The organism is Oceanihabitans sediminis, from assembly GCF_003337215.1.
GTDB classification, from domain to species: Bacteria; Bacteroidota; Bacteroidia; order Flavobacteriales; family Flavobacteriaceae; genus Oceanihabitans; species Oceanihabitans sediminis.
Genome location: NZ_QPIG01000001.1, coordinates 115,344 through 173,014, shown reverse-complemented (window position 1 = coordinate 173,014; position 57,671 = coordinate 115,344). Strand labels below are relative to the sequence as shown.

The 57,671-nt window shown below is 32.2% G+C and carries 51 protein-coding genes and 1 tRNA gene (2 of these 52 cut by a window edge); 36 read left to right on the top strand and 16 right to left on the bottom strand.

Annotated elements, in window-relative coordinates; all coding sequences use genetic code 11:
• Nucleotides 1–135, bottom strand: partial view of an NAD(+) synthase gene (gene nadE / locus DU428_RS00785; RefSeq protein WP_072348564.1) — the 5' portion only. The gene continues 654 nt to the left of window position 1, outside the view; only the first 135 of its 789 coding nucleotides appear in the window; the start codon lies at nt 133–135; its stop codon lies off the left edge, out of view.
• Nucleotides 136–214: 79 nt separating this feature from the next.
• Here nadE and gldB point away from each other — a divergent pair, with 79 nt between their 5' ends.
• Entirely contained in the window at nt 215–1,177 is a 963-nt protein-coding gene (gldB, locus tag DU428_RS00780) for a gliding motility lipoprotein GldB (protein WP_072348566.1), read from the top strand.
• A complete protein-coding gene (gldC, locus tag DU428_RS00775; protein ID WP_072348568.1) occupies nt 1,177–1,512 on the top strand; it encodes a gliding motility protein GldC in 336 nt (111 codons plus the stop codon). The genes gldB and gldC overlap by 1 nt, the downstream gene beginning before the upstream one ends.
• A gap of 9 nt (nt 1,513–1,521) precedes the next feature.
• On the opposite strand, the gene rodA is transcribed toward gldC, so the two are convergent.
• The 6 genes from rodA to purH form a co-directional block, all read right to left on the bottom strand.
• The gene (rodA, locus tag DU428_RS00770; RefSeq protein WP_072348570.1) at nt 1,522–2,799 is read right to left on the bottom strand and encodes a rod shape-determining protein RodA; all 1,278 of its coding nucleotides are present in this window, start codon (nt 2,797–2,799) and stop codon (nt 1,522–1,524) included.
• 3 nt (nt 2,800–2,802) lie between these two features.
• Nucleotides 2,803–4,731, bottom strand: a complete 1,929-nt coding sequence (gene mrdA, locus DU428_RS00765; protein ID WP_072348572.1) for a penicillin-binding protein 2 — start codon at nt 4,729–4,731, stop codon at nt 2,803–2,805.
• A complete protein-coding gene (locus DU428_RS00760; protein ID WP_072348574.1) occupies nt 4,728–5,234 on the bottom strand; it encodes a rod shape-determining protein MreD in 507 nt (168 codons plus the stop codon). The genes mrdA and DU428_RS00760 overlap by 4 nt, the downstream gene beginning before the upstream one ends.
• The gene (gene mreC, locus DU428_RS00755; RefSeq protein WP_072348576.1) at nt 5,227–6,045 is read right to left on the bottom strand and encodes a rod shape-determining protein MreC; all 819 of its coding nucleotides are present in this window, start codon (nt 6,043–6,045) and stop codon (nt 5,227–5,229) included. The genes DU428_RS00760 and mreC overlap by 8 nt, the downstream gene beginning before the upstream one ends.
• Nucleotides 6,046–6,065: 20 nt before the next feature.
• On the bottom strand, nt 6,066–7,094 hold the full coding sequence (locus DU428_RS00750; RefSeq protein WP_072348578.1) for a rod shape-determining protein: 1,029 nt from the start codon (nt 7,092–7,094) through the stop codon (nt 6,066–6,068).
• 234 nt (nt 7,095–7,328) lie between these two features.
• Entirely contained in the window at nt 7,329–8,861 is a 1,533-nt protein-coding gene (purH, locus tag DU428_RS00745) for a bifunctional phosphoribosylaminoimidazolecarboxamide formyltransferase/IMP cyclohydrolase (protein ID WP_113965575.1), read from the bottom strand.
• 214 nt (nt 8,862–9,075) lie between these two features.
• On the opposite strand from purH, the gene DU428_RS00740 reads away from it, so the two are divergent.
• Nucleotides 9,076–10,329, top strand: a complete 1,254-nt coding sequence (locus tag DU428_RS00740) for an ABC transporter permease (protein ID WP_072348582.1) — start codon at nt 9,076–9,078, stop codon at nt 10,327–10,329.
• Nucleotides 10,330–10,423: 94 nt separating this feature from the next.
• Here the strand turns inward: DU428_RS00740 and DU428_RS00735 are convergent, their stop codons facing one another.
• Nucleotides 10,424–10,879 (bottom strand): GAF domain-containing protein, encoded by a 456-nt coding sequence (locus DU428_RS00735; protein WP_072348583.1) that lies wholly within the window; start codon nt 10,877–10,879, stop codon nt 10,424–10,426.
• 90 nt (nt 10,880–10,969) lie between these two features.
• On the opposite strand from DU428_RS00735, the gene xrtF reads away from it, so the two are divergent.
• The 7 genes from xrtF (at nt 10,970) to DU428_RS00700 (ending at nt 16,817) form a co-directional block, all read left to right on the top strand.
• On the top strand, nt 10,970–11,521 hold the full coding sequence (gene xrtF, locus DU428_RS00730) for an exosortase family protein XrtF (protein ID WP_072348585.1): 552 nt from the start codon (nt 10,970–10,972) through the stop codon (nt 11,519–11,521).
• On the top strand, nt 11,514–11,942 hold the full coding sequence (locus DU428_RS00725) for an exosortase F system-associated membrane protein (protein WP_072348587.1): 429 nt from the start codon (nt 11,514–11,516) through the stop codon (nt 11,940–11,942). Before xrtF ends, DU428_RS00725 begins: the two co-directional genes overlap by 8 nt.
• A 68-nt stretch (nt 11,943–12,010) precedes the next feature.
• Entirely contained in the window at nt 12,011–12,427 is a 417-nt protein-coding gene (locus DU428_RS00720) for an HYC_CC_PP family protein (protein ID WP_072348589.1), read from the top strand.
• Nucleotides 12,428–12,587: 160 nt separating this feature from the next.
• A complete protein-coding gene (locus tag DU428_RS00715) occupies nt 12,588–14,828 on the top strand; it encodes a TonB-dependent receptor (RefSeq protein ID WP_113965884.1) in 2,241 nt (746 codons plus the stop codon).
• 55 nt (nt 14,829–14,883) lie between these two features.
• Nucleotides 14,884–15,243, top strand: coding sequence for a heavy-metal-associated domain-containing protein (locus DU428_RS00710; protein WP_072348591.1), 360 nt, complete (start codon nt 14,884–14,886; stop codon nt 15,241–15,243).
• Nucleotides 15,244–15,362: 119 nt separating this feature from the next.
• Nucleotides 15,363–16,115, top strand: coding sequence for a YoaK family protein (locus DU428_RS00705; protein ID WP_072348593.1), 753 nt, complete (start codon nt 15,363–15,365; stop codon nt 16,113–16,115).
• A gap of 501 nt (nt 16,116–16,616) precedes the next feature.
• A complete protein-coding gene (locus DU428_RS00700) occupies nt 16,617–16,817 on the top strand; it encodes a putative signal transducing protein (protein ID WP_072348596.1) in 201 nt (66 codons plus the stop codon).
• Nucleotides 16,818–16,906: 89 nt separating this feature from the next.
• Here the strand turns inward: DU428_RS00700 and groL are convergent, their stop codons facing one another.
• The 7 genes from groL to miaB all read right to left on the bottom strand — a co-directional run bounded on the left by groL (nt 16,907) and on the right by miaB (nt 23,738).
• On the bottom strand, nt 16,907–18,544 hold the full coding sequence (gene groL, locus DU428_RS00695; protein ID WP_072348598.1) for a chaperonin GroEL: 1,638 nt from the start codon (nt 18,542–18,544) through the stop codon (nt 16,907–16,909).
• Between the two features lie 93 nt (nt 18,545–18,637).
• Nucleotides 18,638–18,916 (bottom strand): co-chaperone GroES, encoded by a 279-nt coding sequence (locus tag DU428_RS00690; RefSeq protein WP_072348600.1) that lies wholly within the window; start codon nt 18,914–18,916, stop codon nt 18,638–18,640.
• Nucleotides 18,917–19,082: 166 nt separating this feature from the next.
• Entirely contained in the window at nt 19,083–19,424 is a 342-nt protein-coding gene (gene secG / locus DU428_RS00685) for a preprotein translocase subunit SecG (RefSeq protein ID WP_072348602.1), read from the bottom strand.
• Between the two features lies 1 nt (nt 19,425).
• The gene (locus tag DU428_RS00680; protein WP_072348604.1) at nt 19,426–20,376 is read right to left on the bottom strand and encodes a tetratricopeptide repeat protein; all 951 of its coding nucleotides are present in this window, start codon (nt 20,374–20,376) and stop codon (nt 19,426–19,428) included.
• A gap of 31 nt (nt 20,377–20,407) precedes the next feature.
• Nucleotides 20,408–20,914, bottom strand: a complete 507-nt coding sequence (locus DU428_RS00675; RefSeq protein WP_113965574.1) for an LptE family protein — start codon at nt 20,912–20,914, stop codon at nt 20,408–20,410.
• A 69-nt stretch (nt 20,915–20,983) separates the two neighbouring features.
• Nucleotides 20,984–22,243, bottom strand: coding sequence for a sigma-54 interaction domain-containing protein (locus tag DU428_RS00670; protein ID WP_072348609.1), 1,260 nt, complete (start codon nt 22,241–22,243; stop codon nt 20,984–20,986).
• Between the two features lie 49 nt (nt 22,244–22,292).
• Nucleotides 22,293–23,738 carry a tRNA (N6-isopentenyl adenosine(37)-C2)-methylthiotransferase MiaB gene (gene miaB, locus DU428_RS00665; protein WP_113965573.1) on the bottom strand — a complete coding sequence of 482 codons (1,446 nt, stop codon included), beginning with the start codon at nt 23,736–23,738 and terminating at the stop codon, nt 22,293–22,295.
• A gap of 165 nt (nt 23,739–23,903) precedes the next feature.
• Here miaB and DU428_RS00660 point away from each other — a divergent pair, with 165 nt between their 5' ends.
• The 8 genes from DU428_RS00660 to DU428_RS00625 all read left to right on the top strand — a co-directional run bounded on the left by DU428_RS00660 (nt 23,904) and on the right by DU428_RS00625 (nt 34,439).
• Nucleotides 23,904–24,647 carry a hypothetical protein gene (locus DU428_RS00660; RefSeq protein WP_072348613.1) on the top strand — a complete coding sequence of 248 codons (744 nt, stop codon included), beginning with the start codon at nt 23,904–23,906 and terminating at the stop codon, nt 24,645–24,647.
• A gap of 156 nt (nt 24,648–24,803) precedes the next feature.
• Nucleotides 24,804–27,314, top strand: a complete 2,511-nt coding sequence (gene topA, locus DU428_RS00655) for a type I DNA topoisomerase (RefSeq protein ID WP_113965572.1) — start codon at nt 24,804–24,806, stop codon at nt 27,312–27,314.
• The gene (locus tag DU428_RS00650; protein ID WP_072348617.1) at nt 27,315–28,481 is read left to right on the top strand and encodes a formimidoylglutamase; all 1,167 of its coding nucleotides are present in this window, start codon (nt 27,315–27,317) and stop codon (nt 28,479–28,481) included.
• Between the two features lie 166 nt (nt 28,482–28,647).
• Nucleotides 28,648–30,012 (top strand): T9SS ring complex lipoprotein PorK/GldK, encoded by a 1,365-nt coding sequence (porK, locus tag DU428_RS00645; protein WP_072348932.1) that lies wholly within the window; start codon nt 28,648–28,650, stop codon nt 30,010–30,012.
• Nucleotides 30,013–30,077: 65 nt separating this feature from the next.
• Nucleotides 30,078–30,713 (top strand): type IX secretion system motor protein PorL/GldL, encoded by a 636-nt coding sequence (gene porL, locus DU428_RS00640; protein WP_072348619.1) that lies wholly within the window; start codon nt 30,078–30,080, stop codon nt 30,711–30,713.
• Between the two features lie 49 nt (nt 30,714–30,762).
• Entirely contained in the window at nt 30,763–32,322 is a 1,560-nt protein-coding gene (gene porM / locus DU428_RS00635) for a type IX secretion system motor protein PorM/GldM (RefSeq protein ID WP_072348621.1), read from the top strand.
• 41 nt (nt 32,323–32,363) lie between these two features.
• Complete coding sequence (gene porN / locus DU428_RS00630) at nt 32,364–33,263, top strand: type IX secretion system ring subunit PorN/GldN (RefSeq protein ID WP_072348623.1); 900 nt, start codon at nt 32,364–32,366, stop codon at nt 33,261–33,263.
• A 108-nt stretch (nt 33,264–33,371) separates the two neighbouring features.
• The gene (locus DU428_RS00625) at nt 33,372–34,439 is read left to right on the top strand and encodes an NAD(P)/FAD-dependent oxidoreductase (RefSeq protein ID WP_243633430.1); all 1,068 of its coding nucleotides are present in this window, start codon (nt 33,372–33,374) and stop codon (nt 34,437–34,439) included.
• On the opposite strand, the gene DU428_RS00620 is transcribed toward DU428_RS00625, so the two are convergent.
• Nucleotides 34,436–34,846 (bottom strand): DUF983 domain-containing protein, encoded by a 411-nt coding sequence (locus DU428_RS00620; protein WP_072348625.1) that lies wholly within the window; start codon nt 34,844–34,846, stop codon nt 34,436–34,438. The genes DU428_RS00625 and DU428_RS00620 overlap by 4 nt on opposite strands.
• An 85-nt stretch (nt 34,847–34,931) precedes the next feature.
• On the opposite strand from DU428_RS00620, the gene DU428_RS00615 reads away from it, so the two are divergent.
• From DU428_RS00615 to DU428_RS00525, 18 genes are all read left to right on the top strand, one after another.
• On the top strand, nt 34,932–36,839 hold the full coding sequence (locus DU428_RS00615) for an ABC-F family ATP-binding cassette domain-containing protein (protein ID WP_113965570.1): 1,908 nt from the start codon (nt 34,932–34,934) through the stop codon (nt 36,837–36,839).
• A gap of 370 nt (nt 36,840–37,209) precedes the next feature.
• Entirely contained in the window at nt 37,210–38,484 is a 1,275-nt protein-coding gene (locus tag DU428_RS00610; protein WP_123796478.1) for a hypothetical protein, read from the top strand.
• A gap of 391 nt (nt 38,485–38,875) precedes the next feature.
• Nucleotides 38,876–39,697, top strand: coding sequence for a leucine-rich repeat domain-containing protein (locus tag DU428_RS00605; protein ID WP_113965569.1), 822 nt, complete (start codon nt 38,876–38,878; stop codon nt 39,695–39,697).
• Between the two features lie 38 nt (nt 39,698–39,735).
• Nucleotides 39,736–39,897 carry a CPXCG motif-containing cysteine-rich protein gene (locus DU428_RS00600; protein WP_317047487.1) on the top strand — a complete coding sequence of 54 codons (162 nt, stop codon included), beginning with the start codon at nt 39,736–39,738 and terminating at the stop codon, nt 39,895–39,897.
• 156 nt (nt 39,898–40,053) lie between these two features.
• A tRNA-Met gene (locus DU428_RS00595) sits at nt 40,054–40,126 on the top strand.
• Nucleotides 40,127–40,180: 54 nt separating this feature from the next.
• Nucleotides 40,181–41,581 (top strand): tyrosine-type recombinase/integrase, encoded by a 1,401-nt coding sequence (locus tag DU428_RS00590; protein ID WP_243633429.1) that lies wholly within the window; start codon nt 40,181–40,183, stop codon nt 41,579–41,581.
• Between the two features lie 701 nt (nt 41,582–42,282).
• Nucleotides 42,283–42,969: a hypothetical protein gene (locus DU428_RS00580; RefSeq protein WP_113965567.1), complete on the top strand. Its 687-nt coding sequence runs from the start codon at nt 42,283–42,285 to the stop codon at nt 42,967–42,969.
• 1 nt (nt 42,970) lies between these two features.
• Nucleotides 42,971–43,696 (top strand): P-loop NTPase family protein, encoded by a 726-nt coding sequence (locus DU428_RS00575; RefSeq protein ID WP_113965566.1) that lies wholly within the window; start codon nt 42,971–42,973, stop codon nt 43,694–43,696.
• A 57-nt stretch (nt 43,697–43,753) separates the two neighbouring features.
• On the top strand, nt 43,754–44,194 hold the full coding sequence (locus tag DU428_RS00570; protein WP_113965565.1) for a hypothetical protein: 441 nt from the start codon (nt 43,754–43,756) through the stop codon (nt 44,192–44,194).
• 98 nt (nt 44,195–44,292) lie between these two features.
• The gene (locus tag DU428_RS00565) at nt 44,293–45,294 is read left to right on the top strand and encodes a helix-turn-helix transcriptional regulator (RefSeq protein WP_113965881.1); all 1,002 of its coding nucleotides are present in this window, start codon (nt 44,293–44,295) and stop codon (nt 45,292–45,294) included.
• A 62-nt stretch (nt 45,295–45,356) separates the two neighbouring features.
• The gene (locus DU428_RS00560) at nt 45,357–47,873 is read left to right on the top strand and encodes an N-6 DNA methylase (RefSeq protein WP_113965564.1); all 2,517 of its coding nucleotides are present in this window, start codon (nt 45,357–45,359) and stop codon (nt 47,871–47,873) included.
• Nucleotides 47,860–49,008 carry a hypothetical protein gene (locus DU428_RS00555; protein WP_113965563.1) on the top strand — a complete coding sequence of 383 codons (1,149 nt, stop codon included), beginning with the start codon at nt 47,860–47,862 and terminating at the stop codon, nt 49,006–49,008. Before DU428_RS00560 ends, DU428_RS00555 begins: the two co-directional genes overlap by 14 nt.
• A gap of 66 nt (nt 49,009–49,074) precedes the next feature.
• Nucleotides 49,075–50,349, top strand: a complete 1,275-nt coding sequence (locus tag DU428_RS00550; protein ID WP_113965562.1) for a DUF2130 domain-containing protein — start codon at nt 49,075–49,077, stop codon at nt 50,347–50,349.
• A gap of 20 nt (nt 50,350–50,369) precedes the next feature.
• Nucleotides 50,370–52,097: a type I restriction-modification system subunit M gene (locus tag DU428_RS00545; RefSeq protein ID WP_113965561.1), complete on the top strand. Its 1,728-nt coding sequence runs from the start codon at nt 50,370–50,372 to the stop codon at nt 52,095–52,097.
• Entirely contained in the window at nt 52,097–53,227 is a 1,131-nt protein-coding gene (locus DU428_RS00540) for a restriction endonuclease subunit S (RefSeq protein ID WP_113965560.1), read from the top strand. The genes DU428_RS00545 and DU428_RS00540 overlap by 1 nt, the downstream gene beginning before the upstream one ends.
• Nucleotides 53,228–53,242: 15 nt before the next feature.
• Nucleotides 53,243–53,473 carry a hypothetical protein gene (locus DU428_RS00535; protein WP_113965559.1) on the top strand — a complete coding sequence of 77 codons (231 nt, stop codon included), beginning with the start codon at nt 53,243–53,245 and terminating at the stop codon, nt 53,471–53,473.
• Nucleotides 53,474–53,817: 344 nt separating this feature from the next.
• Complete coding sequence (locus DU428_RS00530) at nt 53,818–55,347, top strand: reverse transcriptase domain-containing protein (RefSeq protein WP_113965558.1); 1,530 nt, start codon at nt 53,818–53,820, stop codon at nt 55,345–55,347.
• Between the two features lie 80 nt (nt 55,348–55,427).
• On the top strand, nt 55,428–57,671 hold the 5' portion of the coding sequence (locus tag DU428_RS00525) for a DEAD/DEAH box helicase family protein (protein ID WP_113965557.1). 1,248 nt of this gene lie beyond the right edge of the window; the window shows 2,244 of its 3,492 coding nt (coding positions 1–2,244); it begins with the start codon at nt 55,428–55,430; the stop codon falls past the right edge of the window.

Below are 57,671 nucleotides of genomic sequence, written 5' to 3'. Positions count from 1 at the left end.
TTCAGCACATAGTGTGGATACGACTGCAGAGTCAACCCCTCCAGAAACTCCTACAACAAAGCCATTCACTCTTGCGTTTAAAGCGTAGTTTTTTAACCAGTTTATAATATGTTGTGTTACTTTTTCTGTTTGCATTTTTTGAAGGATTTAAAACAAAGAATAGTACCTTTGCCAAACAAAAATAATTCAATAGCTCCATAAAAAAAATAAGTTCATGAAGAATATTTTTTTATTCCTTTTCATTACAGTTTTATTTGTTTCCTGTAAACAAGACTCAAAACTCGAAAAAGAAATTTCTAAAATAGAAATGTCTGCAACTATTGAGCGTTTTGATTTAGCATTTGCCAACGCGAAGCCATCGCAACTACAGGAGTTGAAAGATGCTTTTCCGTTTATGTTTTCTAAAAAATATGCCGATTCTTTTTGGATAGCTAAAATGCAAGACACTATTCAGATAGAGCTAAATAAGGAGGTAAAGAAGGTTTTTCCTGATTTAAACTTAGTAGAAGGAGAGGTGAAAAGCCTTTTTCAGCATATAAAATATTATTTTCCGGAGTTTAAAACACCTCGTTTAGTAAGTGCTACGTCTTTTGTGGACTATAGGAATAAAGTAATTGTAACCGATACCATTTCATTAATTGCAATAGATACGTATTTAGGGAGCGACCATCATTTTTATGAAGGAATTCAGAAATATATATCTAGAACTTTTACTCAAGATAATATCGTTATCGATCTAGCTTCAGAATATGCACAAGCTTATATTTTTCCGAAGAAAAACAAAACCTTTTTAGATGAGATGATATACTTTGGCAAGCAATTGTACTTCAAAGACCTTATGATTCCTTTTAAAACAGATGCAGAAAGAATTGGTTATGCACAAGAGCAATTAGATTGGGCAAAAACTAACGAAGCACAGATATGGGCGTACTTTGTAGAGCGAGAGTTACTGTATAGTACAGATCCTAATTTACTAAATAGGTTTATAAATCCAGCTCCTTTTTCTAAGTTTCAATTAGTTGAAATAGATAGAGAATCTCCTGGAAGAATAGGTCAATACATTGGTTGGCAGATTGTAAAAGCATATATGGAAAACAATTCTGTTTCTTTAAAGGAAATGCTAATTAAAGACGCAGAAGAAATATTTAATAAATCAAGATTTAAACCAGAATTATAATGTCTAAAATCACATCGAAAATAGAATTAAACGTCGAATTAGACGAGAACAGAGTTCCTGAAAAATTAACTTGGTCTGCAGAAGATGGAGGTATTACTAATGAAGAAGCAAAAGCTGTAATGCTTTCTGTTTGGGATAGCAACACACAAGAAATGTTACGCATAGATCTTTGGACAAAAGATATGCCTGTAGATGAAATGAAAATATTTTTTCATCAGACCTTAGTTGCTATGGCAAACACCTTTAATAGAGCAACGCAAGACGAAAAGATGACAGCAACAATGAAAGATTTTTGCGATTATTTTGCTGAAAAATTAGAGCTTAAAAAGAAATAATTTAAGCTATTACCATTCATTAATTCTGTTAGAGTCTAACTTTATGAAGATGAATAGTAAAATAGTAAATCCCCAAAGTCCAGAGCCTCCATAACTAAAAAACGGAAGTGGTATACCTATTGTAGGAATTAGTCCCATTACCATCCCGATATTAATCAAGAAGTGAAAGAAAATAATGGAGGCTACGGCATAGCCATAGACTCTACTAAATTGCGATTTTTGTAACTCAGCTAATCGTAAAACGCGAAGTAGTAGAAGAACAAACACAACTACTACAAATGTGGATCCTAAAAAGCCCCATTCTTCTCCTACGGTACTAAAAATATAGTCTGTATGTTGTTCAGGTACAAACTTTCCAGTGGTTCTAGTTCCTTCTAGAAAACCTCTTCCGGTTAATCCGCCAGAACTAATTGCTTTTTCAGATTCGTAAAGATTGTATAAAATATCTCTACGCATAGATTCTATTTTTGCAGGATCTTTTTCTAACCTTAACCAAAGACTTATTCTGTCTTTTTGGTGTTGTTGTAAAATAGTGTCGTAAAAGAAATTTACACTAAAAGCTAAAGCGATACTTGCTATAGCTATAAGTATTGGCTGTAAAATGCTAGGCTTCTTTTTCTTGCTAAAATGATTTAAAATAAGAATTAGCACAGTGGCTATAGAAGTAATAACCTCCCCGAATTTTAAAGCAGAAATAGAAATAAGTGCCAAAGCTACACCAAGTGATAAATATACTTTTGGTAGTCCTTCTCTATATAAAACAAAAAAGAAAGCAACATAAACCAATGTACTACCTGTGTCGTTTTGTAAAAGAATTAAAATAGCAGGAATGGCCAAAATAACTAGAATGTTTAATTGGTCTTTAAAAGTCTTTAGGTCTGTATTTAAATCGCTTATATATTTTGCTACAGCAAGAGCTGTTGCTGCCTTTGCAAACTCGCTAGGCTGTATGGTCATGCCTCCAATTCCGTACCAAGATGTTGCCCCATTTACTGTTTTTCCGAAAAAGAAAATTCCGACCAAGGAAAGCATGGAAATAAGATAAATTACACTAGAAAACCGTTCATAAAACCTTGCTTCAATAGATAGAATAAAGATGATGAGTAATATGGTAAGCCCGATAAAAGCTAATTGTTTTCCGTAGGGTTGTGAGAAATCAAAATAATCTACCTCTACACCTACATGCGAAGCCGAAACTATATTTAGCCAACCAAAACCAACTAATAATAAAAAGAGAATTATTGTTACCCAATCAAATTTAAAATGTCTATCTGTTTCTCTAAACATATTTTATTTATCTAATTTGGCAAGTTGTTTTTTTAGTTCGTTTACTTCTTCTTGAGAAATTACCTGTAAAGTTGTTCCTCTATTAATTTTAAAAGGCTCTCCTGAATATGGTTTTGCATATTCATTTTCTAAGCTATGCGAAAGTATCCAGTTTTCTAAATCCTTTCTTGTTGTCTCGCCCTTAATGTATTTTTCAATCATTAAACTTGCTATTTTTCCAGCAAATCTAGAACCGAAATATCCGTTTTCAACAAATACTGCAATGGCAATTTTTGGATCGTCTTTTGGGGCAAATGCTACAAAAATAGAGTGGTCTGTTAATTGTGTTCTCACACCGTCTATTCTTACAAAGTTTTCAACCGTTCCAGTCTTTCCGCAAATTTCAATCTCTGGTACTTGTACATATTTTGCTGTTCCGTTTTTATATACATTATGCATTCCTTCTACTACAGGTTCAAAGTGCCTTTTATCTATGCTAGTATACTTTGGGGTGGTGAAATTAGGATCAATTGTTTCACCTTTAATTTCTTTGATGATATGTGGCGTATAGTAAAATCCTCTATTTGCAATAGCAGCAACCATATTTGCTAATTGAATAGGGGTTGTAGCAACTTCCCCTTGTCCGATAGAATTTGAAATGGTATAAGTGGAATAAAAGGTGTTTGGGTAAATTCCTCTATAATATTCTCTGTCTGGAATTCTTCCTTTTTGACCTACATATAAATCGTTATTTAGGAAATTTCCTAAACCGAAACTTTTTACATGATTACTCCAGATATCAATACCAACAGAAGCATCTCCAGGTTTATCTAAAATTCGTCTATATATAGTTGCGAAATAAGCATTACAGGATTCTTGAATTCCGTCAATCATATTGTTTTGCTTACCACTTCTACAATGGCATTTCATAAACCTATTACCATATCTATATCCGGTATAGCATGTAATTCTTTCTTCTGTAGAAATCACCCCTTCTTGTAATGCAACTAAGGCATTCATTAGTTTAAAAGGAGAACCAGGTTCGTACACCCCTTGTAAACTTCTATTAAATAATGGTTTTGCAATAGTGTCTCTAAACAGCTTTGTAAAGTTTTTAGAGCGATCTCTACCTACTAATAAATTGGGGTTATAAGTGGGTGCAGAAACCATAGAAAGTATTTCGCCCGTTGCAGGTTCTATGGCAATAATTCCTCCTCGTTTATTTTGCATTAAAACCTCACCATATGCTTGTAAAGTAGCATCAATAGTTGTTTTTATGTCTTTTCCAGATTCTGGTAGGGTGTCGAATTTCCCATCTTTATAAGGACCAATATCTCTGTTGAATCTGTCTTTTTGAATAAACTTAATTCCTTTTACACCTCGTAGGGTTTTTTCATAGGAAGCTTCAATACCTTGCATTCCTATTAAATCACCCATTTTATAATAAGGGTTATTGTTTATAATTCTTTGATTTACTTCTCCAATATCCCCAATAACGTTAGCGCCTATGGTTGTTTCGTAATTTCTTAAGGATCGTTTCTGAATATAGAAACCTTCAAATTTTCGCATTTTTTCTTGTAAAATGGCATAGTCTTCTTTAGAAAGTTGCGGAAGAAATACATAAGGCAATCTTGGTGAATACCTCCATGCTTTTTCGTAGGTATTTTTAAATTGATCTTTTGTGATTTTTAACAAAGAACAGAATTCTAAAGTGTCTAAAGGCTTTACTTCATTAGGAATTACCATCACGTCATACGACGGTTGGTTTGAAACTAAAAGTTTTCCGTTTCTGTCATAAACAAATCCGCGTTTAGGGTAGTCATATACCTTACGTATGGCATTGTCTTCGTATAAATTATTGGTGTTTCCTTGATATACTTGCAGATAAAAAAGTCTTGCAATAAAAAGTAAACCAACAAATATTATGGAAATGAAAAGTAATAATTGTCTCATTTAGTTTTTCTACTGAATATTATAGTTACTAGAACACAGAGTATAATAGTAAATATACTTGAGAATAACGTTTTTTGAAGTACTAAAATTATCTTAGAAAAGTTAAAAACTTCAAAAAGAAATAAGATGAAATGATGGATTAAGGTTAATATGCTGATATAGGTCAGTTTCTGGCCAATTTCTACCTGATTAAACTTGATGGTTTGGTGCTCGTAAATGGTACCGAAACAAAATTTTAAAACCATAGGCCTTATGTATGCAATGGTAACACATGCAGCTGCGTGCATTCCTCCAGAATCTAGAAACATATCTACTGTAATTCCTAATAAAAAACTTAGAAGTAATAAAACGATTCTGTTGTTTTTAACAGGAAACAAGATGATAAAAAGAATGTATAAATACGGATTTATATACCCTAAGAAATAAATATGAGAAAGCACAAGAACTTGCAATAAAACAAGTGTAATAAAACGAATTGTATTTACAGAAGCTATGCTATTCATTTTTAGAATTTAGTAGGTTCGTAATTTCTTGAGCGTCTTTATTTTCAATTATATATACATGTTCAATATTCGTCATATCATTGAATAACTCAATATCTAATTCGTAAAAGTCTCCTGCAGCATCCAATTCTATATTAGTGATTTTTCCTACCGGAATTCCTTTAGGGAAAATAGCCGATCTACCAGATGTAATGATGCTATCTCCTTTTATAGGTTTTGCATTAGAAGGAATATCAATAAGCTGCACGATATTAGGTGATTCTCCATTCCATTTTAGTGTACCAAAATGATTTGTTCTTTTTAGTTGCGCACTAATTTTACTTTTAGTGTTTAGTATAGAAATAACCGTAGCGTATTTTTTACTTGTTTGGTCAACAATTCCTAAAATTCCTTTCGAAGTAATTACCCCATGATCCTGTTGTATACTATCTCTTTTTCCTTTGTTAATTAGTAGAATATTGGTGCTAATCGTATAGGAGTTTTTTAAAACTAGTGCAGGAGTAAACTTATAAGTAGAAGCAAAAGTTAGACTATCTATAAAAGAAGGCTTCGTTTCTAACTTGGATGATACAATAGACCTAAGTCTGTTATTTTCCTCTTGAAGTAGTTTGTTTTGATGTTTTAATCCGAAATACTGACTAATCTCGTTCATTTGGGTATAAATACCTCCTGAAACAAAATTTGCAGAATTTACAAATTTGCTTTTATGATAGGAATGATTTTGAATAGTAAAGACTACAGAAATAGCAAACAGCAGTATGTATAACAAAAAGGTTTTGTTACGAATAATAAAATTAACAATTTGCTGCATGATTTAAGTAGGTCTATTTCTTATTTAATCAATACGCTTTTGAATTTAGCAATGTTTTTAAGTGTAATGCCTGTTCCACGAACAACTGCACGTAATGGGTCTTCAGCTATATAAACTGGTAAATCTGTTTTTTGAGATAAACGCTTGTCTAAACCACGTAACATAGAACCTCCACCTGCAAGGTAAATTCCTGTATTGTAAATATCTGCAGCTAATTCTGGCGGTGTTTGAGAAAGTGTTTCCATTACCGCATCTTCAATTCTTAAAATAGACTTGTCTAAAGCTTTAGCAATTTCGCGATAGGAAATTTGTACCTGCTTAGGTTTTCCTGTCAGTAAATCACGACCTTGAACACTCATATCTTCTGGCGGTAGATCTAAATCTTCGGTAGCAGCACCAATTTGAATTTTAATTTTTTCAGCAGTACGTTCTCCAACATATAAGTTATGTTGTGTTCTCATATAATAGATGATATCGTTGGTGAAAACATCTCCTGCAATTTTTACAGATTTGTCACAAACAATACCTCCTAGAGCAATTACAGCAATTTCTGTTGTACCACCTCCTATATCAACAATCATATTACCTTTTGGTTGCATAATATCTACACCAATACCAATTGCTGCAGCCATAGGCTCCATGATTAAATAAACTTCTTTTCCGTTAACACGTTCTGCACTTTCCTTTACTGCACGCATTTCAACCTCTGTAATTCCTGATGGAATACAAATTACCATGCGTAGAGAAGGAGTGAATAATTTCTTTTTTAAAGCTGGAATGTTTTTAATAAACATGCTTATCATTTGCTCACTGGCATCAAAATCTGCAATTACACCATCTTTCAAAGGTCTAATTGTTTTAATGTTTTCGTGAGTTTTACCTTGCATCATGCTAGCTTCTTTTCCAACTGCAATAATTTTTCCAGTAATTCTGTCTCTAGCAACTATAGAAGGACTATCTACCACAACCTTATCATTATGAATAATTAAAGTGTTTGCTGTTCCTAAATCTATTGCAATATCTTCGGTTAAGAAGTCAAAAAATCCCATTCTTTATTCTGTAATTATAATGTTAACAATCAAATCTTGTAAAGATAATAAAAAGCTTTATAAAATTGATTTTTATATTCATGTTTTAATAGCTTCTAATTCATAGTGCTAGCTCTATGATTTTCGGCTTTTAATTATTGTTAAAAAACATCTGCTTTGTTCTTTAAAATAGCTTTTATTAAACAAAGCAGATAGTGTTTTTATTGTCTGTTTATTTCCTGACTGAGCAGGATTTTAGTGTTTAAAATGTCTTGTTCCAGTAAATACCATTGCTACATTGTTTTCATTACAATAATCAATGCTTAATTGGTCTTTAATAGATCCTCCTGGTTGAATCACTGCTGTGATTCCTGCATTATTTGCAATTTCTACACAGTCCGGGAACGGGAAAAAGGCATCACTCGCCATTACTGCACCTTTTAACTCGAAATCAAAAGATTGTGCTTTATGAATAGCTTGATTTAATGCATCTACACGGCTAGTTTGACCTGTTCCGCTTGCGCATAATTGTTTGTCTTTTACTAAAACAATCGTGTTAGACTTTGTGTGTTTACAAATTTTAGATGCAAAGATTAAATCATCTAACTCGTTTTCTGTTGGTTTATTGTTTGTAGCTTGTTTTAAATCTTCAAGCTTATCTGTTTTAGAGTTTCTGTCTTGAACTAGAATTCCGTTTAGGCAAGTTCTTACTGTAGTTTCTTTAAATTCTACATCGTTTAGAACTAGTAATATTCTATTTTTCTTTCCTTTTAAAATTTCTTCAGCTTCAGAAGAAAAAGAAGGAGCGATTACTACTTCACAAAATAATTTATGAATTTCTTCTGCTGCAGCTTTATCAATTTCAGTATTTGAAATTAAAACCCCTCCAAAAGCTGAAACTGGATCTCCAGCTAAAGCATCTAGGTAAGCGTCAAGAACAGTTTCGCGTTGCGCAAATCCGCAAGCATTATTGTGTTTTAAAACAGCAAAAGTTGGAGCTTCACCTTTAAACTCGTTCATTAAGTTTACTGCTGCATCCACATCTAAAAGGTTGTTGTAGCTTAATTCTTTTCCGTGTAGTTGCGTGAAAAGTTCATCAAAATCCCCGTAGAAGTATCCTTTTTGGTGTGGATTTTCTCCATAACGTAAAACCTTTCCGGTTGTTTCACTAATTTTTAGTGAAGTGATTTCTTGATTTTTATTGAAATAATTGAATATAGCAGCATCGTAGTGCGACGAAACATTAAAGGCTTTTGCAGCAAATAATTTTCTGTCAGCTTCCGATAAACTTCCGTTCTTTTCTGTGATTAATTCTAAGAATTCCGCATAATCTTCTACCGAAGAAACACAAACTACATCTGCATAGTTTTTTGCAGCTGCACGAATTAATGAAATTCCTCCTATATCAATTTTTTCAATTATATCTTGTTCACTTGCTCCTGAAGCAACTGTTTTTTCAAAAGGATATAAGTCTACGATTACACAATCTATTTGTGGGATTTCGTATTCTGCTAATTCTGCAGCATCACCCGAATGATTTTGTCTGTTTAAGATTCCTCCAAACACTTTTGGGTGTAAAGTTTTTACTCGCCCTCCTAAAATAGATGGGTAAGAAGTTACATCTTCAACAGGTACTACATTAATTCCTAAATCATTGATAAATTTTTCTGTACCACCTGTAGAGTAGATAGTTACACTTTGTTCGTTAAGTTTTTTTACAATTGGTTCAAGACCATCTTTGCTAAAAACCGAAATTAAAGCCGACTTAATTGTTTTGTTGTTGCTCATTTTTTATTTGTTGTGTTGTAAAATGTTGTTGTATGGGTGCAAAAATAATAATATAAAGTGCTTTTAATTAAAGAAAAGCTAATTGTTTTTTTAAATTAATCTAGTAGTTATTAACAAGGTTTGCTTGGAACTTTGTTTTTCCTTTTTTGTAACAAAACTTATTTAAAAACGTCTTACCTTTATATCACGTTAAAAACGAATAAATCTACTACCTATGTTAATGTATTTGCGTCTCTTTAAAGAGAGCTTTTCTTTTGCAATAAGTGCACTTAAAAACAATGTGTTACGAACATTTTTGTCTTTATTAGGTGTAACTATTGGTATTTTTTCCATTATTGCAGTTTTAGCAGCAGTAGATTCCCTAAAAAATGAAATTAAAGGTACAGTTAGTTCTTTAGATAATAGTACAATTTATATCATGCGGTTTTCGTTTGGACCTACAACTATTCCGCAATGGAAACGAGAACAATTTCCAGACGTTACCTACGAAGAATATCAGTTTATTGAAAGTAAGATTCCAGATGTAGAAGCTGTTTCGTATACTTTAAATGTAAACCCGGAAACCATAAAATATGATGGAGCTTCTGTTGAAAATGTAGAAATAGCAGCAGTAACAAGTGGTTATTATAATATTGAAAGTTTAGAATTAGAAAAAGGAAGGTTTTTTAATGAAGCTGAATCTAATTCTGGTTCTCCAGTAGTAGTTTTAGGAGATGAAATAGCAAGTAGCTTATTTGGAAATTTTGACCCGATAGGAAAAGAAGTTAGACTTTACGGAAGGAAATTTACCGTAATTGGTGTGCTTAAAAAACAAGGTTCTGGCTTGTTTGGTGGTTCTAAAGATACTGCGGCAATTTTACCGGTAAATTTTGTTAGAAGGTTGCTTGGAGATAATAATAAAAGAGCTTTTCCAGCAATAGTTGTAAAGCCAAAATCGGGAATAGATTTATCGGAGTTTAATGCAGTTATTTCTCAAGGATTAAGAAACTTTAGAGGATTGAAGGCAGGAGAGATAAATAATTTTTTTGTAAATGAACTTCAGGGTTTTACCGATTTAATAGATAATATTACTGGGCAATTAAACTTGATGGGATGGATTATTAGTGGCTTTTCTCTCTTAGTTGGTGGCTTCGGAATTGCAAATATTATGTTTGTTAGTGTAAAAGAAAGAACCAATTTAATAGGAATCCAAAAATCGCTAGGAGCAAAGAATAGGTTTATATTGTTTCAATTTTTGTTTGAAGCTGTAATTTTAGCTGTAATTGGAGGTTTAGTCGGACTTTTCCTAGTTTGGGTGGTCTCTATAGTATTGACTAATTTTTCTGATAGTTTTGAGTTTGTGCTATCATTTAGTAATATGCTTCTTGGTTTTATACTTTCCACCATTATTGGCTTGGTTTCAGGAGTTATTCCTGCCTTATCAGCATCTAAGTTAGATCCTGTTGAAGCAATTAGAACAGGAATGTAAATTTTCAATATAAAACCTAAAAATAGAAACCCCCTTAAATCTTGATTCATTAAATGAAGATTTAAGGGGTTTGTTATGTTTGATAATGCCCTATCTAAAGTATTGAAGCTACTTGCTCGCAAACAAATTCAAGGAAGCGCTCATCAGCTTCGGTAAAAGGATCAGGCGTGTTTGAATCTATATCAATTTGACCAATATTTTCACCGTTTACAAAAATAGGGATTACGATTTCAGCTTTAACCGTTATGCTACAAGCTATGTAATTGTCTTGAGCTGCAACATCTGGAACAACAAAGTTTTTATTACTCACAGCAACTTGTCCGCAAATACCTTTCCCAAATGGGATGATGGTATGGTCTGTTGGTTCTCCAACATACGGACCTAGTTTTAGTTCGTTTTTATCTCCGTTTTTAAAATAAAAACCAACCCAATTATAGTAAGGAATATGTTTTTCTAAAAGCGTACAAATAGAAAGAAGTTTGTCGTTTACAGTCCCTTCTGTCTTTTGGGTGATTTTTTCAATTTCTGGTTTTAATTGCTCAAAATTCATATGTTTTAAACTTTTGGTAAAAGTATTTAAAAACCAATTTAATTAAGAACATTTTGCATAAATTTAACCTTGTAAAATAATAGATAACTTTTGAAGGAACTTTTTATAAAATACAAATCGGTAATTAGGTTTATAGTGACTTTTCTATTGGTGTATATTGTTTTAACTTTTGCTTATAAAATGTATTTGCAATATTCTTCAGATTCAGAATATTATCCAGATTATATGACGCATTTAGTTGGGGTGCAAAGTGCAGAGCTGCTAACTGTTTTAGATTATGATGTGAAACTTCTTCCGCATCCAGATGAGCCTTCTTTAAAATTAATTATAAACAACAAATATCTTGCTCGGGTTATTGAGGGATGTAACTCTATTAGTGTTATTATTTTATTTATTTCATTTATAATTGCTTTTGCAGGAAAATTTAAAACTACGGCTATTTATATTTTGGCTGGTAGCGTTTTGATTTATATTACAAATTTGGTTAGAATTGCAGCTATAACTGCTGGTTTGTATCATTACCCAAAGCACGAGTATATTTTACATGATATAATTTTTCCTGCTATAATTTATGGTATGGTATGTTTACTGTGGGTAGTTTGGGTAAATCATTTCTCTTTAAAAAAAGAAGGAGATGCATAAAGTTTCAAAATATGTACTATTAGCCGTTTTGGTAGTCTTATTAATACTTGTTCGGTTTTTTGAAACACAGCTTTTTTATGACCCATATTTAGATTTCTTCAAAAGCGATTACTTGTATATAGATTCTCCAAGACGAGAAGCATTAAAATTAACCTTTTCAACTGTGTTACGTTATTTTATTAATACCGTAATATCTCTTGCTATCTTATTTGTGCTTTTTCGAGATAAAAGCATTATTAAGTTTTCTACTATTATTTATACTTTGTCTCTAATAATTCTATTGGTCTTGTTTTTGTACTTTGTAATAAACCCAAAACAGGAGGACTACTACTTATTCTTTAATATTAGAAGATTTTTAATTCAGCCGCTAATCTTACTACTTTTAATTCCGGCTTTTTATTATTATAAACAGCAGGACTAAACTGTTAATCCTTTGGTAAAAGAGGACTAATTATATTCTTTTTTGTAATTTTGAATCGAAGATTACAAATGATAAAAAAAGTACTACATACAAGTTTTTCTATAGTATTAGCCTTTTTGGTGCTATTTTCAACTGTTTCTATGACTGTTGAAAAGCATTTTTGTGGTGATAATTTAATAGATATTTCTCTGTTTTCTGAAGCAAAAAGTTGTGGTCCAGAAATAGAGGAAGTTTCTGCTGAAACTTCAGTAGAAATGATGTCTTGTTGTAAAGATGAGATAGAAGTTATTCAAGGGCAAGATGCAGTAAAAACTCCTTCATTTGACGATATAGATATTGAAGAACAAGTGTTTTTAACAACATTTGCCTTTTCTTATATGAATCTTTTTGAGATTGATTTAGAACAAATCATTCCGCATAAAAATTATACTCCACCTAATATAGTTGTTGACATACAGTTGGTTAACGATGTTTTTCTAATTTGATTTAATTTTTCTTTTAAAAGTTTCTCATGAAAATGAAGACGCTGTATTGTGTTTTAAAACACAATATATAGCAGTATGCACTTGCTTGTATTTATTTGTGCAACAGATTTTAATAGTAAAACTAAAATTAAATATTTCTCGTTCAGACGAGTATAAAAAAATGAAAAACATATTATATATATTATTCATTTTTCCATTAGTAATCTTTTCTCAAGAGCAAATTAGTGGAAAAATCTTAGAAGCAACAGAAAGTAAAAAAGAAGCTCCTTTATTTGGAGCGAATGTTTACTGGTTGGGGACTTCCGTAGGAACAACTTCAGATTTTGATGGAAATTTCACAATTCCTTATGATAAATCATATACAAAATTAGTAGTAAGTTATGTAGGTTTTAAAACCGATACCATTCAAGTTACTAGTGCCAAAAAGCTTCAAATTACTTTAGAACCAAAAAGCGAATTAGAAGAAGTCACCATAACTTCTAGAAAACAAACTACAGCAAAATCCTACTTGAATGCAACCAATACATTCACGGTAAGTAGTGATGAACTATTAAAAGCAGCCTGCTGTAATTTATCTGAAAGCTTTGAAACAAATCCATCAATAGATGTGAATTTCGCAGATGCTGTTACAGGCACTAGACAGATCAAAATGCTTGGTTTAACAAGTCCGTATTTACTAATTGCAACAGAAAATATTCCATCAATTCGAGGAGCTTCTCAGGCCTACGGATTGAGTTTTATTCCAGGAACTTGGGTAGAAAGTATTCAAATAACCAAAGGAGCGGGGAGTGTTGTAAACGGTTTTGAAAGTATTGCAGGACAAATTAATGCAGAGCTAGTTAAGCCATCTACAGACGATAGGTTGTTTGTGAACCTTTACGGGGCAATAAATGAACGATTAGAGCTTAATACTCATATCAACACAAAGGTTAGTGAAAAATGGGATACTGGAATTTATTTACATGGAAATACAAGTAGTAAAAAACACGATGTAAATGACGATGGTTTTATGGATATGCCAATTTATAATCAAATAAATGTGATGAACCGTTGGCAATACACAAACACAGAAAATGGTTTTGTAAGTTTTATAAACTTTAAGTTTTTAAATGACGAAAAACAAACCGGACAAGTAAACTTTGATCCGATAAAAGATAGAGGTACTACCAATGCATGGGGAGGTGAAATAGACACAAAAAGATATGAAGTTTCTACAAAATTAGGCTATGTAAATACAGAGATTCCGTGGCAAAGTGTAGGAGTACAAGCAGCTTTTAGTAGTCATGAACAAGATTCTTATTTCGGATTAAATAATTATGACATAACGCATAATAGCTTATATACATCGGTGGTTTATAATTCTATTATTTCCGATTCTAGAAACAAGTTTAAAACCGGAATAAGCTATACTTATGACCATTATGATGAGTTGGTAAATACTACCGATTATGGCAGAACAGAGTCGGCTATTGGAGCCTTTTTTGAATATGCTTTTGATAATTTAAATGATGTGAATATAACAGCTGGTCTGCGTGTAGACTCTCATAACCTTTTAGGAACTTTTATAAGTCCGAGAGTGCATGCTAGATATACTCCTTGGGTAAAATCTGCCTTACGAGCTTCTTTTGGAAGAGGAAAACGAAGCGCTAATATATTTGCAGAAAACCAAAGTGTTTTCTCAACTTCTAGAAGCATAAATATCTTGAATGCTAATGGGGAAATCTATGGTTTAGACCCGGAGATAGCTTGGAATTACGGAGTGTCATTCTTACAAGGTTTCGATTTTTTTTCTAGAAAGGCAGATATCACGTTTGATTACTATAGAACAGATTTTCAAAATCAAGTAGTTGTTGATTTTGAAAACCCTCAAGAGGTGAATTTCTATAATTTAGAAGGAGATAGTTATGCGAATAGTTTTCAAGTGGAAATAAATTATAATGTGTTTGAAAATTTCGATATGCGATTAGCATATAAATACTACGATGTACAAACGCAATATGGTTCAGAAAAATTAGAAAAACCTCTTGTTCCTAAGAATAGATTTTTCGCAAATGCTTCCTATGAAACAGCGATTTCTGAAACGAATTTATCACAATGGAAATTTGATGCTACCTTTAACTGGTTAGGGAAACAGCGATTTTCTTCCACTGAAACAAATCCTTTACAGTATCAGTTAGGGGAGTATTCTTCAAGTGTAGGGACTGTAAATGTGCAAATAACCAAAGTGTTTTCTCCAAAATTTGAAGTATATTTAGGAGGTGAAAACATTACAAATGTACAACAATACAATCCTGTTTTAGGAGCAGATAATCCATTCGGACCATATTTTGATACGACTTTTGTATATGGCCCAATTTTTGGATCTAACTATTATGCAGGATTGCGATTTAGAATAAATTAATAATTATAACAACAGTGTTTCCCGTGCATGCGGGAATTAAAAAAAATCTATTAAAATGAAAAAAACAATAGCAATTATCGCTTTAATATTTATTAGTGCAACAAGTTTTGCGCAAAATAAAAATGCAAAGGCATCTTTAGAAGTAGATGGTGTTTGTGGAATGTGTAAAAACCGAATTGAGAAAGCATGTTTTAAGATTAAAGGTGTGAAATCTGCAATTTGGGATGTGAAAACACATGAATTACAAGTAATTTATAATGAAGAGAAAACAAATTTAAACGAAATTCATAATAGTATTGCTGCAGTTGGTCATGATACCAAAGAAATAAAAGCTTCAGATGAAGCTTATGATGCTGTACATGCATGTTGTAAATATCGTGATGACGAAGTGGTTGATGACCATAAAGACGAATAATTCGTTTTGAAATCCATTTAAAAAAAGCTTGAATATATTTACATTCAGGCTTTTTTAGTTTTATTTTAAATCTTACATTAATAGTTTGTGAGTGTAGCAATATAATTTAAAAGTCAAGTATGTTTAGACATCAGGGTAAAAGCCGAACATTAAAGCACAATCTTCAGATAGCGACTATACTTTCTTTTGTAGCGGGAATGGTAAATGTAACTGGGATTCTATCTTTTAAGCAATTAACAACAAATGTTACCGGTCACTTTGCTCTATTTATAAATGACGTTGCAGATTTTCAGTTTTGGAAAGGAACCATTTATTTCCTTTATATATTTTCTTTCCTTTTTGGCTCTTTTTTGTCTAGTTTTTTAATCTTGAGGTTTAAAGATACTAAGCGATTAAATATTTATTTAGTTCCCACCATTATTGAGTTTTTTATTTTATTAGCCATAGGTTTTTATAGTATTTATATCGAAATACAATCACCTAATTTAGTTGTTTGCTTATTGCTTTTAGCTATGGGAATTCAGAATTCTTTTGTGACGAAAATCTCCAATGCAGTTGTTAGAACCACCCATTTAACAGGGCTTTTTACAGATTTAGGAATTGATATTTCGCAATTGTTTTTTAAAAAATCAGCTAGAAAGAAAAAAAAACTGAAAGCCAATATTCAACTTCGAACATATATAATTCTTTCCTTTTTTGTAGGAGGTTTAGTAGGTGGGTTTTTCTATTCAACTGTAGAATTAAAACTTCAAACCTTATTGGTGGCTGCTTTGGTTTTGTTAATGAGTTTGTTGTTTGATGACTTTAGATATAAACTTATAAAAGTAAAAAGAAAATATAAGGAGCGAGGTACAATGCGTAGAACTATGTAATTGTCTAAAATCAATTTCAATGGTGATTACCATAAAACTTTTTATGTTTAGTTAAAGAACTTAAACGAAGTGTTGTCATGAATATCTGTTCCAGCTAATGGCTTCATATTTAATGAAATTACTTTTAGACTGACTATAAATTTTTTTTTCAGAAGCAAAACCATTTTCAACTATTACCTCTCTTGCGCTTTTTTCTTAGTTTCAAGCTCTTGTTTGAAGCTTTTATTAAAGGCTAAAATAGAGAAAGTAAGCAGAGAAATATACCTTTTCATTATGAATGTATTTAATAAACAGGATACAGTTTTTTTATTTCAATTTAACCACACCGAAAAAATACTTATCTAAAAATAGATTTTACATCGCTTAAACATAATTTTGAAAAGTTGAAGTTAGATTCAAATTGTTTATAATAAACAAGTTAGATTTAAGTTTTTAGGTTTCTAACTTAGTGGAATTACTAATTAAATGCGTAACTTAGGATAGCATATAAAAATATACGTTATGGATAGAAAGTTAATTTTTTCGGGGAACTCACAAGTTTTAGTGTCTGGAGTTAAAAACAAACTTGACGAGGCAGGTATTGCTTATTTTGAAATTAATAAATCAGATTCTTCCTATCCAGGTATCTTAGGGGAGATTGAAATTTTTGTTCATGAAGCAGATGAGGTGAAAGCAAAAACACTTATAAAAGATCTGTTATAATTGCTTGTTGTATTTAAATGATAGATATAAAAAAACGCCTCCAGATTTCTCTAGAAGCGTTTTGATGTTAATTAATTTAAAAACGATTTTTACATCATTCCAGGCATTCCTCCGCCCATACCAGCAGGCATTCCGCCTCCGGCATTATCTTCTTTAATATCTATTAAAGCGCATTCTGTAGTTAAGATCATTCCAGCAACAGAAGCGGCATTTTCTAATGCAATTCTAGTTACTTTCTTAGGATCAATAATTCCAGCTTTCAGCATATCTACATAATTGTCTGTTTTAGCATCGTAACCGAAATCTTTTTTACCTTCAAGTACTTTGTTTATAACAACGCTGCCTTCGCCACCTGCGTTTTCTACGATGGTACGTAAAGGAGATTCAATTGCTCTGTTTACAATTTGTACACCTGTAGTTTCGTCTAGGTTGCTTGTAGTAATTTTTTCTAATACTTTTTTTGCACGTACTAGAGCAACACCTCCACCAGCAACAATACCTTCTTCTACTGCAGCACGAGTAGCGTGTAAAGCATCGTCAACACGGTCTTTCTTTTCTTTCATTTCTACTTCAGAAGCAGCACCTACATATAATACTGCAACACCTCCAGCTAATTTAGCTAAACGTTCTTGAAGTTTTTCTTTATCGTAGTCGCTAGTAGTAGATTCTATTTGAGATTTAATTTGACTAACTCTGTTTTTAATCATGTCTTTATCTCCAGAACCATTAACAACAGTAGTGTTGTCTTTGTCTATTGTAATACGTTCTGCAGTTCCTAACATGTCTAAAGTAGCATTCTCTAAAGTAAATCCTCTTTCTTCAGAAATCACAGTACCACCTGTTAAGATTGCGATATCTTCTAACATTGCTTTACGTCTGTCACCAAATCCTGGAGCTTTAACAGCAGCAATTTTTAAAGAACCACGTAATTTGTTTACTACTAAGGTAGCTAATGCTTCACCATCTACATCTTCAGCGATAATTAATAATGGTTTTCCAGACTGAGCAACAGGCTCTAAAACAGGAAGTAAATCCTTCATTGTAGAAACCTTTTTGTCATATAATAAAACATAAGGGTTTTCTAAGTCTGTAATCATTTTGTCACTGTCTGTAACAAAGTAAGGAGATAGGTATCCTCTGTCAAACTGCATACCTTCAACAACGTCTACATAAGTATCTGTACCTTTAGCCTCTTCTACAGTGATAACACCTTCTTTTCCAACTTTACCAAAAGCCATTGCAATTAAATCTCCAATAACATCATCGTTATTTGCAGAAATAGCAGCAACTTGTTTTATTTTGTCTGAAGAGTTTCCAACTTTTTGTGTTTGTTTTTCTAAGTCTTCAACAATTGCTGTAACAGCTTTGTCGATTCCTCTTTTTAAGTCCATTGGATTAGCACCAGCTGCAACGTTTTTTAAACCTTCTTTTACAATTGCTTGTGCAAGAACAGTAGCAGTAGTGGTTCCGTCTCCAGCAAGATCGTTTGTTTTGCTAGCTACTTCTTTTACCATTTGTGCTCCCATGTTTTCAAGAGCATCTTCTAATTCTATTTCTTTTGCAACAGAAACACCATCTTTAGTTACTTGCGGAGCACCGAAGCTTCTTCCGATAATTACGTTACGTCCTTTTGGTCCTAATGTTACTTTTACTGCATTTGCTAATGCGTCTACACCACGTTTTAATCCGTCGCGAGCATCAATATCAAATTTTATGTCTTTTGCCATAATGAAAATTTTTATTTGTTATTCCCACCTAAGCAGGAATCTTGTTTTTTGTTAAGTATTTTGATTTAAGATATCTGCTTTCGCAGTAGCCATCTAGATGATTGCCATAATATCTTCTTCACGCATCATTAAATAGTCTGTACCATCTAATTTTAATTCACTGCCTGAATATTTTCCGTAAAGAACAGTGTCACCAACTTTTACTGTAAGAGGCTCATCTTTTTTACCTTGACCTATTGCTACAACAGTTCCTTTGTGTTGTTTTTCTTGCGCAGAATCTGGAATGAATAAACCAGAAGCTGTTTGAGTTTCTGCAGGAAGTGGTTCTACAAGAACGCGATCTGCAAGCGGTTTGATATTTACTTTACTCATTTTATATATTTTTTTAGTTAATTAAAATTTTGTTTAACGATTAGCTAATGAGCGAAAAATGTGCCAATAAAAATTGTCTGACAAAGTTTCAGATTTAGGTAGGTAATGGGCAAAAAAAAATGCCAACTTGATAGCTGGCATTTTTCGATATATTTTGTGAAACAGATTATTCTGCTGGAGTTTCTTCTGTTTGTACTGCTGGAGTGGCAGGTGTAGTTGGAGCAACTGGAGTAGTTACATTTTCGATATCTAAAGCTTTAGATTCTTTAACAACACCACTTTTATTAATTGCTACGTTAGAAAGTAAAATTAATGCTATTAGTATAGTTGCAAGGGTCCATGTGCTTTTGTCTAAAAAGTCGGTTGTTTTCTGAACACCACCTAATTGCTGTGTTCCTCCACCACCAAAAGATGATGATAATCCGCCGCCTTTTGGGTTTTGTACCATTACTACTACAACTAGTAAAAAAGCGACCACTACTATTAATATTAAAAATACTGTAAACATATTATTCTTTGTTGTTTTGTTCTTGTAATTGTTTTATTGCATAAATTTGGTCTGCAAAGAAACCACTTTTTTCTGGATATTTCAAAATTAATATTTTATAAGATTGTATGGCTTTTTTGTAGTTTTTTTGTTCTACATATATTCGAGCTAAAGTTTCTGTCATTAGAGACTCTGGCTGAATCATACGCTCTTCGGCAATATTATTGTTTTTTGTAGCAGTTTTTGTTGGTTTTAACTTTGGATTTTTAGAGATAAATTTTTCTATTAAATCGAATTTTTTCTCCTTTTCAGACTTCGTTTTTTTCTTTGGTTTCGGTTTTTCTTCACGCTCAATAGGGGTGTAGCTTGCTAGTTTTAGCCATTCGTTAAACGAATGTGTTTCGTTTTGACCAAATTGCAATGGCTTTCCTATGTTTAAGATTTTATCTGGTGAATCTTTTTCTTGTTTCGTTTCTTGTGAAGGAACTTCTTTAGGTTGTTCTTCTATATCTGATTGAGCATTTTCTTCAACTTCCTTAACTTCTTCAACTTTAGAAGTTTTAGTTTTTGGCTCGAATAAATCAGGGTCTAGAACACCTGTGGTTTCTTCTATTTGTTGTTTTAGGCGATCATCTAAAGTGACTTTTTTGTTTACAGAAATATCTTCAACATCAACGGGAATATCTTTTAGATGCTCTGTGTTTTGCTTGATGTTTTTAGAAATTTCGTTTTGAAGGAATTTTTCTGAAGTGATAAAATCAAATAAAATACTCCTGTCTGTGGTATAACTAGCCGTTGTTTTAAGCTCTTGGTTATAATTGAAACTTTCTTTGTTTTTTAAACCTTTTAGATACAGTGCTCTTGCAGATTGACAATACGGAAAAGTATCCAGAATGGTTTTTAGAGCTTCGGTTTGTGAAGCTGTAACCTCTTGCGGATTTTGTAATAAATATGTGAATTCTGTATTGTTCATTGGCTAAGCCAAATTTATTTCTTTGTTATAATTACCACTTTGCTAAAGAAGCGTTGAAAACATCTTGTGTAATACGTTCAAAAATTTCTTCAAATGCAGTAGTTTTAATCGATCCTATAAGTTGCGAGCTTCCTTTGTAATCGTAATAAAAGGTGAAGCGTTGTTCAAAATTATCTTCTTCATTCTTTTTGTTGAAAAAACGCACGTTAATACCAATTGTTAGTCGATTTTGAGCTGCTGTATTTTGAGATGTTGCTGTTGTTGGTGAAATCCTATATTCTACAATTTCTCCTTCGTAAACTAAATCGGCATTAGAATTAACCAAGCTTAAATTGGTTTGATTTGTAATTAAATCTTGTAATGCTATGGTGAAATCTCTTTCGATTCCTGGTTCTACTAAGATGGCATTATTTTGAAAGTAATTTACTTGAAATGTTTTTACATCGGAAGCAATAGAAGTTCCTGTGAACGAATATGGTCCGCAAGAAAAAAATATCGTGCTTATTGTAAAAAGAAAGATGTAATTAAGGTGTTTCATTAATACGTGTTGTTAAAATAAAATTGTTGTAAACCCTTTTTCAAGTGGAGTTTGATTTGTCAAATATACCTAAAGGTCGAATTGTTTAATTTTTCGGTATAAGGTGCGTTCGCTAATACCAAGTTCTGCAGCTGCTAATTTACGTTTTCCTTGATGACGTTCTAAAGATTTTTTAATCAACTCTAATTCTTTATCGTGTAAGGACAGGGTTTCTTCTTCTTCAATTTCTTCCGCAAAGTGATACTTGTCTGTAGTATCTTGAATAACTTCTGCATCTTCATTTTGAGAAACAGCAAGTACTCTTAATTCTTCTTTTGCTTCTTCGTATTCGGCGTCTTCTTCGTTTCCGTAAATCTTCTGAATTAAATGCTCGTTGTCTTTTTGAACTTCAGAGGTGTTACTGTTTTTCATTAATTCCATGGTAAGCTTTTTAAGATCATTTAAATCGCTTTTCATGTCGAATAATACTTTGTATAGAATTTCACGCTCATTACTAAAGTCGCTTTCAGCTTTTGTGTTATTTACTAAAACCGGCAAGTTTGTGCTTCCTTTAGGTAAATATTCTTGAAGTGCTTGGGCATTTATAGTTCTGTTTTGTTCTAAAACTGAAACTTGCTCTGCTACATTTCGTAACTGCCTAATGTTTCCTGGCCATCTGAATTTAACTAGCAAATCTACCGCATCATCTTGTAATTTGATGGTTGGCATTTTATATTTTAAAGCAAAGTCACTAGCGAATTTTCTAAACAGTAAATGAATATCTTCTTTGCGTTCGCGTAGGGCAGGAAGGTTAATTTCTATGGTGCTTAATCTGTAATATAAGTCTTCTCTAAACTTTTCTTTTTTAATGGCTTCAAACATGTTTACGTTTGTAGCAGCTACAATTCTAACATTAGTTTTTTGTACTTTTGAAGAACCTACTTTGATGAATTCTCCGTTTTCTAACACACGTAATAAGCGTACTTGTGTGGTAAGCGGAAGCTCTCCAACTTCATCTAAAAAAATGGTTCCACCATCGGCAACTTCAAAATAACCACTTCTGGTAGCTGTAGCCCCTGTAAAGGCCCCTTTTTCATGACCAAAAAGTTCGGAGTCTATAGTGCCTTCAGGAATAGCACCACAGTTAACGGCAATGTATTTTCCGTGTTTTCTGTGTGATAATTGGTGAATAATTTTAGGAATACTTTCTTTACCAACACCAGATTCTCCAGTTACTAAAACCGAAATATCTGTTGGGGCTACTTGAATTGCTTTTTCAATAGCGCGATTTAGTGTTGGGTCGTTACCAATAATTCCAAAACGTTGTTTTATTGCTTGAATGGATTCCATATAATTAACTATTCTCTAAATTGAGAGTTTCCTTAAATTTAATAAAAAATTAGTTGTTTTCTGAATAGCCTACTGGCTCACCAATTAATGTGGTTTTTGTAGCGCTTGTAATTTTTACATTTACATAATCACCAACCTTATAGTGTTCTTTAGGGAATACACAAAGAAGGTTTTGGCTGTTTCTTCCAGACCAATCTTTATCTCCTTTTCTAGCTTCTTTTTCAATTAAAATCTCAACTGTTTTACCAATAAAAGATTGTGTTTTTTCATAGCTATGCTCTAATTGTAAGTCGATTACTTCTTGTAAACGTCTTTTCTTTACTTCTAGAGGAACATCATCTTCCATTTTACGTTCTGCTAAAGTTCCAGGTCTTTCGGAGTAAGCAAACATATATCCGAAGGCATATTTTACTTCTCTCATTAGGCTTAGCGTATCTTGATGATCTTCTTCTGTTTCTGTAGGAAAACCAGTAATCATATCTTGACTAATTGTACAGTCTGGTAAAATACGTTTGATGTTGTTTATAAGCTCAATATACTCTTCGCGAGTATGTTGTCTGTTCATTTCTTTTAAAATTCTGTCGCTACCACTTTGAACGGGTAAGTGAATGTACTTACAAATATTATCGTATTTCGCCATTGTTTCAACCACATCTAGCGTCATGTCCTGCGGATTAGAAGTTGAAAAACGAATACGCATTTTTGGTTGCGCTTCTGCACACATTTCTAAAAGCTTCGCAAAATTTGTTGCAGTTGCTTTCTGCATGTCTGTAGCTTTATCAAAATCTTTTTTTAATCCACCGCCATACCAAAGGTAGCTGTCTACGTTTTGTCCGAGTAAGGTGATTTCTTTGTAGCCTTTGCTCCATAAATCGTTTACTTCTTCTAAAATACTTTGTGGATCACGGCTGCGTTCTCTTCCTCTTGTAAAAGGAACTACGCAGAACGTACACATGTTATCACATCCACGTGTAATAGAAACGAAAGCGGTAACTCCGTTGCTATTTAAACGTACTGGAGAAATGTCTCCGTAAGTTTCTTCTTTAGAAAGTATTACGTTTATAGCGTCTCTACCATCTTCTACTTCTGCAAGTAGATTTGGTAAATCTTTATAAGCATCAGGTCCAACAACAAGGTCTACAATTTTTTCTTCTTCAAGAAATTTACTCTTTAAGCGTTCGGCCATACAACCTAAGACTCCTACCTTCATCTTTGGGTTTGTCTTTTTAACGGCATTGTATTTTTCTAAACGTTTTCTAACGGTTTGTTCTGCTTTATCGCGAATAGAGCAGGTGTTTACAAGAACTAAATCTGCATCTTCTAGTTTGTTTGTTGTATTAAAACCTTCGTTAGATAATATGGAAGCTACAATTTCACTATCACTAAAGTTCATAGCACAACCATAACTTTCAATAAAAAGCTTGCGAGTGTTTTCTTTTTTGTTTTCTAAAACTAGGCTTTCACCTTGTTTGCTTTCGTCTATTATTTTCTCCATACCTGTTTTCCGCAAAGGCGGAATATCATTAGTTATAAACTTTTTCAATAATATTGCAAAGATACAATTATTTTAAGTAAAGTGACAAAGTGGCAGAATGTAAATATTCGAAATTTTTTATAGATAATTCCCTACATTTGAATACTAACCACAAAAAACAATAAGATGACCTTACAAGAGTTTGAGAGTAAAGTGCAAAACGCTAAAGAATTAGATTTTGGAGATATTTTTAATAGAAGTATAGATCTCTTTAAAAAAGTATGGTTGCAAGGTTTGATCATGTTGCTTTTAACAATATTGGTAATGCTGCCTTTTTACTTATTAATGTATTTGCCTTTATTAGGTGCTGGAATTATAGACCCAAGTATGTTCGAACAAAGTAGTGAGCCAAACCCTGTTGTAATGGTTCCGTTTGTGATATTTTCTTTTTTGTTAGCTTTAGTAGCTTCGGTAATTAGCTTTGGTATGCGAGCGGGATTTTATAGAATATGTAAAATGAAAGATTTGAATGAAGTTGGTTCCGATGATTATTTCTTCTACTTAAAGAAACCGTATTTGCCAAAAATGATAAAATTATCACTAGCAACCTTCGTTATTTCTTTAATAGCAGTGCTTTTATGTTATTTGCCTGTGTTTTATGTTATCGTACCAATAACACTAATGAATCTGATTTTTGCTTTTAATCCAGAGCAATCGGTTTCTGACATCATAAAATCGGGTTTTGCCTTAGGAAATAAAAAATGGTTAATTTCTTTCGGTTTAATTATGGTGAGTTCTATTCTAGCTTCTTTGGTGGGTATGATACTTTGTTTTGTTGGAATTTTTGTAACAGCATCTTTTTCATATATTCCTGCTTACTATATATATAAGGACAGTATTGGTTTTGATGTTATAGAAGTAAACAAGTAGATAGAAAATACTTAATACTTTAATTTTCAAAAAAGGAAAGCCTGTTTATTCAGGCTTTTTTTATACTTTAATAGGACGGAGAATTTGGTCAAATTATAATAAATTAGGAACGTAAATTTTTTTTCGCATACCTTTGCAAACTGAAAAAATAGAAATATGGCGAAGAATTTAGTAATCGTAGAGTCACCTGCAAAAGCAAAAACAATAGAGAAATTTCTAGGAAAAGATTTTAAAGTGGAGTCTAGTTTTGGGCATATTGCAGATTTGCCTTCAAAAGAATTAGGAGTAGACGTTGAGGGTGATTTTGACCCTAAATACGAGGTTTCTAAAGATAAAAAAGCAGTTGTAAAAAAACTGAAAGATTTAGCGAAGAAAGCAGAAATGATATGGCTAGCTAGTGATGAAGATCGCGAGGGTGAGGCGATAGCATGGCATTTAGCAGAAACGTTAAAATTAGATAAAGAGAAAACTAAACGTATCGTTTTTCACGAAATCACGAAAGCAGCGATACAAAAAGCAATAGAAAACCCTAGAGGTATTGATTATCACTTAGTAGATGCACAACAAGCACGTAGGGTTTTAGATAGAATTGTAGGATATGAGCTTTCTCCAGTTTTATGGAGGAAAGTAAAAGGAGGTCTTTCAGCAGGACGTGTACAGTCTGTATCTGTAAGATTAATTGTTGAAAAAGAAAGAGAGATTCAAGAGTTTAAAGCTGAAGCATCTTATAGAATTGATGCAGAATTCTCTAACGAAGAAGGCCAGTCTTTTAAAGCGAAACTTCCAAAGAACTTTGCTACAAAAAAAGAAGCCTATGCTTTCTTAGAAAGTAATATTGGTGCAGATTTTAAAGTTGCAGATTTGCAGAAAAAACCTGCACAGAAAGCGCCTGCAGCACCATTTACAACTTCTACCTTACAACAAGAGGCAGCAAGAAAATTATATTTCTCGGTAAGTAAAACCATGAATATGGCACAGCGTTTATATGAAGCTGGATTAATTACTTATATGAGAACAGATAGTGTAAACTTATCTGAAGAAGCTAAAAACGGAGCCCAAGCAGAAATTATTTCGGCTTACGGTGAAAAATATAGCAAACCTAGAAATTACAAAGGAAAGTCAAAAGGCGCGCAAGAAGCGCATGAGGCTATTCGTCCTACAAATTTTGCTACACATTCTGTAAATATAGATAGAGATCAAGCAAGATTATACGATTTAATTTGGAAACGTGCTATTGCATCACAAATGAGTGAAGCACAATTAGAGCGTACAAATGTTAAAATAGAATCATCTAAAAATAGTGAAGTATTCACTGCAAATGGAGAGATGATTAAATTCGATGGTTTCTTAAAAGTGTATTTAGAAGGAACAGATGATGAAGATGTAGAGCAAGACGGAATGCTACCTGCATTAAAGGTAAACGAAACGCTTTTAAATAAATATATTACCGCGACAGAGCGTTACACAAGACCACCAGCACGATATACTGAAGCTTCTTTGGTAAAGAAATTAGAAGAGCTTGGTATTGGTAGACCATCTACTTATGCGCCAACAATTTCTACTATTCAAAATAGAAACTATGTTGAAAAAGGAACTGTAGAAGGAATAGAACGTAACTATACACAGCTTACTCTTAAAAACGGAACGGTAAAAGATAAAAAGCTTACAGAAAAAGTAGGGTCAGATAAAGGAAAACTAGTACCAACCGATATTGGTATGATTGTTACAGATTTTTTAGTGAATCATTTTGAAAGCATTTTAGATTATAACTTTACAGCTAAAGTTGAAAATCAGTTTGATGATATAGCAGAAGGAAAGAAGGATTGGAAAAAGATGATGAAGTCTTTCTATAAAACTTTCCACCCAATAGTTATCGACGTACAAGAGAATGCAGATAGAGAATCTGGTGAACGTATTTTAGGTACAGATCCAAAAACAGGAAAACAAGTAAGTGTTCGTTTGGGTAAATTCGGACCAATGGTGCAAATTGGAACTGTAGATGATGAGGAGAAACCAAGTTTCGCAAGTTTATCTCCAGACCAACAGTTAAACACTATTACTTATGAGGAGGCTATGGATTTATTTCAGCTTCCAAAAGATTTAGGAACATACGAAGGAGAAGAAGTACAGGTAAATAATGGTCGTTTCGGGCCTTATGTGAAATTTGGTTCGGCTTATGTTTCTTTACCAAAAGGAACAGATCCTTTAAGTGTAGATTTAGACGATGCTATAGTTTTAATAAAAGAAAAACAAAAAGCAGATGCGCCTATTTATCACTACCAAGATTTGCCAGTACAAAAAGGAAAAGGTCGTTTTGGTCCATATATTAAATGGAACAATATGTTTATTAACGTAAACAAAAAATACGATTGGGATAATTTATCTGAAACCGATATTGTAACACTTATTGAAGATAAAATTCAAAAAGAAAAAGATAAGGTAATTCACCATTGGGAAGAAGAAGGAATAAAAGTAGAGAAGGCAAGATGGGGAAGACACAATATTATTAAGGGTAAAACAAAAATAGAATTACCTAAAACGGTGGATGTTTCTAAATTTACTTTAGAAGAAGTTCAAGCAATAATTGAAAAGAACGCACCAAAAAAGAAAACTACTAAGAAAAAAGCTGCTGCTAAGAAAAAGCCGGCTACTAAAAAGAAAAAATAAATGAATTTTAATTTTCTCTCGCCAGTATCCGATATGGTTTTGGCTCATAACGAGTTGTTACCACAGCAAGCGCTAGGAAGAAAAATAAGAATACATTCAAAGCAAAATGGTATTCCAGATTTAGACGGAGTACAGCTTGCAATATTAGGTGTAATTGAAAACAGGAATGATGAAAACTATATAGGAGAAGATTTCAACTTAAATGAAATCCGAAAATCATTCTATGCACTTTTTCCTGGAAGTTGGACAACAACTATAGCAGATTTAGGGGACATTAATAAAGGAGAAACAGTAGAAGATACTTACTTCGCTTTAAAATCTGCTATTTCTGTTTTAGTTCAGAAAAAGGTGATACCTATTATATTAGGAGGGAGTCAAGATTTGACTTATGCAAATTATCGTGCTTATGATGATTTGATTCCTATGGTTAATATTGTGAATGTAGATTCTAAATTTGACATAGGTGATTCTGCAAAACCAATAAAGAACAATAGCTTTGTTGGAAAGATTATTTTAGATCAACCATTCAACTTATTTAATTATTCCACTTTAGGCTATCAAACTTATTTCAATTCTCAGGAGGAAATAGATTTGATGGATAGGTTGTATTTTGATGCTTATAGATTAGGAGACGTTTCTAAAGATATTACTATTGTAGAGCCAATACTTCGAGATGCAAATATTGTAAGTATTGATTTGGGGTCTATAAAAGCTTCAGAAGTTAGTGCAAAGCAACGAGTGAGCCCAAACGGTTTAGACGGAAAAGAAATATGTGCTATTTCTCGCTATGCGGGAATAAGCAATAAAGTATCTTCCTTAGGTATATGGGAGTACAAACCATCAACAGATGATGAAGTCACTGCCATGTTAATCTCACAAATCATTTGGTATTTTATTGAAGGCGTTAACTACAGAGTAAAAGATGATGACTTCAAAGATGCGGATAGTTACCAGAAATTTATCACACTTGTAGAAGATCAAGAATTGATTTTTTATAAGAGTATTAGAACAGGTAGATGGTGGATAGAAATACCTTTTTTAAGTGAAGTGAATAATAAACTAAAAAAACATACGTTATTACCTTGCACGCATCAAGATTATGAAGATGCTTGTAACAATAATGTACCTGAAAGATGGTATAAAGCTTTTCAGAAGAATTGTGTTTAAAAAATTTAACTAAAATAAAATGCTATAATTGTCGTTGAAATGGTTTATTTTTACGATAACTAGAGTTATTTTTAAAAGAAAAAGTTGGTAATTAAAAAATATATAAATAAGTTTACGCTCTTTAATTTTGAGAATAAATATAATTAACCTCGAGTTTTTAATGAATATGAAGAAGTTTCTATTATTAACAGTAGTTTTAGCATTCCTTGCAAGTTGTGGTTCTGGTGACAGAGGACAGTTGGTTGGTGTTAAAGGAAAAAAATGGCACCCGGAAAAACCTTACGGAATGGAATTAATTCCTGGTGGAGCATTTATAATGGGTAAGTCAGATGATGACTTAGCTGGTATACAAGATGCACCAACAAAAACAGTTACCGTAAGATCATTCTATATGGATGCTACAGAAATTACAAATAGTGAGTACAGACAATTTGTAAACTGGGTTAGAGATTCAACTATTAGAACAAAACTAGCAATATTAGCAGATGAGGTTGGAGCAACTCCAGGTGATGGTGGTATTGGAGAATTTGCCTTTAAAGATGCAGATCCAGAAAACATGAACGCTTACGAAAAGTACATGTATGATAACTATAGCGGAATGGGTGAGACTGGTTATGAAGGTAGAAAACTAAACCACGATGTAGATATTATTTTTGATACAGCAGAATATCCAGATGAGTATTATGTAGAGGTTATGGATACTATGTATCTTCCTATTGAAGAGTCTTATAACGGACAACGCACCTGGGATGTTTCAAAATTTAAATTCCAATATTCGTATATGGATATTGAAAAAGCAGCAAAAGTAAGTAACAAAGGAAAAAGAAGATCTGAGTTTATTATCACGGAAGCAGTTGAGGTTTATCCAGATACAACAGCTTGGATTAGAGATTTCGCTTACTCCTACAACGAGCCAATGCATAATGATTATTTCTGGCATGATGCTTATGGAGATTATCCAGTAGTAGGAGTGTCTTGGAAACAAGCTAAAGCATTTTGTGAGTGGAGAACACTATATCACAACGCTTATAGAAAATCTAAAAAACAACACTACGTTAATAAGTACAGATTACCATCTGAAGCAGAATGGGAGTACGCAGCAAGAGGTGGTTTACAAGGAGCTACTTTCCCTTGGGGTGGACCATACGCTATCAATGATAGAGGATGTTTCATGGCAAACTTTAAGCCTTTAAGAGGAGATTATGCTGCAGATCAAGCATTATATACTGTTGAAGCAAAATCTTACGAGCCTAATGATTATAACTTATATAATATGGCTGGTAACGTTTCAGAATGGGTAAGTGCATCCTACGATCCTAACTCATACGAATACGTTTCAACTATCAACCCAAGTGTAAACGATATTAATAACCAACGTAAAGTTGTAAGAGGAGGGTCTTGGAAAGACGTAGCTTACTACTTACAAGTTAGTTCTAGAGATTTTGAATATGCAGATTCTGCAAGAAGTTATATTGGCTTCAGAACTGTTCAAGATTATATGGGAACTGATGTTACAGCAAACGCAAACTAATAAACAACCAAAATTAATAATTAATCAACCTTAAGTAGAAATACTTTAAAAAACAAACAAAAATTATGGCACAGAAAAAAATGACCATCACTAACATGATCTACGGATTAGGAGCAGCAATAGTAATTATTGGAGCTTTATTTAAAATTCAGCATTGGCCTTACGCTTCTGAAATTTTAACTCTTGGTATGATTGTGGAAGCATTAGTATTTACCTATTCAGCTTTCGAAAAGCAAGCTGGTGAAATTGATTGGTCTTTAGTATACCCTGAATTAGCTGGAGGAACTTCAACTGGTGTTAAAAAAGTAAAACAAGAAGACCCTAAAGATGCTGATGGTTTACTTTCTAAAAAATTAGACAACTTATTAAAAGAGGCTAAAATTGACGGAGACTTAATGGCTAGCTTAGGAGCAAGCATTAAGAATTTTGAAGGAGCTGCAAAAGGAATTGCTCCAACAGTAGATTCTATTGCATCTCAAAAGAAATATAGCGAAGAGCTTTCTTTAGCTGCATCTCAAATGGAGTCTTTAAACAGTCTTTATAAATTACAAGTAGAAAGTGCAAGTAGACAAGCTTCAATTAACGAAGAGGCTGTAGAAAATGCTGCTAAACTTAAAGAACAAATGCAATCTTTAGCATCTAACTTATCTTCATTAAATGGAGTATATGGTGGAATGTTATCTGCAATGAACAAAAACTAATTAGTATTAGTTATTAATTATAATTATTAACCTAAAAAACTAATTAGACATGGCAGGAGGAAAAGCGTCTGCAAGACAAAAAATGATTAACTTGATGTATTTAGTATTCATCGCAATGATGGCTATGAATATGTCAAAAGAAGTGCTTTCAGCATTTGGATTAATGGAAGCTAAATTCGCGGAATCTAACGAAGCTACAACAGAAAGAAATGAGAAGTTGTTAGCAGAATTAGATGTTAAAGCGGAAGAGAATCCACAACAATTTAAAGTGCCTGCAGCAAGAGCAAAGCAGGTGAAAATTGCATCAGATAAATTCTTTAATTACCTAGAATCTTTAAAAGCAGATTTAATTAAAGCAGGAAAATATCAAGAGTCTATTAAAGAAGGTGACTTCGAAGCAATGGATAAAACAGATATCCTTGATGCAGCTTGGTTTACTGGAGACCGTTTAACAAAAAAAGGTCAAGAGGTAATGGATAACATTAATGAGTATAAAAAAGCAATTAATGAAATTCTAGCTACAGACGAAAGTTATAGAGGAAGAGCAGAAGCTTTTGAAAAAACTTTCAGCACGAACCCAGTAGAAGACAAAGAAGGAAAGAAAATTGATTGGTTATCATACCACTATCAAGGATTCCCTGCAATTGCATCCTATACAAAGTTAACAGCAATGCAAAATGATGTTAAGGTAACAGAATCTGATATTTTCAGTTTATTCTTAGGAAATATTGTTTCTGAAGCAACAACACTTAACAACTATAAAGCTATCGTATTGCCAGAAAAATCTGCATTCTTCGCAGGAGAGCAGTTTAAAGGTAGAGTAGTAATTGGAAAATATGCTAATGTACCACCAACTAAATTAACAGTTCAAGGTAAAGAAGTAGATCTTTCTAAAGCTATCGATTCTTCAGGAGCAGCTACTTTAGACTTTAACGTAGGAAACGTGGGAGAGCACGAATTAAAAGGAGAATTTACTTTTATTGAAAACAATGAAGAATTAAAAATTCCTATTTCAGCTAACTATGTTGTTGTACCAAGACCAAACTCTGCAACTATATCTGCAGATAAAATGAATGTTGTTTACCGTGGCGTAAATAACCCAATGACTATTTCTTTCGCAGGTGTTCCAGATAGTAAAGTAAATGCTACAGGTGCTGGTTTAAGAAAAGGGTCAGGAGCAGGTAAATATAATATGGTTCCAACTACTGGTAGTGAAGTAACTATTAATGTTACAGCTAAATTAGAAGATGGTTCAACTGTAGGAGATAAGAAAAGCTTTAGAATTAAAGATATTCCAAAGCCTTCTGGACAAATGGTTGGGAAAACTGGACAATTCTCTTTACCTAGAAATAACGTAGAGATCGGAAAAGTGGAGGCAGTACTTGAAGACTTTGATTTCGATTTGCCTTTAACAGTAACATCATTCAAGTTTAAAGTACCTGGATCACCAAGTGTAACTTGTCAAGGAAACAGACTGAACTCTCAAGCAAAAGCAGCTTTACGTAAAGCTAAGAGAGGTGCAGATGTAACAATCTTTGATATTAAGTCTAAAAGTAACGGTCCAAGAATTAAGCCAGCAGCACCAATTATTATAGAGTTATCTAACTAATCAAACTTTATAGTATTATTTAAAAATAAATCAATTGTAAGATGAATTATAAATCTTTTTTATTAACCATTTTTAGTGTAGCAGTAACGACTACAGGTTTTTCGCAAGCAAATATTTTAAATGCAAAAACACCGCAAGAAATCGGAGTTAGAACTGAAGCACAAAAAGCTGTAGATAATGACAAACCATTAGAATATGGTTATGTAGATGATAGAGACATTATGTACTCTAAAATGACTTGGGAAAAAGTGGTTTTAGATGAACGTATAAACTTTCCTTTATACTATCCAATAGATACTAATAATATTGGAAGTGAAAGACGTTCTCTATTTGATGTTTTAACTAAAGCAATTAAAGAAGGTAAAATTGAAAATGTATATGACGATTCTTACTTTACTGCAAAACGTAGTTTAAAAGATTTACAAGATATTACTAGAAAAATTGATACTCTAGATATTGGTTACGATCAGTTAAATGCTGATGGTTATGTAGACCCTGAATATATTACAAAGAGAGAAATTTCTTCGTATGATATTAGTGCTTATTTAATTAAAGGTCTTTGGTACTTTGATAAACGTCAAGGTGAACTTAAATACAGATTACTAGGTATTGCACCTGCAGCACCAGACGTAAACTTTATTGATAGTGCAGACGAAGAAAATAGAGAGCCAAACCCTTTATACTGGATTTTCTTTCCAGATGCAAGAGAAGTGCTACACGAAGCAAAAACTTTTAACAATAAAAACAGTGCAGTGCCATTTTCTTACGATCATATCCTAAACTCTAGACGTTTTAACGGTTATATCTACAAAGAAGAAAATGTATATGGCGACAGAACCGTTGATGAGTATATTAATGATAATGCGTTAATGCAATTATTAGAGTCTGATAGAATTAAAGAAAAAATCAGAAACTTTGAAATGGATATGTGGTCTTACTAGTCACATTGTAAATTATAAAAAATGCCCACTTTTAAGTGGGCATTTTTGTTTTTTATAATTTTTGTTTCTTTATTTAATCAAATTACTCGAGCTTATAAATCTGTATATTTGAATAAAAATAATAACGATATTTTGAACGTAGATTATATTATAGTTGGTTGTGGTTTAGCTGGAATTCATTTCTGTGAGAAACTAAAAGAGAATAATAAAAGTTTTGTTGTCTTTGATGATAAATCTCAAACGTCATCTTTAGTTGCTGGCGGATTATATAATCCGGTGGTATTAAAACGATTCACTTCTGTTTGGAAAAGCACGGAGCAAATACAACTAGCTTTACCTATTTACAATAAGATTGAAAAGGAATGTGGTGTTATACTAGATCATAAAACTCCTGTGTATAGACGCTTCACTTCTGTAGAAGAACAAAACAATTGGTTTGTAGCAGCAGATAAACCTGAATTGTCAACATATCTTTCATCAGAAATAATTAAAAATGAGAACCCTGCTATTGAAGCTCCGTTTGGATTTGGTAAAGTTTTAGAAACAGGTAGGATAGATACCCAATTATTAATTGAAAGTTATAAAAAATCACTTTTAAGTAATCAGCAACTGGTGGAAGAATCTTTTAATTATGATTCTCTACAAATTTCAGATACACTACAATACAAGTATATTAGAGCGAAACATATTGTCTTCGCTGAAGGTTTTGGAATTATACAAAATCTTTTCTTTAATCATCTACCTTTAAAAGAAGCAAAAGGGGAGTTGTTAGTTATTCATGCTCCAGATTTAAAAATAGATTATGTTTTAAAATCTAGTGTATTTTTAATTCCTTTAGGAAAGGATTTATATACTGTAGGAGCCACATACAATTGGAAAGATAAAACTAACGCAATAACACAACAAGCAAGAGAAGAGCTCTTAAATAAGCTAAAAACCTTTTTAAAATGTGATTTTGAGGTTGTAGATCAAGTAGCAGGTATTAGACCAACGGTATCAGACAGAAGACCGCTAGTTGGAAAACATACTTCACATAAAAACATGTTTGTTTTAAATGGTCTTGGAACTAGAGGTGTTATGATAGCACCTTATATTGCAAAACAGTTATATGAATTCATAGAGTTAAGTTTGCCCTTAGAAGAGGAGATTAATATAGAGAGGTTTATCAAGTACTAAACCTGCTCTATCTTATTTTGTTTGACTTTCTCAGCTATCTCTTTATCATAGTGGATAAAGATATTTACCCAAATACTTCTAGACCAACGTAAAATAATTGGTGCAAATACCGTTAAAGTAGCAATTATCGAAATAAATATAGCATGTATAGAAGCGTCAAAAACAAAATAACTAACCACAAATCCTGCTACTGCAAAAGCAACTCCTAATGCGTAACTAACATACATTGCGCCAAAGAAAAAAGAAGGCTCTAAACGATACTGGGTACCACATTTTGAGCAATTTTCTTTAACGTTTATTACATGGCGTAAGTAATATGGGTTTTTATGATAATACATGGATTCTTGGTGACATTTAGGACATACACCAGTTACTATACTATATATTTTAGAACCTTTTTTAAACATAATTTTTAATGTACTTTTGCAAACTAGTTAATACTACAAAATTAACTTTTAATTCTTAAAATCACGTAACTATTGTTACCAATCTATGCTTAATATCCATAACTTATCTATTTCTTTTCAAGGTGAATACTTATTTGAAGAAATCACTTTTAAACTTAATTCTGGAGACCGAGTTGGTTTAATCGGAAAAAATGGTGCTGGAAAGTCAACCATGCTTAAAATATTATCTAAAGAAATGGAGCCGGATTCTGGACAATTAGCTTCAGATAAGGATTTGAAAATTGGTTTTTTAAAGCAGGATATTGATTTCGTTTTAGGAAGAACGGTTTTAGAGGAATCCTACGAAGCTTTTACCGAAATAAAAAAGGTAGAAGCACAGTTAGAAGATATAAATACACAGCTAGCAGAACGTGAAGATTATGAAAGTGACGGATATCATCAGTTGATGGTAGATGTGAATGATCTGCAGCATCAATATGAAATTCTAGGTGGTTATAACTATCAAGGGGAAACCGAAAAAATATTACAAGGTTTAGGTTTTAAAAGAGAAGATTTTAATAAACTTACCGATACTTTTTCCGGAGGATGGAGAATGCGAATTGAATTGGCAAAGCTACTTCTGCAAAATAATGATTTACTTCTTTTAGATGAGCCTACAAACCACTTAGATATTGAATCTATAATATGGTTAGAAAGTTTCTTAAACAACTATAACGGAGCCGTTGTAATTGTATCGCATGATAAGATGTTTTTAGATAATGTAACCAATAGAACCATTGAAATTTCATTAGGTAGAATTTATGATTATCCAAAACCATATACGAAGTATCTAGTGCTTCGTAACGAAATAAAAGAGCAACAATTAGCTTCACAAAAGAATCAACAAAAACAGATTGAGCAAACCGAAAAGCTAATAGAAAAATTTAGAGCTAAAGCAAGTAAAGCTACTATGGCGCAATCTCTAATTAAAAAATTAGATAAGATTGATAGAATTGAAGTAGACGAAGATGACAATAGTGTAATGACGCTTAATTTTCCTGTTTCCGTTACACCAGGTAAAGTAGTTGTTGAAGCTGAAAACATCTCAAAAAACTATGGAGATAATCAAGTGTTATCTAACATTAGTTTGATGATAGAGCGTGATGAGAAAACTGCTTTTGTTGGTCAAAACGGACAAGGTAAATCTACATTAGCAAAAATTCTTGTTGGAGATATTCAGCACGACGGAAAGCTAAAACTAGGTCATAATGTACAAATAGGCTATTTTGCTCAAAATCAAGCAGAGTATTTAAACGGAAGCAAAACCGTATTAGATACAATGATTAATGCTGCAAACGAAACCAATAGAAGTAAAGTAAGAGATATTCTTGGTTCGTTTTTATTTCGAGGAGACGAAGTCGAAAAATTTGTACGAGTACTTTCTGGAGGAGAAAGAAACCGTTTAGCATTAGCTAAATTAATGCTTCAGCCTTTCAATGTGCTTATTATGGATGAGCCTACAAACCATTTAGATATTAAATCTAAGAACGTTTTAAAGGATGCCCTAAAGCGTTTCGAAGGAACTCTTATTCTAGTTTCTCACGATAGAGATTTTCTTCAAGGATTAACAGATACTGTTTACGAGTTTAAAGACGAAAAGATTAAAAAATATCTTGGTGATATTGACTATTATCTAGAACAGCGTAATGTTGCTAACTTGCGTGAAGTAGAAAAACGTACCGTAATTAAATCTGCTCCTAAAGAAAAACAAACACATAGCTACGAAGAACAAAAGAAGCTAAAATCTCTTAATAATAAACTGAGCAATATAGAATCGAAAATAAATCAGTTAGAAAAAGAAATTAAAGAAATAGATGTTGAATTAGCTACAAACTATGACGAAGTCGTTTCTAAGCCTAATTTTTTCGATAATTATCAATCTAAAAAGGATAAGCTTTCTAAGTTAATGGAAGATTGGGAAAACATTACATTAAAGCTTGAGGACTACGCGTAAATTACCTTACAATTTAGATTATACTGAAAGCTCTTACTTAATAAATTCATAAGTAAATAAGAGTTGTCAGTGCGTTTCAAAAAAACATTTTTAAATACCCAGTTATATATATAACTGGGTATTTTTTGTTTATACCTATTTGACACTGTTTTATCCAAATTCTAAATCATAACCTCCAAATTCTAATTTGCGGTTGTGCTACTCTTACTTCGTCTATATGTTTGTGTCAGAATTGTCTCAAAGAAACCAATACACTAGCTTCTGAATACATTAACTAAATGGCTTCAGTAGTAAACATATACAAATAAAAATTTAGCCTATTAATTAAATTTCAATCAATAATAAATTCAATAATTAAAAAAAATCAAACATGAAAAATTTTCAATTTAAAATGCAAACACTTTTATACATGTCCATAACTTGTATAGTATTAATTAGTTGTAGCTCAGATGATGATAGTTTAGGCCCAATAGCTGATGAGCCAGACCCAACAGTAGAGCCTTTGGTCCTGGACTGTTCTATCATAACAGAAGCCATGGTTCTTGAAGACCGCGGTTCAGGAATTGATTATATATGGCCTTGTGAGGTAAAGGTTAGAGCACCGTTAACTATAGAGCCAGGTGTTACAATTGCTTTTGAGCAAGGAGGGGGTTTAATTATAGACGATTACGATACAAGAACAGGAGCATTAATTGCAAATGGTACAACTTCTAAGCCTATTGTGTTTACAGGAACCAATCAAACACCTGGAGCTTGGAATCGAATTTATATGGATTCAGGAGATATCAATAATATTTTAAATCATTGTATTATAGAATTTGCTGGAGGAACTGATGGAAGTTTACCTGCATTATCTAATGTAAATGGCAGCAAAGTAGAGGTTAAAAACACTATTATTCGTAAAAACAAAGGTGATGGAGTTTTTGTTACTACTTCCGCAAATATTGATGGTTGGCAAGCTAATATGATAATTGAAAATCAAGGTTTTCCTATGCAAATAGCAGCAAGGAAAGTTAAGTTTTTAGATGGAGAACAAACTACGTATGCCGATAATGGTAACAACCAAATTTATGTAAACTCTGGTTCTATATATAACCGAGGTTATATTGAAGACGAGGTAGATGGACCAGTTCATACCTGGTTAAATCCTGGTATTCCGATTTTTATAGAAGAGAATATTTATGTGCGACAAGATAGGGTGAATGAAAGACCTGGTCATTTAAAAATCATGGATGGTTGCAATATCATTTTCGCTGAAGATTATGGTATTCAAATGATCCATAATAATACAGTATTAGAGGTTTTAGGTACACAAGAAAATCCTGTAAATTTTTCAGGACTAAATGGGCAAGGTAGTTGGAAAGGAATTAATATAACTCAAAGTGTAAGTAGTTTAAATAAAATTGAAAATACTATTATTTCTGATGCTGGTCAATCACATTGGAACTGGTTTAATCAAAATGGAGGTCTTTCTTTAGGAGATCAAACAAGTCAATCTATAACATTAACATTAAATAATGTTCAAATTTCTAATAGTGGTGGATGTGGAATAGTAGAAAGAAAAATTGCAGCTAATTCTAGTTTAAATTATACCAACCTTACTTTTACTAATAATATTGGAAACGATATTTGTGAGGAGCTCTAATAGGAGTAATTAAAAGCTATTTTATTTAGTTAGTTATAATCGACCTTTCATTTAATGATTTTTAAAGAAAGGTCGATTTTATAATAATACTTCCATTTGAAATTACATGTAGTATTTGTTATGTGTAAAACACCCTAAGTAGAAATGTATATAGTAGATATAACTTGTGTAACCCTTTTTGGGTTATTGGAGTTTTTACTCATAAATAACAAAAAGAAATTATTTACTTATTATCATATAGTTAAACTTGTTAAGAGAGCAGTTTACAAAGCTTTTTTTTATGTAATAAAATTAAAGCCATTTTATAAACCTGTGCACTTCATCGAATAAATTTGTTTTTAATCTATATATCTTTTAGATTCGTATAAAATTAATCCCAAATCAGTTAAGGATGAAGAATTTTAAACTTACTATAATCTGTCTTTTTGTTTGTGTTTTTGCGACAGCAAATGTTTCAAAAGCAGAAAGAGATGCATTGGTTAGTATATATCATGCAACACAAGGGGCAGAGTGGAATACTTCATGGGATTTACAAAAACCAGTATCTTCTTGGTATGGAGTTACAGTTAAAGACAATAAGGTTGTAGGACTAAACTTACAAATGAACAACTTACAAGGAGAACTGCCTCAAGAAATAGGCAATCTAGTTTCGCTCCAAGAATTAAACTTAGGTTTTAATAAATTAGAAGGGAATTTACCAGAATCCCTTTTCAATTTAAGAGCATTGAGAACTTTAAAGTTATTTATGAACTCTTTTAATGGAAGTATTCCTGAGGCTGTAGGCCAGTTAACAAACTTAGAAGTTTTAGAATTGTTTAGTAATAACTTAACAGGAGAAATTCCAAGTACTATTGGTAGTTTAAAAAATCTTAAGAAATTAATTTTAGGAAGTAACTTTTTAACAGGATCAATTCCAACACAGATTAGTGAATTAGTCCAATTAGAAGAACTAAGTTTGATAGATAATAAGTTAGAAGGTCAAATTCCTTCAGAAATTGGTAGTCTTGTAAACCTAAAAGAGCTGATTTTAACAAGCAATAATTTGTCGGGGTATTTGCCATATGAATTAGCAAACCTTAAAGAATTAAGAACCGTAATGTTAGGTGACAATAACTTAACAAATAGTGATGTAGCAAGCTTAATAGAACAGGACCCTACAGATATATTAACAAAGTTTCAATTTGCTTCAGAATCTGCTATTGCAACAGATTAATATAGATATACTTACTTATAGAATAGGCAAAATTTATTTTGCCTATTTTTATTTTATTAAAGAGCAGTTTTTCTTGCCCTTATTGTTGGCTAGAAATATTGATGCTTGTAGATACTAGCATAAAAAAACAATCTTATATTGAAGATTGCGAGGTGTGTTGTAATCCAATAGAGATTATTGTTCAATTTAATAACTCATAATTAGTTGATATTCAAGTGAAAAATATCGAACAATAAACTTTTTTAGAATTTTCCTTGTAATAACGAAAAAGCGTTGTATATTTGCAACCGGAAATGATTGAGTCGGCATTATGAACCGAAAGTTAAAAGCTAAGACAATCATTTCTAAATATAAATCGCGGGATAGAGCAGTAGGTAGCTCGTCGGGCTCATAACCCGAAGGTCACTGGTTCGAGTCCAGTTCCCGCTACGAAGCTTAAAGCTAATTAAATCAAAGGGTTGTGTATTCACAACCCTTTTTTTTATGTCTTCAATTTTAAGTTTTATATTGCAGGTACATGATTCAGTACATGATTTTGCTATGAAACCCGACTACAATGAACCTAAAATCTACACAGGAGGTGTGGATATTAATAACTGGTCTAAGCTTACCAAAAAAGAGCAAAAAACAGCTCTTAGTAAACCATGGTATGTGTATTATTCTTTTCGAAATCCTGAGACAGGTAAGTTAATACAGCAAAAAAGAATTAAAGCATCTGCTAATAGTTATAAGACAAGGAAAGAAAGATTAGCTATTCTAAAACCTATTCAACGTAAACTTGCAGATATTCTTGATGCAGGATATAATCCTTACTTAAAAGATAATTCACATGTTAGAGATAATTTAATGGGTGGTAGGAAAATAGTTGTTAAGGAGGAGCCAAAACCAATCATTAACGATGCTCCAAAAACAGTTGAAGTTATTAGAGCTATACCTAAAGAAACTTTACAAGTGAAAGATGTTGCTGCTAAGGAGGAGAATATTACGATTGTAGAGGCGCAAAAATTAGTTTTAGATACTAAAGAACAAGTCCTTAATAGTAATTCATTTCCAAAATTTAAAAGTCGAATAAATCAATTTTATAGATGGCTATATGAGAATGGATTTAAAGAAACAGATTCAATTGATAAGATCAATAAAAAGATTGTGATACAATATTTAAATCAAGTATTGCAAAAGACTAGCGCTAGAACCCGAAACAACGCTAGAACTGATATTAGTACTTTTATACAAACCTTAATAGACAATGATGTATTACACAATAACTTTGTAAAAGAAATAAATAAACTTACGTCAAAAGCTAAACGTAATAAGTCTTATAATTCAACACAGCTTAGAGATATAAAAGAATATATGGAGGAAAACGATCCTCTTTTATCTCTTTTTGTTGACTTTATTTATTATGGTTTTTTAAGGCCAATAGAGGTGTGTAGACTTAAAATAGGAGATATAAATCTAATTGATAATAAAATGCATGTTCAAGCTAAAAATAAGTTAGTGAAAGAAAAAATTATTCCTAAAATCCTACTAGATAAAATACCTGACTTAAGTTCGTTTTCACCTTCGGATTACTTATTTACAAAATCTCAAATAGGTGGGGAATGGGAAATTAAGGAAGGGTCTAAACGTGAGTATTTTACAAATCGATTTAAAAAAGTAAAACAACATTTTGGCTTAAGTGTAGATTATAGTTTACATAGCTTTAGGCATACAGCTACTACAGAGCTTTATAAGAAAATATCAAAAGAGCCTAATATGTCACCACATGCTGTTAAAAGTAAACTGATGCTTATAACAGGTCATTCTTCTATGTCTGCATTAGAAAGTTACCTAAGAGATATTGATGCAGAATTGCCAGAAGATTTTTCTCGTTTTTATAAATGATAGCTATAGTTTAATTTTTAATTTAGATTATTTTGCCACATAGAATAAAGGCTCAGAACCATGGTTATTACCAAGGTCTGAGCCTTTGTTTTTTAAGGATTTTCTAATTTATATTAATTAAGTATTGATTAATATAATGAAATTCAGGTGATCATTTCTGTATTAAGATCTATTCCTGTATTGTTAGGAGTTTTCTAAAGCCTTGGATCAAATCCAAAAGGATCAAAGGTGTGCAAAACGGATCAAAGGTGTGCAAAACAGATCAAAGGTGCGCAAAGGTGCGCAAAACGGATCAAAGGTGCGCAAATCGGCAAAAACCGGCACAAAGGTGCGCAAAGGTGCGCAAATCGGCACACCCCAAAAAAGTGCTGTGTTATGTTTGTCTTAAATAATTAATAACAAACACCTAATAAGCTGTTTTCTTAAGGGGATTATGGACGCATCAACAGTAATGGAAATAACTAAGCTACTTCCGGAAGAGGAATTGGTAAGGCTATATTGTTTGCTGGAGACAAAATTGTCTACACTTGATGTGTTACCAAAACCTAAATCAATTAATAAAAAACAGAAAAAAAGAATGCCTGTTTTTACAGAACAGGATGCTCAAGATTTCTTGTTCAAAAATCTAAAGATTTAGAGGTGAACACAGGTATGTTGAAATTGTATGATAGATAGTTTATTAGAATTAAAAATAGGTAAAAATGACAAATTCAGGATTTATTATGTTGTTACGCGGGATAGTGGACTGGGAATGGTATACAGACTTAAATGCATGTAAGGTTTTTTTTCATTGCTTAATTAAAGTTAATTATAGTGATAAAAAGTGGCAAGGAATCGTTGTAAGGAAAGGAGAGTTTATTACTTCTTATGAGAGGTTAGCTGTTGAAACTGGACTTACAGTTAGTAAAGTAAGGACTGCTTTATCAAAACTAGAACTGACAAGTGCTTTAGCTATTGAAACCACAACCAGTTACACTAAAATTTCTATCCCTAATTTAAATGATTTTGTAGCAGAAGTCAATTATGGAAACATTGACAATCAAAGTAGCACACAAAATAGCATACGATTTGACAATCGCTTAGCAAACGAATCACAATCATTTAACAATCAAATAGCAACAACTAATAATAAAAATAATAATATAATAAATAGAAAAAAAATATTTAGAGAGCAGGTTTTCTCTTTCTCTAATTTTAATATTAAAACTTTAGAATCCTTTTTTAATTATTGGAGTGAGTTAAATTCAGATAAAACAAAAATGAGATTTGAAAAAGAGCAATTTTTTGAAATTGAAACACGCTTAAATAAATGGAAAGAAAATGAGAGGACTACGATAAGCAGATACAATCAGAAAACAGAATTACAAACCAATAGAAAGTTAGCTTAAAATGAGATACAACGATACACAATCTGTAGGGCAATTGTTTAGTAACATGCAAGGAGTGAAAAACATTATTGATGAAAATGTGATCAAGCAACCAAATCCACCAACTAAAGAAGAATTATGGAAAGTTTTTAAGTACACTTTTTTTGATATGTATGGTAAGCATTTTATTGAAAATGCATATACAATCAAAAATATTAAAGTGTTGTTTTATTATTTTTTAAATGACTTAGAGTTTTTCAATTGTAGCAATCTTATAAAAGGTTTGAATACACCAAGCTTCAATAAAGGTTTATTGATAATTGGAGGAGTAGGTATAGGTAAAACAGACTATTTTAAGGTTTTTGAAAGAGTATTTAAGTTCTATAATCCATTAAGATTTAAGGTCTATAGTTCAAAATCTCTTGTTAGCGATTATGAAAAATGTTCAACTCCTATGGAAAAAGAATATTTTTTTTCGGATAAAGAAAGAAAACTACTTTGTATAGATGATTTAGGAGCAGAGAATAACGCAAGTAATTATGGCATTTTTGATGTAGTAGGAAATTTGCTATCTAATAGGTATGAAAAAAAGTTAGTAACCTATGCAACTGCAAACTTTGCTTCCTCATCAAATGATGTTGATGAAACACTTGAAGCGATGGGAGTAAGGTATGGACACAGAATATATGATAGGTTGTTCGAAATGTTTAACGTTATAACTTTTTCAGGTCCAAGTTTAAGAACATAGTAAAAGGTTAAATTAAACCTTATTTAACGTATTAATAACCAAATCAACGACAAAAACATGAAAAAAATTAAAAATTGTAAGCATTGTTATGAGCCATTTCAATCAAGAAGAAGTAATCATGTTTACTGCACTACAAGTTGTAAAACAAAAGCAAGTTATAAGCGTAATAACTACAAATATATTTCTGGTCATTACCAAAAAGAAAAGAAAGAGGTAGAGTCGCAAGATAAATTAATGGCTCCTGATTTAATTAGTAAACAACTTGTGGAGTTAGAAAATAAAGTGGAATTTTTAGCAAATCAAAAAAAAGAAACTAAAGGGGCTCTTGCTTCGGATATTAAAAATGTAGCGTTAGGTTCTGTAGCAGCTGATGCTGCTATCTACACTGCAAAAAAGATGTTTATGCCAAATAGCTTGCCTGCTACAAAAAAGGATATTGAACTATTGAAACAAGAAATACAGCAATTGAATTATTTGTTAAAGTTGAGAAGATCATAATTTATTAGGCGTAAGATGTAAACAATTGAATTATATCATTTGCAATTATACTTTATAGTTTAAAAGTTATATTTTTAATGTTTTCAAAAAATTATGGAATGGCAAATAGTACCCACGCACATTTAAGATATAATATTTTAGATTATTGCTTTCGTAATAAATCTTACAATTTTGAAGAATTGTTGAGGTATGTAAATGAAAGAATTGCTGAATATTATCCGGGAGAAGGTATATCTACAAGAACTTTACGAGAAGACCTTAAGGTGTTTAGAGATAAAGAAAATGGGTTTGCTGCACCATTACCAGAAAAAATAAGAATCTTAAAATATACAAACCCCAATTACTCAATAGCACAAAAATCTTTACTAAAAGAGGAGCAATATTTAATTGATGCCGCCCAACAGTTGTTGGAAAGATTTCAAAACCATCCAAAATATAACAAACTTGCGGAGGCTTTAATCAAGTTTCAGGATGAAGAAGACCCAGAAACTGATAATTCAAAAATTTTATTTTACGACCAAAATGAAGAATATAAGGGAATTAAACATCTGAAACCACTTTATTTAGCTATTAAGAAAAAAGAAGTTCTTCAAATGAATTATAAAGGCTTCAAAGATCAGCAATCGAGTGTTTTTGATTTTCATCCGTACCTTCTAAAACAATATAATAGGCGATGGTTTGTATTTGGGCTAAATAGTTCGAAAGGAATCAAACAATGGAGTATTCCTTTAGATGAAAGAATTATTGGGTTTAATGTTCTTGAAGATGTTGAGTATGTCGAGTCAGATACGGACTGGAATAATTTTTTCAGAACCATGGTAGGTGTCGTAAGGCCTTTAAATGCTCCAATAGAAAAAGTGATTTTACGGTTTTATAATGGTAGAGAAAACTATTTTAAAACAAAACCATTCCATCCAGATTACGAAGAGTTTTTTGAAGATGATAAACAAGATCAAGTATGGTTCGAAACTATTATAAATAATGAGTTGGTTCAGCAGTTATTATCTTACGGTAAAGATGTTGAAGTTTTAGCACCAGAAAAGCTTAAAGAACAATTGAGTGAACATACGAGAAAAATGAGTGAATATTATTTAAATTAACTATGCAATTACTTTGCATTATTATGACTTTAATTTGTAGAGTAATTTTAAAATTGTGATTAATGAGTGGTCTAGAAAATAATTTTTGGAGTTTTTTTAACAATGTTCGAGGAAGTAAGGATATAAAAGAACTTAGAGAAATAGTGATTTCTTTAATATTCTTAAAGTATGCAAGTGATAAGTGTTCAAATAACCCAATAAATGAAATTTCAGTAACGCAAAAGGCTAATTGGGATTATCTAGCTGAAAATTCACGAAATCTCAATTTTTTGGACCTTCTAATCGAAGCTTTCAGATCAGTAGAGGATCAAAATGATAAGATTAAAGATACATTTAGTCTTTTTGATTTTAGCCGAAAATTCAAAGGTGAATATGATTTAAATATAATTAGGGAGCTTTTTGAAATAACTTCAAGTCTTGAGTTACCACAAGATGATTTAAGTTTCTCTAAACTTATTGGTAACTTACTTACAAGGTTTTCTGATTATGAAGGAAGAAACGTAACCAGTTTCACAACACCTGATTCAGTTTCAAAATTAATGGTTCAATTATTAGCGCCAACAGAAGGTTCTGTTTTAGATTCAACTTGTGGTTCAGGTGGTTTTTTTCAGGAAATTGCCGATACTTATCCTCAGAAAAAATTTCAATTTTACGGACAAGAACTAGATAGATCTGTGCTGGCTATCGCAAAGCTACGTTTCGCATTTAATTATAAAAATTCATTTCAATTTGGTGAAGCTAAAAATACTCTAGCAGAGAATCAATTTCCAAATTTAGATTCTGACTTTGTAATTATGCAACCCCCTTTTAAGGTACCTAATTGGAGTAGAGATGTAAGTCCATTAGATCCAAGATTTAAGTATGGATTACCTCATAAAAATAATGCGAATTTAGCTTGGGTACAACACGCAATTCATCTTCTTAATTCCAAAGGGAAAGCTGTCATTTTATTAGGTCAGAGTTCATTGTTTGCAACTCAAAAAGAAGAAATTGCGATTCGAAAACAGTTATTAGAAAATAATTTCGTTGAATCTATTATCACGATGCCAAGTGGGATAATAAATTACACTGGAATAAGGACTTGCATTTGGATTTTAAATAAAGCAAAGAACACAGACAGTGTATTGATGATTGAAACAGATTCCTTAGTAGAAAGGTTAGTAAAAGGATCGTATTTTTCAGAAAAATCTATAAATAAAATAAACCATATTTATAATGACTTTGTAGAGGTTAAAGATGTTTCTAGAATAGTTACCTTAGAAGAGATAAGAAAAAAGAAATATAGCTTATATCCGTCTCAATATTTTGACATTTTAACTGAAGGGGAGCTTTCAAACCCTAAACGATTGGATGAGTTTGTTGTCCCGGCAAAAATTAATAAGTCTCAACCTTCGGAATTATTGAAAGCTATTAGCATTAAAGATTTATCTAATAACATAGATAATTTTGAAATTGATATTTCAAAATTAGAAGAAAGAGGGAATCTTAAAAATCATGTTCTATTTAATGGAAGAGCTTTACTTTTATCTACTATAGGGGGTGACTTGAAACCGTCATTTGTTGATACTTTAAATCAAGAAATAGCTATTCAGAAGAATGTTGCAATTTTTACTGTTGATGAAAATAGAGTTTTAGTAGATTTTTTAGTTCAGGAACTAAATAAAGACTATGTTGAAAGGCAATTACTTGGTTTTTTAAAGGGCGCAGCAATAAAGTATATTAATAAAAAAGATATCAAATCACTTATCATAGATGTGCCTAGTTTAACGAGTCAGCAAAGTGATATTGTAAAACGTGAAAAGAAAATACGTTTTCAAAAATTAGTTTTAGAATCGGGATATCAAAAACAACTCGATAATTTCAAGAAAGAACAAGAAGCTGATCTAAGCTCTAAACGTCATATGTTAAATCAAGATGTTTCAAGCTTAAATTCTATTGTTGAATATATTAAAGGAGAGTTTAATTCTCGTACAAATGGTATACAATTAGGGACTGTCTTAGATAAAAGAGATGGTACTACCATGGATATACTATTAAACTCTTTAACAGATACAGTTAGGGTTATCTCTGAACAGGTTAACTCATTATCCAATACTGTAGAAGATATAAAAAAAGAAGTATTTGATGTGAAATTATTCATAAAACAATTAGCCAAAAGAGAATCCTGCAAGTCCTTCAGTATTGTAGAGTCTTATGATGAGGATGAATTTTACACTAAAATATATGCAGATAAAAGTCAGCTTAGAAATGCTTTTAAGTGTGTTCTAAATAATGCAATAAGACATGGGTTTGGCGGTAATTCAAAAAATAATGTTTTTAAAATCACATTGAAAGATAACGGAGAATACATTGACTTACTCTTGGAAAATAATGGTGATCCTTTACCAAAGGGAGTAACTAAACAAAGTTATAGTACAAAATCTATGAAAGCTGGTAAAACCGGTAACACTGGTATCGGGGGCTGGCATGTTGGCATATTTGCAAAATCTCACAATTTGAAATGGGATTTAATTAATAATGAAAACGAAGAATTTAAAGTAGGTGTAATGTTTAAACTAGAAAAACATGAAAGAATATAAAGTTCTGTGGATTGATGATGATTTTAACAAAGATTTTGATAGGCTTGCTTATCAAAATGGAATTGAGCTTGTTCATTACAAAACATCAAAAGAAGGGATGGCTATATTAGAGTCAGGTATGAAAACGAACTATTTCGATGCAGTGATATTGGATGGTCTTGCTTACAATGAAAGTGAGAATGAAGAACATAGTATTGATGGCTTAATTAATTCTCTTAATAAAATTTCTGAGTTAAGGCAATTAAAATGGTTTCCTGTTTTTGTTTTTACTGGTGAGTTAAACAAATTGGAATATAAAGGGGATATAAAATGGGTTGAAAGATTTAATGTGCCTATTGTAATTAAAGGTGTTGATAATAAGGGGTTTATAGAAAAAGTTATAGCGGCTGCTGATCAACAAGAAATCACACAGTTGAAACATAAATACCCAAATCAGTTTGAAATTTGCACAAATAAATATATTGGAGCAAATCATTTTGAAAGAATGATTGGCCTCATAAAAGATATAGAAAATCCAGAAAAAATTAAGTTAGCTCAAGATATGCTGAACCCGATAAGAAAGATTATGGAAGCTATTTTAGATAAATTAAATGAAATCGGATTGATCCCAGATGAAATTCGTCACGTTCATGGAGGAATCAGTGGTTCAAGTTACTTCCTATCAGGGCAAAATACTAGTTACGAGTATTACAGTGAATTGATTCACCCCATGGTAGCTGAAAACATTTATAGAATATTAAATATAACTCAGGATGGATCTCATGATAACGGAAAAAAACTACGAGCGGATGAATATCTATCTTTAAGTAAAAATCATAACCTTTATAAGAGCACTATTTATCTGCTACTGGATATTGTTGACTATATGAAGGAGTTTATCGATGATAATTCGAATATTGAAAGAAATAAAGCAAAATGGGAGTTAAAGAAAGAAGAGGAATTTCTTCATAAGGGCATAATAGCTCAAGATGATAATGGCAATTATTTTTGTGATAAATATTTATTAAATAAAGGTTACGTAGAACGTAATAATAAAATTGGTGATAAAATCATAATTATTGAATCTTCTGAGAATGGAGTGGCTTTGTTAAAAGAGTTGTATCCATTTTTTGCCAGTAAATACAAAGTGTCGTAATAACTATGCAGTCACCCCGCACACTTCATTCTTAAATTTGAGCTATAATCAATAATAAATAAAGCTATGAGTGAGAACACCAACGTAAAATGCCCAAATTGTAAAGAAGTTTTTAAGGTAGATGATTCTGTTTACACGGATATTGTTAAGCAAGTACGCGACCAGCAATTTCAAGACGAATTAAATAATCGTTTGGAGTCTGCTAGTAAGGAAAAACAAACTGCACTTCAGTTAAAAGAATCTGAATTAAAAATAGCTTTCCAACAACAGTTGGCAGATAAACAGCGTGAAATTGAAGCTTTAAAACATAAAAGCAAATCAGAATTAGCAGAGGAGCTGTCTAAGCAACAAGAAGTGATAAGACAGTTACAAGCTAAGATTGAAAGCTCGGAATTACAAAAGCAATTGGAACTTCAAAAAGCGGTTAATGAACTAAAAAATGAAAGGAACCAACTTGCTAACGATTTAAAATTAAAGGAATCGGAAAAGATAAACCTGGAAAAATCTTTAAAGGAAGACTTCAGACGAGAATTAGATCACGTAGCTAAAGACATAAAGTTGAAGGATGAGGAGATCGAGCGATTAAAAGACTATAAACAAAAGCTGTCAACTAAAATGATAGGGGAAACCCTAGAGCAGCATTGCGAGACAGAGTTTAACAAGTTAAGAGCAACGGCATTCCAAAACGCTTATTTCGAAAAAGATAATGATACTTCGCAAGGGACTAAAGGCGATTATGTCTATAGGGAACTAGACGAAAACGGAAATGAGATCATTTCAATAATGTTTGAAATGAAGAATGAAAACGACCATACAGCAACCAAAAAGAAAAATGAGGATTTTTTTGCAAAACTAGATAAAGATCGCAGAGATAAAGGTTGTGAATATGCTATATTAGTATCATTATTAGAGTCGGATAATGAACTGTATAATACCGGAATTGTAGATGTATCTTACAAATATGAGAAAATGTATGTGGTAAGGCCTCAGTTTTTTATTCCTATCATTACACTTTTAAGAAATGCAGGAATGAAGTCCTTGCAGTATAAAGCAGAGTTAAGTATTGTTAGGAATCAGAATATAGATATTACCAATTTTGAAGACAAGATAAATGATTTTAAAAAAGGATTTGCAAGAAACTACGATTTAGCAAGTCGCCAGTTTGGAGATGCTATAAAGGAAATTGATAAAACAATGACCCATTTACAAAAAACAAAAGATGCTTTACTAGCATCGGTAAATAACTTACGTTTGGCAAACAATAAAGCAGACGACTTAACCATTAAGAAATTAACCCATGGTAATCCTACCATGAAACAAAAATTTGATAATTTAATTTAAAAGTATAGATATTAAATAACATGATTACAGGAGAATTAAAATCACAAATAGACCAAATCTGGAATACCTTCTGGACTGGTGGAATATCCAACACCATCACCATCGTTGAGCAATTAACATACCTAATATTCATCAAAGATTTAGATGAAACCGAAACGCGCAACGAGCGCATGGCAAAACGACTTAATAAAGACTTTAGTCCTATTTTTGGTAAAGACCAGCAAAATTTTAGATGGAAGAACCTAAAAGAGATGGACGTGCAAGCACGTCACGAAATTTTTAATAACTCTGTAGATGGTATTTTCCCTTTTATACGTAGTTTAGGAAGCGAAAAAAGTTTGTTTAGTACCTACATGAAAGATGCATCTTTCGGTATCAATAAGGCAGCAACACTAGATCTAGTAATTGAAAAACTAGAGCGAGTTGATATGTCAAAACAAGATATTAAAGGAGATATTTACGAATATCTATTATCTAAACTAGAAGGAGGAGGAACATCTGGGCAATTCCGTACACCAAGACACATTATTAAGTTAATGACAGAAATGATGCAGCCTACGCTAGAAGACACCATTTGTGACCCTTCTGTAGGTACTGCAGGTTTTTTGGTTGCAGCTAAAGAGTATATAGACAAACACAATAGCGTTACCGATTTAGACAAACATAAAGAGCATATAAACAAAACCATGTTCAATGGTACCGAGTTTGATGCTACCATGCTACGTATTGCGTCTATGAATCTGTTTTTGCACGGAGTTGAAGAACCTAATATTGTAGATGTAGATGCAGTAAGTAAAGATAATACAGTTAGCGATGCTTATACTTTAGTTCTAGCAAACCCACCTTTTAAAGGAACCATAGACAAAGAAAGTATTGCGCCCGGATTACGTAACGTAACCGATACCACAAAAACCGAACTCCTATTCCTAGCCCTAATGCTACGCCAATTAAAAAAAGGTGGTCGTGCAGCAGTAATTGTACCAGATGGTGTGCTCTTTGGTGCAGGTAAAGCATTTAAAAGTATCCGTTCAGAAATTGTAAAAAATCATAAACTAGAAGCGGTAATCTCCTTACCTTCTGGTGTCTTTCAACCCTATTCTGGTGTAAGTACAGCTATTATCATTTTTACAAAAACCGATAATGGAGGTACAGATAACGTGTGGTTTTACGATATGCAAGCAGACGGAAAGTCTTTAGACCAAAAACGAAACTTACTGGTAGATGCAGAGTTATTTAATGATTTTGCGTTTGGTGATGCCTTTGCGAAAAGAAAAGAGCTTATAAAAGATGCAGATGCAAGTGCAGATGAGCCAAAAAAAGAAGGTGATGACAAAGAAGACGGATATGACTTTTTACCTAATAAAAAAGAAAAACAAGACACCATACATGCGAAGTTTAATCTGCCACAGATTTTAGATCATTACCGATACTTAAAAAGTGAGTATTGGGGTAAAATGCATAGTAGTAAAGGCGAGTTATTGCATGTGCAAGATGTACCAGAAAATTTAGGTTTAGATAAGTTTATGAGTGGTACTTGTACACATGACTATGCAGACCGTACCTCCCAATCTTTCTTAGTGCCTTTAAAAGAAATTAAAGAAAATGACTGGGATTTATCCATTAACCGATACAAAGAAATTGTATATGAAGAAGTGGAATATGATGCGCCTTCTGAAATATTAGAACGAATTAAAGAAACAAATTCAGTCAGAAACCTTTTATTGGAAAAACTACAAAAAAGTCTATAATGGAAACTATTCTTCTTACAGAAATATGTAATCCGAAGCAATGGAAAACGATTTCTAGTAGCAAATTACTTGATTCAGGTTATCCAGTTTACGGAGCTAATGGAATAATCGGCTATTATTCGAATTATACTCACGAAGAACCAACTGTTTTGATAACATGTAGGGGTGCGACTTGTGGTAAGATAAACGTTAGTGAGCCAAAATCTTATATCAACGGTAATGCAATGGCTTTAGATGACCTAAGTAAAGAATATGATTTAAATTTTCTTAAGTATGTTTTAATTTCGCGCGGTTTGAATGATGTAATATCTGGTTCTGCACAACCTCAAATAACTAGAACGGGTTTGAAAAATATAAGAGTTCCAAATCCACCACTAAAAACCCAAAAGCAAATAGCCAGCATTTTAGACAATGCAGCAGCCTTACGCGATAAAACCGCACAACTACTTAAAGAATACGATTTGCTAGCGCAATCTATCTTTTTGGAGATGTTTGGGGATGTTGTGAATAATCCAAATAATTGGAAAACGAAGACAATAGAACAATTGGTAGTAAATGAAAAAGGTTCAATAAAAAGAGGTCCTTTTGGTGGTGCTTTGAAAAAAGAAATTTTTGTTGAACAAGGTTATTTAGTTTACGAGCAATACCATGCCTTAAATAATGATTTCAATTTTGAGAGGTACTTTATTGATGATGAAAATTTTGAAAGATTAAAAGGATTCGAAGTTAAACCAGGTGATATAATTATAAGCTGTTCTGGTGTATATTTAGGTAAACTTGCAATTATACCTAAAGATGCCAAAAAAGGTATTATCAATCAAGCTTTATTAAAGGTCACATTAGATGAACAAAAAATGAGAAAAGACTTTTTTGTCTTTCATTTTACGCAACAGAATTTTAGAGATAAACATTTTGGAGCCAATAGAGGAGCCGGAATACCTAATTTTCCACCAATGGCAAGCTTTAAAAAATTTCCATTCATTGCACCACCAATTGAACTTCAAAATCAATTCGCTGAAAAAATAGACTTAATCGAAAAACAAAAAAAGTTAGCGAAACAAGAGTTACAAGAAAGTGAAGATTTGTTTAATTGCTTATTGCAAAAAGCGTTTAAAGGAGAGTTGGTGTAAAAAAAAAAGAAAACCATGGATACTAAATATGTTAATAGGATAATTGAAAGCACAAAGAAAATTAATGATTACAAGGAAGTTATAACTGCTTTTCAGTTAGATTTTACTGCTTTTAATCAAGACTATAGAGCGGAGGTTATTTCAGAATTTGAAAACCTTATAGAGGAAGAAAAAGTAAGATTAAAAGCAATTTATATATTACAAAAACAAAAAGCGCTTTTAGAGAAAAAAGGAAAGAATGAATAAAAGGAAATATTAATATAAAAGAACAGGGTCGAGTGGCCGAGAAGAACGTTTCGCACAATTACTATTGCTTGAGATATACGTCAAGTGAGTGCTAAATACCAATGTCAAGAGAAGTTTGATTAATTTCTGCTCCTATTGATAAAACAGCCAGAAATGTGCTTGTTAAGTTGTTTAGTTTAATGTTGTTCATAAGTTGATATGTTATATTAATGACCTCTATCACAATATAAGCAATTATTATACCTGAAAAGTGTAGTGGTAACCACCAGTAATGGTGCAATTGCCGACAGAGCATTGTTCAATCATAAGCCTGCTACTAGCGAATCTCGACCCTTATTTTTATTATGAAGAAAGTAGAAGAACATCCTTGGATAAAATTTAAAAAATATCCACATATAGGTTTTCCTTTAGAGCGTAAAGATATCTCTAAATTGGAAGGCTATATTATGGATGATGCTAAAATAGCTAAACATAGCTTTCTTCCTTTTTTGCATAGAACTATCTTCCAAAGAAAATTTAGAGCCAATACAGAAGGACTATTAAATAAAAGCAAAAAGCGTACAAGAGTCAAAGCTATTAGACCAAAAGCAAGAGAAATATATTTCGCTAGTCATTTTGATGCTCAAATTTATTCTTATTATAGTTACCTGCTTTCTAAAAAATATAATGATTTACTTAAAACTAAGAGTTTCGATAAATCTATAGTAGCCTACAGGAAAGTTGAAATTGAAGGCAAAAAAAACAAACATAAATGCAATATAGATTTTGCTTTAGAAACCTTTCAATTTATAAAGGATAATAATGACAGAGAGCTAACTGTTATAGTTGCAGATGTTACTAAATTCTTTGACAGTTTAGATCATAAAATTCTCAAACAAAAATGGGCAGAAGTCTGGAATGGTTCAAAAACACTACCCAAAGACCATTATAGAGTTTACAAATCTCTTATAGATATGAGATATGTAAATGAAAATTTACTATTTCGGAATTATAAAGACCGTATTTGGATAAAAACAAAAACGGAAAACAACCCTAAAAAAGCAAGAATTAGACAAAAGCCAATTAAACGTAAGCAGTTTTTAAAAGATAATAATGCCATAGCATACTGTGATAAAACGGAGTTTTTAAAAAATAGTTTGCATTTAATTTCAAAAACTACTAAAACAAAAGGGATACCTCAAGGAACAGCACTTAGTGCAACATTGGCTAATATTTATATGTTAGATTTTGACAAAGAAGTTCAAGATTATATAGATAGTGATGCTGTAAAAGGGTTTTATCAACGCTATAGTGATGACTTAATTATAGTGGTGCCAAGAGAACAGCAAGTAGAAGCTATTAAGCGAATACGGTCTTTAGTCAAGGATAAAGCGAAATTAGAAATACATGCAGATAAAACAAAAGTATATCACTTTCAACATGAACAAGGTAAATTTAAGGGTTATGAAATTGATGAAGTAACTGGGGTAAAGAAAAATAAGACTTTAGAGTATTTAGGTTTTGAGTATAATGGACAACGGGCTTTAATTAAAACAGCTGGTTATTCAAAATTTAACCGTTCAATGAAGCGAGCTTTTAAAAGAGCAATCTCTTTAACTATTAACGCTGATACTACCGACGACAAAATCCATAAAAATTCATTATTCAAGCGTTTCACTTACAAAGGTGCTAAAAGAAGACAAATTTTTAATGGTAAGACTAAAACAACGCGTTACGATTGGGGAAACTACCTAAGTTATGTTGAAAAGGCTAATGTATCTTTCAATGAGTTTAATGATGGTAATCAAATTAAAAGGCAATCAAGAAAAAGTTGGGGAAGATTTAATGAGTTAATGTCTGGGGCATTAGAAAAAGTAGCAAGAGTAAAAAGATAGGAGAAAGTTAAATGAAAATCATCACGTTATTCTTTTTAGCAAGATGTAAATATTTACGTACACATTAGTATATTAGTCAGATGAATACAAATTTTCAGTTTTTAGAATCAGAATTTGCAGTCTTTTACGAAAGAGCAAAAAAAGCAGAGCAATTGGTCATTACAGATCCAAGAGCCTCGCTGTTCTATAGCCGTATGGCGCTAGAAGTTGCAGTGAACTGGATGTACACAAACGACAGAGAATTAGAGCTGCCTTATGATAAAGGATTACACAACTTATTAATTCAACAAGAATTTAAAGCCCAATTCAATAACAAGCTCTATAAAGAGTTACACCTAATAAAAAAAATAGGAAATCTTGCGGCTCATAACAAACCAGTAAACGATGTAGACTCCCATAATACAATAGAGTATCTATTTTATTTCGCTAAATGGTTTGCAAAATCCTATGCAAAGGAAACATTTTCAGATTTAGGTATTTTTAATTTTGATTTCATTCCTAAGAAAGGAGATGCTGAATTGTCTAAAATGCAAATTCAGGCGCTTGAAAAGGAACTCGACAAGGAGTTGTCAAATTTTCAAGAGCAATTAAAAACTAAAGAAGAAGAAAGGCAGCAGTTAGCAGAGAAAAACGAACTCTTTAAAAAGCAAATTGAAGACTTACAGGCACAAATTGAAGCCAATAAAGTAGAGGCAAATACACAAGATCAGGTACAGCATCCACGTAACGAGCACGAAACTCGTAAATATATCATCGATGTAAATTTACGCGAAGCCGGTTGGGACTTACGAGGAGTCAACGATAAAGAATACAAGGTGCAGCACATGCCTAAGTCCACAAACAAATCCGGAATAGGTTATGTAGATTATGTTCTTTGGGATGATAATGGCTTGCCATTAGCATTAGTAGAGGCAAAAAAAACACTAGAGAGTGCTACAAAAGGGGAAAATCAAGCGCAATTGTATGCAGACTGCCTAGAGAAAATGCATGGCCAAAGACCTGTAATGTACTATAGTAACGGGTACGAAATATTCTTATGGGACGATCAGTTTTATAAACAAGCAAGGCCAGTACACGGCTTTTATACAAAATCCGAATTACAAACAGTTATTTTTCGTCGTACACATCGCAAAGACATTCGTACAGCTCCAATCGATACTGAAATTGTAGAGCGTACGTATCAAATGCGCGCTATTAAAAGTATAGCCGAGCATTTTTCCGGTAACGACAAAACTAATGGTCAGTTAATAGGAACCAATCGTGGTGCGCTATTAGTTTTAGCAACAGGAACAGGTAAAACTAGAGTGTCTATAGCTTTTTCTAAAGTTATATTAGAATGTAATTGGGCAAAAAGAATACTATTTCTAGCCGATAGAATTAGTTTAGTAGAACAAGCTAAAAGGAGCTTTGTTAAATTCTTACCGCAACACGCAAGTGTTAATCTATTAGAAGATAAAGACAACCCAGATGCTAGAATCGCTTTTTCTACCTATTCAACTATGATGGGCTTAATCGATAGAAATCGAGATGAAGAAGCTCGTTTTTATGGGGTAGGTCATTTCGATTTAATTATTATTGATGAGGCCCATCGTTCGATTTATAAAAAATACCAAGCTATTTTTGACTATTTCGACGCCTTGTTTTTAGGTCTAACAGCAACACCTAAAAACAGTATAGATAAAAACACATATCACATGTTTGGCCTGGCAGATAAAACGCCTACAGATGCCTACACCTTTCAAGAAGCTGTAGAGAATAAACATTTATGTCCATACAAATCAATTGAAGTTCCTACCAAGTTCTTAAGAGAGGGAATAAAATACGAAGAGCTTTCAGAAGAAGAAAAAGAAGAATTTGAAGAAGAGATATTAGATGGGGAAGAAGCTACAGGAAATGAGTGGATTGCGTCTTCAGAATTAAACTCATGGTTATTCAATAAACCTACAGCTATTAAAACATTACAATACCTAATTAAAAATGGGATTAAAAAACGTGGGGGAGATGAATTAGGAAAGACCATCATATTTGCTAAAAACAGAAAACATGCCCAGTTTCTTAAAGACATCTTTATGGAGTTGGACAAAGAGTTATATGGCAATGATTATGTAAAAGTCATCGCCCATCATATACCTAAAGCTAAAGAATTTATCAATCGCTTTTGCGACGAAGAGAAAGAGCGTTTACCTCAAATTGCAATTTCTATTGATATGATGGATACGGGTATTGATGCTCCTAGTTGTGTAAATCTGGTATTCTATAAACCCGTGAAATCATATGCAAAATTCTGGCAGATGATTGGTCGTGGCTCCCGTTTACGCCCAGAT

Bases quoted from the DNA above. Each gene is read 5' to 3' on its own strand.
- DU428_RS00720 (WP_072348589.1), top strand. From the start codon at position 12,011: ATGATAAAAAAAGTACTACATACAAGTTTTTCTATAGTATTAGCCTTT.
- DU428_RS00710 (WP_072348591.1), top strand. From the start codon at position 14,884: ATGAAAAAAACAATAGCAATTATCGCTTTAATATTTATTAGTGCAACA.
- DU428_RS00740 (WP_072348582.1), top strand. From the start codon at position 9,076: ATGTTAATGTATTTGCGTCTCTTTAAAGAGAGCTTTTCTTTTGCAATA.
- DU428_RS00725 (WP_072348587.1), top strand. From the start codon at position 11,514: ATGCATAAAGTTTCAAAATATGTACTATTAGCCGTTTTGGTAGTCTTA.
- groL (WP_072348598.1), bottom strand. From the start codon at position 18,544: ATGGCAAAAGACATAAAATTTGATATTGATGCTCGCGACGGATTAAAA.
- DU428_RS00670 (WP_072348609.1), bottom strand. From the start codon at position 22,243: ATGGAATCCATTCAAGCAATAAAACAACGTTTTGGAATTATTGGTAAC.
- porM (WP_072348621.1), top strand. From the start codon at position 30,763: ATGGCAGGAGGAAAAGCGTCTGCAAGACAAAAAATGATTAACTTGATG.
- DU428_RS00540 (WP_113965560.1), top strand. From the start codon at position 52,097: ATGGAAACTATTCTTCTTACAGAAATATGTAATCCGAAGCAATGGAAA.
- DU428_RS00550 (WP_113965562.1), top strand. From the start codon at position 49,075: ATGAGTGAGAACACCAACGTAAAATGCCCAAATTGTAAAGAAGTTTTT.
- DU428_RS00535 (WP_113965559.1), top strand. From the start codon at position 53,243: ATGGATACTAAATATGTTAATAGGATAATTGAAAGCACAAAGAAAATT.
- DU428_RS00605 (WP_113965569.1), top strand. From the start codon at position 38,876: ATGAAGAATTTTAAACTTACTATAATCTGTCTTTTTGTTTGTGTTTTT.
- DU428_RS00570 (WP_113965565.1), top strand. From the start codon at position 43,754: ATGAAAAAAATTAAAAATTGTAAGCATTGTTATGAGCCATTTCAATCA.
- gldB (WP_072348566.1), top strand. From the start codon at position 215: ATGAAGAATATTTTTTTATTCCTTTTCATTACAGTTTTATTTGTTTCC.
- DU428_RS00620 (WP_072348625.1), bottom strand. From the start codon at position 34,846: ATGTTTAAAAAAGGTTCTAAAATATATAGTATAGTAACTGGTGTATGT.
- DU428_RS00675 (WP_113965574.1), bottom strand. From the start codon at position 20,914: ATGAAACACCTTAATTACATCTTTCTTTTTACAATAAGCACGATATTT.
- DU428_RS00650 (WP_072348617.1), top strand. From the start codon at position 27,315: ATGAATTTTAATTTTCTCTCGCCAGTATCCGATATGGTTTTGGCTCAT.
- porN (WP_072348623.1), top strand. From the start codon at position 32,364: ATGAATTATAAATCTTTTTTATTAACCATTTTTAGTGTAGCAGTAACG.
- DU428_RS00575 (WP_113965566.1), top strand. From the start codon at position 42,971: ATGAGATACAACGATACACAATCTGTAGGGCAATTGTTTAGTAACATG.
- gldC (WP_072348568.1), top strand. From the start codon at position 1,177: ATGTCTAAAATCACATCGAAAATAGAATTAAACGTCGAATTAGACGAG.
- DU428_RS00715 (WP_113965884.1), top strand. From the start codon at position 12,588: ATGAAAAACATATTATATATATTATTCATTTTTCCATTAGTAATCTTT.
- mreC (WP_072348576.1), bottom strand. From the start codon at position 6,045: ATGCAGCAAATTGTTAATTTTATTATTCGTAACAAAACCTTTTTGTTA.
- porK (WP_072348932.1), top strand. From the start codon at position 28,648: ATGAAGAAGTTTCTATTATTAACAGTAGTTTTAGCATTCCTTGCAAGT.
- DU428_RS00700 (WP_072348596.1), top strand. From the start codon at position 16,617: ATGGATAGAAAGTTAATTTTTTCGGGGAACTCACAAGTTTTAGTGTCT.
- DU428_RS00680 (WP_072348604.1), bottom strand. From the start codon at position 20,376: ATGAACAATACAGAATTCACATATTTATTACAAAATCCGCAAGAGGTT.
- DU428_RS00545 (WP_113965561.1), top strand. From the start codon at position 50,370: ATGATTACAGGAGAATTAAAATCACAAATAGACCAAATCTGGAATACC.
- topA (WP_113965572.1), top strand. From the start codon at position 24,804: ATGGCGAAGAATTTAGTAATCGTAGAGTCACCTGCAAAAGCAAAAACA.
- DU428_RS00690 (WP_072348600.1), bottom strand. From the start codon at position 18,916: ATGAGTAAAGTAAATATCAAACCGCTTGCAGATCGCGTTCTTGTAGAA.
- DU428_RS00760 (WP_072348574.1), bottom strand. From the start codon at position 5,234: ATGAATAGCATAGCTTCTGTAAATACAATTCGTTTTATTACACTTGTT.
- rodA (WP_072348570.1), bottom strand. From the start codon at position 2,799: ATGTTTAGAGAAACAGATAGACATTTTAAATTTGATTGGGTAACAATA.
- DU428_RS00750 (WP_072348578.1), bottom strand. From the start codon at position 7,094: ATGGGATTTTTTGACTTCTTAACCGAAGATATTGCAATAGATTTAGGA.
- DU428_RS00660 (WP_072348613.1), top strand. From the start codon at position 23,904: ATGACCTTACAAGAGTTTGAGAGTAAAGTGCAAAACGCTAAAGAATTA.
- DU428_RS00560 (WP_113965564.1), top strand. From the start codon at position 45,357: ATGAGTGGTCTAGAAAATAATTTTTGGAGTTTTTTTAACAATGTTCGA.
- DU428_RS00705 (WP_072348593.1), top strand. From the start codon at position 15,363: ATGTTTAGACATCAGGGTAAAAGCCGAACATTAAAGCACAATCTTCAG.
- DU428_RS00580 (WP_113965567.1), top strand. From the start codon at position 42,283: ATGACAAATTCAGGATTTATTATGTTGTTACGCGGGATAGTGGACTGG.
- DU428_RS00610 (WP_123796478.1), top strand. From the start codon at position 37,210: ATGAAAAATTTTCAATTTAAAATGCAAACACTTTTATACATGTCCATA.
- porL (WP_072348619.1), top strand. From the start codon at position 30,078: ATGGCACAGAAAAAAATGACCATCACTAACATGATCTACGGATTAGGA.
- DU428_RS00555 (WP_113965563.1), top strand. From the start codon at position 47,860: ATGAAAGAATATAAAGTTCTGTGGATTGATGATGATTTTAACAAAGAT.
- DU428_RS00565 (WP_113965881.1), top strand. From the start codon at position 44,293: ATGGCAAATAGTACCCACGCACATTTAAGATATAATATTTTAGATTAT.
- DU428_RS00590 (WP_243633429.1), top strand. From the start codon at position 40,181: ATGTCTTCAATTTTAAGTTTTATATTGCAGGTACATGATTCAGTACAT.
- DU428_RS00735 (WP_072348583.1), bottom strand. From the start codon at position 10,879: ATGAATTTTGAGCAATTAAAACCAGAAATTGAAAAAATCACCCAAAAG.
- miaB (WP_113965573.1), bottom strand. From the start codon at position 23,738: ATGGAGAAAATAATAGACGAAAGCAAACAAGGTGAAAGCCTAGTTTTA.
- DU428_RS00530 (WP_113965558.1), top strand. From the start codon at position 53,818: ATGAAGAAAGTAGAAGAACATCCTTGGATAAAATTTAAAAAATATCCA.
- purH (WP_113965575.1), bottom strand. From the start codon at position 8,861: ATGAGCAACAACAAAACAATTAAGTCGGCTTTAATTTCGGTTTTTAGC.
- DU428_RS00615 (WP_113965570.1), top strand. From the start codon at position 34,932: ATGCTTAATATCCATAACTTATCTATTTCTTTTCAAGGTGAATACTTA.
- secG (WP_072348602.1), bottom strand. From the start codon at position 19,424: ATGTTTACAGTATTTTTAATATTAATAGTAGTGGTCGCTTTTTTACTA.
- mrdA (WP_072348572.1), bottom strand. From the start codon at position 4,731: ATGAGACAATTATTACTTTTCATTTCCATAATATTTGTTGGTTTACTT.